Below are 57,671 nucleotides of genomic sequence, written 5' to 3'. Positions count from 1 at the left end.
GCGTGATGACGCTGACGTCCGCGGGCGCGACGGCCACGCTGGCGCAATGGCAAAGCGCGCTTCAATCGATCACGTATACGGACACGCTCGTCACGCCGAACACGGCGACGCGGACGATCAGCTACACGGCGGTGGACGGCTCGGGCAATACGAGCGCCACAGCCACGCGCACGGTGACGGTGACGGCGACGGATCAGACACCGATCGTGACGACGGCGGGGGGTACGACGAACTATGTGGGCGGTGCCTCCGCCGTGACGATCGATGGCGGGATCACCGTCAGCGACCTGGACAACACGACGCAATCGTCGGGGACGATTTCGATCACCGGTGGCTTCCATTCCGGCGATACGCTGGCGTTCGTCAATACGAGTGCGAGCACGTTCGGCAACATCGTCGGTTCGTACAACTCGGCGACCGGCGTGCTGACGCTGACGTCTTCCGGTGCGACGGCTACGGACGCGCAATGGGCGAGCGCGCTATCGGCCGTGACGTTCTCGGCTGGATCTAGCGCAACGCCGGGCAGCCGCACGATTTCGTTTGCGACGAGCGACGGTACGAAGACGAGCGCGGTGTCGACCGATACGGTGGCCGTGCTCGGTCCGCCCACGATCACGACCGATTCGGGCTCGGCCGCGTTCGTGGCCGGCGACAATACGGCATCGACACCCGTGGCGATCGATTCGGGGTTGACCGTGACGGATGGCGCGGCGCCGACTCTGTCCTCGGCGACGGTCGCCATCACGGGCAACTTCCACTCAGGCGAAGACGTGCTGGGCTTCACGAACACGAGTTCGGCGACGTACGGCAACATCGCCGCTGCGTACAACGCAGCGACGGGCGTATTGACGCTTTCGTCCTCCGGCAATACGGCCACGCTCGCCCAGTGGCAGGCTGCGCTCGATGCGGTGACTTACACCGACACGGCGGTGACACCGAACGCGACGACGCGCACGATCAGCTTTACGGTGGTGGATACGGCCGCCGTCACGAGCAACACGGCCACGCGCACGGTGACCATGACCGACACCGATCAGACACCGATCGTGACGACTTCGAGCGGCACGACGAACTATGTGGTGGGCACGTCGGCGACGATCGTCAACCCGGGCGTTGGCGTCACCGATCACGACAACACGACACAGTCCTCAGCGACCGTCGCGATCACGGGCAACTTCCACACCGGCGAGGACGTGCTCGCGTTCGCGAACGGCAGCGCGGCGACGTTCGGCAACATCGCCGCGAGCTACGATGGCGCAACGGGCGTGCTGACGTTGACCTCGGCAGGCGCCACGGCCACCGATGCGCAGTGGGCGAACGCGCTTTCGGCCGTGACATTCGCGAGCAACGGCACGCACTTCGGCAATCGCACGATCTCATTCACGACCAACGACGGCGCCAAGACGAGCGCGGGAGCGAGCGCTACCGTGGCCGTGCTCGATCGCCCGCACGTCGGCACCGATGCGGGCGCGGCGTCGTTCGTCGCGGGCGACAACGTGGCTTCGACGCCGGTCGTCGTTTCGCCGGGTTTGACGCTGACCGATGTCAGCAGCGCGTCGGCAACGTCGGCGACGGTATCGATCACGGGCGGCTTCCATGCCGGCGAAGACCTGCTCGCGTTCAGAAACGACGGTGCGACGATGGGCAACATCGCCGCGAGCTACGACGCCAATACGGGCGTGATGACGCTGAGCTCGGCCGGTGGTGCGGCGACGCTCGCGCAGTGGCAGGCGGCGCTGGCTTCCGTGACTTATACGGATACGGCCGTCACACCCGATAACGCGACGCGCACGGTCAGCTTCGCGGTGACCGACGGCAACGGCACGACGAGCGACGTGCAAACGCGCAGCGTGACCGTGGCCGATACCGATCAAACGCCGATCATTACGACGTCGGGCAGCGTTTCGTTCACGGCGCGCGGAGATGGTTCGACCCCGGCGATCGTCGCCCCCCAAGTGACGATCAGCGACCGGGACAACGCCACGCTGACATCAGCCCAAGTGGCGATCACCGCCGGCTTCGACGCAGCCAACGATAGGCTCGCATTCACGAGTAGCGCGGCGACGGGCAATATCACGGCCAGCTACGACGCCGCAACAGGCGTGTTGACGATGACCTCTGCCGGCGGCACGGCCACCGTCGCGCAATGGACCGCCGCGCTGCAATCGGTCACCTACGCGAACCAAGCGCTCAACGCGGGCAGTAGCCGCACGGTCACGTTCGCGGTCAACGATGGCGCGAAGACGAGTGCCACGGCGTCCAACACGATCGCGATCACCAACGCGCCCGCGTTCCCGCCGATTCTGCCTTCGCCGCCGCCGACGATCATCGTCCCGCCCGCGTCGACGCATTCGTCGCTGTTCACGGGCAATGACAACACGGCGCCGCCCGACGTGCTCGAGGAGTTCGCTCAACCGCTGCCGATTGGCTCGGTGCCCGTCGTACCGACGATGACGTTCACCGATCCGAGCGCCCCGGCGCATGCCTATTCGCTGGATCGTGCGTCTGTGCCGCGCACCGATATGACGGCGCTCAACGCGTCGATTGCCGTGCTCCCCATCGACGCGCCGCTCGCGTTGCCGGGTGTTTCGTTCGAGATGGCGCCGAACGACCCATTCTCGATCAGCGTGGCGACGTTGCTGCCGCCTTCCGAGGCGATGCACGGCGGCTCCGATGTCACCGTCCAACTTGCCAACGGCCGCACGCTGCCGGGCTGGATCCACTACGACGCAGCGAACGGCGTCTTGCGCGGCAAGCTGCCACCGGGCGTCGAGGACGTGCACATCGTCGTCCGGACGCGCGATGCGTCCGGCCACGAAACGCGCCGCGAGGTGGTGCTGGCCCCGCACGAGAAGCACGGCGGCTCGCATGGCGCTTCACACGGCGTTGCCCATCCGAAGGCCCCGGGTCATGCGGCGCTCGCGGAGCCGTCCGTCGCGCGGGCCGCGCACCCTGTCGGCAAGCCTTCGCTGGATCAACAGTTCGCCAAGGCGCGCGCGGCGTTGCACGTATCGAATCCGGGCGGCGCTGCGCGTCGCGTATGAACCCCGTCAACCTTCAAGACCAATGAGACTACAACCGTCAGTTGCCGAATCGATGCCCGCGCCTGCCATGGCGCTTGCCGCAAACGCAGCGCGCGAGCCGCGTGCGAAGCGCGCATTGCGTCCGTCGCTGATCGCCCTCTCGGTGGCGGCATTGTGGCTGTCGGGCTGTGCGATCAAGCCGACGCCGTTCACCGACGCCGAGCGGGCACAGAGCGCACGAACCGATCGTACGGCGATGTTCGCGGATCAACCGCCGCTCAACGGCCCCGTCACGCTCGAAGAAGCCATGGCGCGCGCGATTCGCTACAACCTCGACCATCGCCTGAAGATGATGGAAGAGGCGCTCGCGCAGAAGCAACTCGACGTGGCGAATTTCGACATGCTGCCGCGCTTGACGGCCGCAGCCGGCTATACGCACCGGGACCATCCGCTCGCGTCGGAGTCCATCTCGCTGCAGACGCGTCAGGTGTCGTTGGAGCCGTCGTATTCGACCGATCAGAACGATCGCACGGCCGATCTCACGTTCTCGTGGAACGTGCTCGATTTCGGCGTCAGCTACTTCGAGGCCAAGGAGCAGGCCGATCGCGTGCTCGTCGTCGAGCAGCGCCGGCGCAAGGTCGTGCAGCTGATGATGCAGCAAGTGCGCGAAGCATACTGGCAAGCGGCCGGCGCGCAACGCCTCGAGAACCGGATCGGCCCGCTGCTCGCGCAGGCCAAGCAAGCGCTGGAGGATTCGCGCAAGTCGCAGCAGGAAGGGCTGCGCTCGCCGCTCGATACGCTCGCCTATCAGCACACGCTGCTCGACATCATGCGCCAGCTCGAAGCCGTGCGCGACCTGCTCGACGAGGCCAAGCCGCGACTCGCATCGCTCATGAACGTCGCACCCGGCACCGACATCGTGCTCGCGCCGCCCTCGGGCTTTAGCGTGCCGCAGTTCGACATGCCGATGGACCGCATGGAAGAGACGGCGCTGGAGCGCCGGCCCGAACTCGTGGAAGCGAGCTACAACGAGCGCATCAGCATCAACGAGACGCACAAGGCGATCGCCAAGCTCTTGCCCGGCATCGAATTCCAGTTGGGCACGCACTACGATAGCAACAGCTTCCTCGCCTACCATGCATGGCGTGCGGCGGGCATCAACATGAGCTGGAATCTGTTGAACCTGCTCAATGCCAAGAACATCCGCGGCATGGCGAACGCCCAACGCGACGTCGCTCATGCGCAGCAGCTCGCGCTGTCGATGGCCGTGCTCACGCAAGTGCACGTTGCGCGCGCCGAGTTCAGCGCCAAGGAGCGCCAGTTCGATCTGTTCAAGCAGATCAACGACGTAGACGGCCAGATCCTGCAGCACACGCACAACGCCACCGTGGCGAACGCGCAAGGCAAGCTCGAGGAGATTCGTGCGGCGACTTCTGCCATGATGTCGGAACTGCGTCTATATCAAAGCTATGGTGAGCTCGAGAGCGCTTACGGCCAGCTGTTGGCGACGCTCGGGCTCGACCCGCTGCCCGCGGATGCCGGCAAGGGCGATTTGAAATCGATCGAGCAGTCGATCGACATGGAGCAAACGCGTTGGGCCCAATTCGGCCGCGCGGATGGAGCAAAAACGCAATGAATCGATGGTGCAGGGCAGGGCGGCGTGTTACCGCCCTGATGGTAGTGGCATGCAGCTGTTTCTCCGGCAACGCCTTGGCCGCGGGGCCTCAAGCCGCGGCGCCGCATGCGTTGCCCGCGGCGTCCGCGTTGCCGAATGCGTCGATGGATCCGGCCGTGCCCCGCGTTTCTTCGTCCGCGCACGCCGACGACGAAGGCCGTATACGCGTTCAGCTCGTCGCGCGCGATCAAGTCGACATATCGAGTGAAATCAGCGCGAAGATCGCGTCGATGCCGTTTCGCGATGGTGATGCCTTTCGCGCCGGGCAGACGCTCGTCTCGCTCGATTGCTCGCTGTACGCCGCGCAATTGCACAAAGCTCAGGCCGAAGCCGATGCGGCCGTGCAACTGAAACGCGTGAACGATCGCCTCTCGCAACTGCATTCCATCGGCGAGATAGAGGTGCAGCAAGCCGCAGCGAAGGCGAAAGCGAGCGCGGCCGAAGTCGCCTATATGCAGGCGACGGTGCGAAAGTGCGGTATCGCGGCGCCGTTCGACGGGCGCGTCGTCAAGCGCAGCGCCTCGGCGCAACAGTTCGCCGAGCCCGGCAAAGCGCTTCTGACGATCGTCGACACGAGCCGTCTCGAACTGAAGATGATCGTGCCGTCGAAGTGGCTCGCCTGGCTCAAGCCCGGGCACGCGCTGACGGTGGATGTCGATGAAGTCGGCAAGCGCTATCCGGCCACGGTGGCGCGCATCGGCGCGCGCGTCGATCCCGTGACGCAGACCGTCGACGTAACGGCCGCGTTGGCCGCCCACACGCCCGAGTTGTTGCCGGGCATGAGCGGCTGGGCGCGCTTCGCCGCTCCCGGCCATTGAACGGTGGCCGCATCATGAACGCCCCGCTGCGGATCGAGGCGAGCGCGCTCGCCTTGCTCTGGCAATTGTCCGCGCGTGCGCGCGAAGCGCCGAGCGAGGAGACGCTCGGCTTCGTCATCGTCAACGAAACGCTCTCGCTCGTGCCGTATCGTCAGGCGGCGTGGTGGCGCGCACCCGCGCCCGTGCCGGGCGCCGTCGCGGCCGTGTCGGGTTTGCCGCAGAGCGACCCGGGCGCGCCCTACGTGCAATGGCTCGGTGAAGTGTGTCGCGCGATCGAACGTCGCGAGCAGGCCGCGCAGGGGGCGAGCCCGAGCGAAGAGGCCGCGGATGCAGCGGGACCGAACGCATCGGCGTTGGACCCCTCGGCTGAGAACGCATCACCGAAGAACCCATCGGCCCAGACGCCATCGGCGCAGCACCCCGGCTCCGCGGCGCCCGCTTGGCCGCATGCGTTCACCGCCCACGACCTGCCCGATCCGCTCGCAGCCGAATGGGACGCCTGGTGGCCGGCGCATGCGCTATGGGTGCCGCTCGTCGATCGGATGGGCCGCTCGTTCGGCGGGGCAGTGTTCGCGCGCGAGCAGCCGTGGACGCCAATCGACGAAGCCCTGCTGGCCGAACTCGCTCGCGTTTGGTCTCATGCGCTCGCGGCGTTTTCTCCTCGGGCGTCGTGGCTCGAACGCGTCAAGCTCGCGCTGCGCGCCGGCAAGCATCGGCGCCGCGTGCTCGTCGCGGCCGTCTGTGCGCTCGTCGTGCCCGTGCCGTTGACCGTGCTCGCGCCGGCCGAGGTGACACCGAAGGACCCGTTCGTCGTGCGCGCGCCGCTCGACGGCGTCATCGACCGCTTGTTCGCGCAGCCGAACCAGCGTGTGGAAGCGGGCACGCCGCTGTTCGCGCTCGACTCCACCGCGCTTGCTTCGCGCTACGCGCTGGCGAACAAGAACTACGCGACGGCGCAGGAGGAATATCGGCAGACCGCGCAGCTCGCCGTCACGGACGACAAGGACCGGCTCGACATGGCGCTGCGCAAAGGCAAGCTCGATCAAAGCGCGGTCGAACTCGATTACACGGCGCGCGAACTCGCCCGCGTGAGCGTAAACGCCCCGCGCGCCGGCGTGGCCGTCTTCTCCGATCCGAACGATTGGAACGGCAAAGCGGTGTCGATCGGGGAAAAGGTGATGCTGCTCGCTGATCCGGCTCATGTCGAATTGACGGCCTATGTGCCGGTAGCCGACAACGTCGACGTCGTGCCGGGCGCGAGCGTGACGCTCTATCCGAAGAGCTCGCCGCTTGCTTCCTACGATGCGCGCATCGATACCGTGTCCTATCGTGCCGAGCCGACGCCCGAGGGCGTGGTCGCTTACCGCGTGAAGGCCACCTTCACGGGTAGCGTCAGACCGCCCCTCGGCGTCATGGGCACCGCACGTATCCACGGCCGGTGGGTGCCGCTTGCCTACTATCTGCTGCGCCGCCCGCTGGCGAGCGCGCGGCAGTGGCTAGGCTGGTAAGCCGTGCGCGGCCTTCGCCATCACTGACGCGACGCATCGATGTCACGCCTTCCTTCTCTGCGCCAAGAACTGAGCCTGACCTCTGGCGCATCGACGCCCGACGGCGCGCCGACGTGGATGCTCCATGATCCCGCGGGCAATCGCTTCTTCCAGATCGGGTGGCCGGCGTTCGAGATGCTTTCGCGTTGGTCGCTGGACGACCCCGAGGCGATCGTCGCATCGGTCAATGCCGAGACGACGCTTCGGTTGACGATGGACGACTTCGAGGCGCTTGCACGGATGCTGCAGCATCAGCATTTGCTCGTCGCCGCGAGCCCAGCCGATACCGGGCGGCTCGCGAACGCTGCAGCGGCGCACAAGCTGTCGCACGCGATGTGGCTGCTCAAGCACTACTTGATGATCCGCGTGCCGCTTTGGCGGCCGATGCCGTTTTTGCGGCGCTTCGCGCATTACGCCGAAATCGCCTACAGGCCGGCGTTTTGGATAGCGGTGGCGGCGATCGCGCTAACGGGCCTCGTGCTCGTGTCGCGGCGCTGGGACGAATTCATCCATACGTTCCATGGGTACGCCGACTTGCGGGGACTTGTCGCGATCGGGGCGGCCATCGGCTGCGCGAAGCTACTGCACGAGTTCGGGCATGCGTTCACGGCGCACCGCTACGGCTGCCGCGTGCCGACAATGGGCATCGCGCTGCTCGTGATGGTGCCCGTGCTCTATACCGATACGACGGAAGCCTGGAAGGTTCCGGGGCGAGCAGAGCGGTTGCGCATCGGCGCGGCCGGCATGCTCACCGAGCTTGCATTGGCCGCTCTGGCGACGCTCGCGTGGAGCGTCCTGCCCGATGGCCCGTTGCGCGCCGGCGCGTTTCTGCTCGCGACGACGACGTGGATCGGCACGTTGACGATCAACGCGAGCCCGTTCATGCGCTTCGATGGCTACTTCCTGTTGTCGGACTGGCTCGACATGCCGAACCTGCACGATCGCGCATTCGCGTTCGGCCGGTGGTGGGTGAGAGAACGACTGTTCGGCTTCGGCGATCCTCAACCCGAGCCGTGCTCGTCCAAGCGTCGGCGGTTTCTCATCGCCTTTTCTTTCGCGACTTGGCTCTATCGGCTCGTCGTCTTCTTCTCGATCGCGCTCGTCGTCTATCACGCATTTTTCAAGGCGCTCGGCCTGATGTTGTTCTTCGTGGAGTTCGGCTGGTTCATCGTGCGGCCGATCGCGCGCGAATTCGGCGCGTGCTGGCGGCGCCGCTCCGATCTGCATTGGCGTCTCGAAACGCGGCGCACGGCGGTCATCGGTGCGCTGCTGTTCGGCTTTTTCGTGCTGCCTTGGCATGGCGGCGTCAGCGCACCGGCTGTGCTCGGACCGCTACGCGCGCAAGGCCTTTATGCGCCGGAAGCCGCCTATCTGACGAGCGATGCGCCGATCGTGCAGGACGGCCAGCGCGTGAAGGCCGGCGATGTACTTGCCGTGCTGGCTTCGCCTGATCTGACCCACCGGTTGCAAGCGGCCCAAGCCGACGAAGCGCTGTTGCGCTGGCAAGTCGAGCAGCAGTCGTTCGACGAGCGGCTGCTCGATCAAGGTGTGGCGTTGCGCCGCCGCTGGGATGCGGCGCGCGAGACGGTGACGGGTTTGACCGCCCAAGTGGCGCAACTGACGCTGCGCGCGCCGTTCGACGGCGTCGTGCAAACGAGCGAAGCGCTCGCGCCGAGCACCTGGCTGCCGCGCGGCGAGCATCTGTTCGATGTGGTCGGGCCGAGCGGCGTGAAGGGCGAGGCGTTTGTCGGCGAAGACGACGCTTCGCGCGTCGCGGCCGGCGATCGCGTCAGCTTCGTCGCCTCGATCCCGGAACTCGGCGCGCTGCAATGCCGCGTGATGGCCGTCGATCGCGTCAATCTCGCCACGCTCGACGCGCCGTCGCTCGCGAGCGTTTATGGGGGCCCGCTTGCCGCGCAGTTTCAGCCGGGCACGCATCAGCTCGTCCCCTTGGCGGCTACGTATCGCGTGCGGATAGGAGCGTGTCCGACGAGCGAGGCGTGGCCGCGCGAGATCGACGGAACGGCGACGATCGGCGGGGCGCGACAAAGCTTCGCTTGGCGCGGGATCAAATGGCTGGCGTCGGTGTTCGAACGTGAGAGCGGGGCTTGATGGTCCAACGCCCTGGCCCGCTCGCATGCCGATCTGTGTGCAAGAGGGAATTCTTGCTCAATCCTCGCGCGGGGGCCGCGAGTGTCGAGTAGGCGTTTGCTCCTCGTGATAGTGCGGCGCGGTCATGGGGGCCGCCATCACGTCGGCATTGCCGAGGAGGGTCTCGGTGATCAATCTATCCTCGCCGCGTTCAAACCAGCAAGCCATCGCCGAATTGCGATTGCCATGCAGGTTGACGACCGCCATCCACGCGTCATGCTTCGACGCGCCCGGAGGAGGGGGGGCGGGGAAATGCTGCGGCGGCAGGATCAGGGCGTCGCCGGGTGCGAGCCATAAGTCCGCCAAGCTGATCTCGTGCGCGAAAGGCCGCCATCGCGCCACGCTGACGACGAGCGGCAAGCGCGGATGGCGCGAGAAGAACGCATGCGCAAAGGCGTGGTACTCGAGATCGGTCGGGTTGTACGTGAGCAGTTCGCGCCGGCGCCCGAGTTCGAGATAGGGCGACTGATGGCCGGCCCATTGGCCATAGGTGTAGTGTCCGCACACCAGCCCTTCGTATTCGAACCGAATGCATTCGCCGGCGCGCAGCAAGGTCATGCCGAACGCTTGCGCCGTGGCCGGCGTGGCCCATAGCGGCTGATACTCGACGTGCTCGGCGTGGAAATCGAATTCCTTGATCGTGTATCCGCCGTCGCGGGTCGGAATTCGTTTTTCGCGCCAAGTGACGCCGGCGTATTTCGCGCCGATATCCAACTGCGGATCTTCGCGCGCAAGCGCGATCTCTTCGCCGCGTGGCTCGGCGTACTGCTCGCAGCGGCCGTGGCCGTTATACAGGTAGGGAAACCGTTTGCAGTCGAGCGCGTAGGCGTCGCCGTCTTCGATGAACAGCACGGGGTCCAGATACGAAGCGGACATGAAAGATATCCCGGAAAGTGAGCTTGAAATGACGAGAAGCGCGGCATCGCCGCGCTTCGCTTGGGAAGGCGCTAGCCGCTAGCCGCTAGCGCCGCAGTGCTTACCCGTGGAGGTTGTCAAACTCTTCGAGCGACCAGAGCATATAGCTTTCTAGCCAATTTCTCACTCCGGCCGATTTGCCGCTTTGGGTGAGGTTCCATGCCTGAGGCCAGTAGTGAAGAGCAAGGAAATTGGTCTTGACCGGCTCGCCGCGAACATCCCAGAGGATATCGTCCTGCCGTGGCGGGTTGTCGTCACCGAATGCCTGCAACTGGCAAGCGGTCTTCTCGACGACCTTCGACTGCAGGCAAGCCCCGGTTTCGTAATTGATGATGATGTGGGAGTTCGGCGTCTCCTTATACCGCGGGTAACGGAGGAAATACCAATACTGTCCGAGGTACGTTCCGCTATCGCCCGCTTTCACCATTTCGATCGTCGTCTTCAGTTGCGTGCCGGCTGCCAGCGCCGCCTTTTCGCCGTCGAGATTTCGAATGATGTGGAGCTTGGTGTTGGTCTTCTCCGTTAGCGCCGTCACGAGCGACCCTGTCGTCGAAGCATCGCCGGTAATGACGCGCAGCGTCACATTCACTGTCGGGTTGATGGTGTCCGGATTCGTGCCGAAGCCGGCGACGACAAAATCCGACGGTCTGCCGTTCAGCGACCTGCCGGCCAGCACGTAAGTCAGACCGGCGATGTTGCATGGCTGCATGTGTCGCACGAGGTCGTGCCAGCGATCGAGCGCGGCCTGACTGGCGCCGTGCTCGCGGAGCAACTTGCGCACGCCCACCGGCGGGTAATAGCGCGCGTCGCGAGGCCAGCGTTCGCTGGCGAGCAGGACCATTTCGTGGCCTTTGCTGCTTACGCCGGCCAGCTTTTCCGCGACCCGCTGCCAGAATGCCGCGAATGCCCCCGCGTCGGCGTCCTTGCCCGGCGCTTGCAGTTTTTCCTCGCCGCGCAGTTCGCGCTTCAAACCGACAATCGCGATATTGAGCGCGGGCGAGCCGCCTGTGCTCGCGAGCGTCTGAGCCCGAAGCGGATCGGATTGCTTGGCGGCGTCGCTCTTGGGCGCTCTCTTGATGGTGATGGTCGAGTCTTGCCAGCCTGCGTCGATCTCCGCTTGATAGCTTAGGCACCATTCGCGCGCCTTTCTCACGGCCTCTTGCTGCTTTTTGCACTCCCTCGGGACGAACTCGTCGATCGGCGCCAATTGCATATCGACGACCAGCGGCGCTTGCGAGAGATTCGCTCGCCAGTTTTCAACGGCGGCGTGACAGTTGGTCGGGTTGTTGAAGTCGAACTTGACGGTGTCCTTCGCGGGGCCCCCCATCGTGGTAATTCGAACCTTCTGCTCCTGCGTTTGTTTCTTTTGTTCCTCGCTGATCTGCGTCGAGGCATTGGCCACGAAGGCGCCGTACCCGACTGAAATCGCGACGTCCAAATCGGTCTTTTTCGTCGACGCCGATTTCTTGATGAGGACGGAGTACGTAATGCTTCCGCCAGCGGTCACCTCCGTGACGACGTCCGTGCCGAAGCGATGGAAGAAGTCGATGAAGTCGTCGATCGTGCTCAGGTCCTCTTTGAACTCAGGGAGCGCCTTGACGGCCTTGACGAATTCCGAATGCAGATTGCTCTCAATGTTCTTGATTCCCAGTGTCCACAGCTGCTGCGTGTCATGACGCATCCCCGCGTAATGCTCGTCGAGTGTTGAGATCTGATGGCTGAACGTGGAATCGAAACCGGCCGAAAACGCGCCGTATTTGCCTTTCGCATTGACGCTCACACTGCTTTTTTTATCGTATTCGGCAACCGATTCGAACGTCTCGGTCAGTGTCATCGCCTGCGGTCGGTGCGTGAAATCGACCCGTTCCCCGATGAGATAGGACTTCCCGTCGATAACCTTCTGTTGCTCGTTATGTTTGGCGTCGAGCACCCGATTGAGCGGTTGCACGGCACCCGGCCAACACAGCTTGTTGATCCCGCAGCCAAGCATATTGATGCCGCCTACGACATCCGATTGGCCTTCCTTCGTTGTCACTGCATCGTTCGCACGATCGTTCATGGCATTCCCCGTAGCGTTTTTTAATGACTCCGCAACATGCACGGCCCTCGTGGTTGCGGTACCGAATGACGAAGCCAGTCTAAAAGCCGCGGGAAAACCCGGCAGTATCAGTTCGGTATCAGTTTTCCAAATGCGTCGACCACGATGATTCGGAGTCGACGCATGCGGGACTCGGCCGGCGCCCAAAGCCGTGGCAGTACAATGCCGTGTCAAGCGCGCGAGCACGCCATTGCGCTTTCTTTCCTTTTACTTTCGGCGATGCGAGTAACTGCTGTCACCGTGCAGGATGGCCGGGTGCTGCTCGATGCGGGGGTGCTCAAGGGCCTGCGAAAAACGCAAGGCTTCAGTCAGGAAACGCTCGCCGATGCGTGCCTCGATCGGCGCTTATGCGTGTCCGTCGCTTCGATCAAACGCGCTGAAACGGGCAAGCCGGTGCTTTACCGTACCGCGCGCCACTTGGCGAGCATGTTCGGCGTCGAAATCGACGCGTTGATCGGTAAACCCGGCGCCGCAGCCCGTCGAAACAGTGCCGCCGACGTGGCGGACGTCCCCGTCGATTCACTCGAACCCGCCGATCCTTCCGCACTCGAAGACGCGATTCGATACGGCGTAGTGCTGCAGTTTGCGTTGCTCGATCAAGTGCCCGTCCAAAAGATTTCGGCGCTGATCCGTCAGTTCGGAGGCGAGCCGCAATACGACATCGACATGGCAGCCTGCTTCGGCCGGTCGCACGCTTACGGCAGTGACAGCCGGCGCGCATTGCTGTGCGCGATGGCGTTGACGCGGGCCGGCTGCGTCGATGTGCGCCGGCCCTTGGTGCTCGAATTGCAGCGTTGGGGCGAAGCGATCGCGTCTTTGCCCCCGCGCGAGCACTTCGCGCTCAACACGCAAGAGGCGGTCGTATACGTGGCTCAGCCGCTCATCGAGCAGTTGTCGGCCTGGTTCGAGTTCGCGCCGGCCGAAGCCGTCTCGCCGCAGTATCGAGCCTGCCTGCGCGTGCGAGAGCAGGGAGAGACGACCCCGCGCGGCCTGGCCGGGCGCTCGATCGAACTGCTGCAGTTCGGCGCGGTGCTCGATGCGGTACACGAGTGCCAGGATGGCCATGTGATTTACCTCCGCGGCATGGCGGGCATCGGCAAATCGCGCCTGGTCGACACGTTCCGCGGCATGGCGCGCAAAGAAGGGTTTGCGTGTCATGGCGGCGAATTTCATGATTTCGGCGTAGACGACGGCGCGCTCTTGCTCGCGCAACTCGTGTGCAGCTTGGCGGGCGTCCCCCGGGGCGCGGATCCTCATCTTGCAGGCCGCGCTTTTATCGCCGCGATGGGAGCGACGGCCGCGAAGGCGTTCGAGCGCTTGAAGCTACCGTCGGAATCGCTGTCCTTCCTTCGAGCGTTGCTCGAGCTCGCGCCGGCAGACGAAGCGCAGCAGGCTCGCTATGCGGCGATGAGCGATCGCGAGCGCCGCGACGGCTTGCAAACGGCGATGCGTCATCTAGTGATCAAGCAAGCGATTGCTCAGCCGTTGCTGATCCATATCGAGGATGTGCATTGGGGCGACGCGCAAACGCTTGGCCTGCTGAGCCGGGTCATCGCGGCCACGAGCGATGCCCCGATCATTTGGCTGCTCACATCGCGCCACGAGGGCGATCCGTTCGATGCGGCATTGCGGCCGAACTTCGCGGCGGCGTCGAGCGTGCTCGATTTGGCGCCGCTGCGGCCGCGTGAAGCCGCTTCGTTGGCCGCGCAGTTTGCCGAGGTCGATCCGGCGTACCGCGCCGCTTGCATCGAGCGCGCGCAAGGCAATCCGCTCTATCTGACGCAGCTGCTTGCCAATCATGAAAGCGAATTTCCCAACAGCTTGCGCCATCTCGTCCAGACGCGCGTCGATCGGTTGCCGCCGTCCGCGCGTCGTGCGCTGCGATACGCCACTGTGCTGGGTCATCGTTTCGACTTGGCGTCGCTGCGCGGCGCGCTGGGCGATATCGTCTACGTGCCGGAGCAAGAGGTTCGGCAAATGATGATTCGGGAAGTCGAGGCCGGCGTCTATGCCTTTGTCCATGACCTTGTGATGCGGTGCGTGTACGAAAGCATTCCGGCCGGGGCGCGTCAGCGGATGCATCATGGCGTCGCCCAGTTGTATCGGCAAACCGATGTCGCACTGTACGCGCAGCATTTGGCGCGATCGGGCGATGCGCTCGCATGCGGTGCGCTGCTCGCCGCGATGCGCGAGAAGCTCGCCAGCTATCACTACGCCCAGGCGCTCGAATTGGGCCATTTATGCGAAGGCTTGGCAGCCAGTGATGCCGAGCGTCATCCACTCGCACTCCTGCAAGGACGAGCCTGCGCCGGTCTCGGACAGATGAACGAGGCCGCGGCGCATTTCCGGGCGGCGCTCGATCTCGCCGCTACCCCCGCCGCGCAGATCGAGGCCGTGCTCTCGTTGGCGCCGGTCCTCAATGCGCTCGAGCGATTGGCCGACGAAGAACAATTGATCGCGCAGACATTGCCGCTCGCACACGCGATTGGCGCGCACGCGGACTTGGCGCGATTGTTCCAACTGCGGGGAAACATCCATTTTCCGCAAGGCGATTATGGGTTGTGCCGGAGGCTGCATCGCGAGGCATTGCACCATGCTCGGCTTGCCCGGCACGCGCAAAGCGAAGCGCGCGCCCTCAGCGGGATCGCGGATTCGTACTATGCCCAGGGCCGGATGCGGCGAGCCTATGCAATCTACGATCAATGCGTCCAACGAGGGGGCCTCGACGACGTCGCGCATGTCGTCGCCGGTAACGTGGCCGCGCGCAGCTCGACAGCCGCTTATCTCGGCTTGCGCGAACAGGCGTTGCGCGACAGCGAATACGCGGTGACATACAGCGCGCGCATCGGCGATCGCCGCGCCGAAGTCTTCGCGCGTCTTACCGCGGTGTGGGTGTTGAGCGACATGGGTCAAGACGAGCAAGCGGCAGAGGCGGTGGAGAGCGCGCTTGCGCTCGCGCAGCGCATCGGCACCAGCCGCTTCGAGCCGATGCTATTGGAGATATCGGCGCGCTTGGCGCAACGCCGCGGCGATGCACCGCAGGCTTGGCGATTGATCACGCGAGCGGCCGAGTTCGTCGATCGATTGCGATTGCAGCGCTATGTCGGGCCTTGGGTACAGGGCAGCCTCGCCTTGATCGCGCCTGAGCCGATGCTGCGCGATCGAGCGCTTGCCAAAGGGGAGGCGCTGCTCGCGCAACGATGTCTTGCGCATAACGCATTGCGTTTTCATCTCGCCGCGGCCGAACTGGCTTTGCTGGGGCGGTGTCCCGATCTCGCTCGGCAACATGCGCTGCGGCTGCGGGCGCTGGCCGGGCGCGAACCGTACGCGTGGATCGACCACCACGCGCGGATGATCGAACACAGCGCGCGGTGGGTAGAGAGCGGCGGGACCGACGCGCGAGGCGACCTGACCGCGCTTCTCGAAACGGGCGCCGCCCATGGCTTCGCAGCGACCATGCCGGCATGGTCCGCGACGCTGAAAGTGCTTTAGGCATTGGCCCGAAGCCCGCGTTAGTGTGTTGGGCAGCCGCGCACGAGTTCGCCGTCGGCCCCGACCCAGCATACGTCACACGGATGCATGACGCGTCTAAAGAGCGGCCGCGGCGGACCGTGACAGGGGGATCGCGAGATCGGCGGTCGGCGACGGCACGATCGATGCTTCCGGATTCGGATGCGGTTTCTTAGGAGGTATCATGCCCAATCCCGAACAACGCGAAGACAAAACCGAGCGCGCGCAGCAATCCGATGCAAGCGTCGGGCGCGTGCATGTAGAACCGGAGCCTGTGCCCGGGCATACGGAAAACATACCGGTGGATGGCGATATGCGGCAGGCCCCGGGCACAAGTCCCGACTCCGGGCCGGTTGCTGGTCCCGTGGAAGACGCCGCACCCACCGCCGGTCCGGACACTAAACCGGGCACCCCCGCTGGGACGCAAAGCGAGCGAGATCGATCGCGCGGGTCCAGTTAGTCGAGGCGGCGATGAGAACAATGACAAAACTGTTCAATGGCGCGGCGCGCGCGCTGGGTGCGCCGGCCGTGCGGCGCGCTTGTGCATCCGGAACCGTCGCGGGCCTCGGGGCGGCAGGCGCGGCCGCGTATGGCGCGCGCATGGAAGGCGGCACGATGTGCGCGCCGATCAACGCCGTCACGCATTACATCTGGCCCGAGCGAGCCGTACGCGAACGCGGATTCAGCGTGCGCCATACGCTGCTCGGCTTGGGCATTCATCAGGCCGCCGCTATCTTCTGGGCCGTGCTGTTCGAGCGCATCGTTCCACGCGCACCGCGAGCGCACCCAGCGGGCGTCATCGCGGCCGCTGCAGCGACCGCGGCCACGGCGTACTGCGTGGATTATCACTTCGTGCCCAAACGCTTGACGCCGGGGTTCGAGGCGCATCTGGGGCCGCGCTCGATGACGAGCGTGTACCTCGGCATCGCGGTGGGATTGGCCGCCGTTGCGCTGCTTCGCCGTGAAAGAGGCTAGCGCGCAGGGCGACGATGGCCGATGGCGGTGAGCAAAGGAGGGGTTCCGCCGCAAGGCTTTCAATGCCTATGCCTTTTACCGCTGCGCCACTTGCGCAAGCAGATCGCGCAGCCACACGCTGGCCGGGTCCAAATGGCTGCGCGGATGCCAGGCGGCGAACATCGAAAAGCCGCGCGCCTCGAACGGCAACTCGAACACGTCGAGCGCCTCGCGATACCGCGTGACGAGGCGCACGGGCAACGTGGAGACGTAATCGGTCAGCGCGAGCAATTCGGGCACGACGGTGAAGTGCTGCACCGAGAGGGCGACGCGGCGCGCTCGGCCTAGCGCTTGCAAATGCTCGTCCATGAACCCGAAGAAGCTGCCGCCGCTCGTCGACACGAGTACATGCTCGAGCGAGCAGTACGTATCCAGGTCCAGCGGCGCGGCGCCGCGCGGGTGGCCCTTGCGCTGCACGCAGACGAAGCGCTCGTCGTAGAGCTTGCGCGCCTTCGCCCACGCCGGAACCATTCGCTCCGAGCCGATTAGGACATCGATCTCGCCACGCTCGAGGCGGTCGACGCTCACGGCCGATTCCGCCGCGACGAACGCGAGTTGCGCGTTCGGCCCGGCATGGGCGGGCCACGACTGCATCAAACGAAACCCGAGCACGGCCACGGCTTGATCGCTTCCCGCGATCACGAACCGGCGCGCATCGACGAACGGATCGAACGACGGCTGTCCGCGCACGACGGCTTCGACTTGCGCGAGCGCAGCCTTGAGCGGCGCCATCAGCTCGGTCCCACGCGCGCTGCGCGTCATGCCGCGGCCACTCGGGGAAGGTATCAGCAGCGGATCGCCAAACATCTGCCGCAACCGCGCAAGTTGCGTCGAGACGGCGGGCTGCGTCAGATGCAACCGTGCGGCCGCCCGCGTCACGTTCGATTCCTCGAGCAATGCATCGAGCGAAACGAGCAAGTTGAGGTCGACGCCTTTGAGATCAATCACGTTTATGGGTCGAATGACGAGAATTGATTTCAAGAATACCTAGGCGAGGCCTAGAGTTCAATCGTCCGATTTCAATTCCCTGCTCGAATACACCGGAGGAAACGACGATGAAGGCCTGGATGCTCGACGAACCTGGCAAACCCTTGGAACTGCGTGAAGAGCCTACGCCGCAACCGCGGCGCGGCGCCGTGCTGCTGCGCATGGAAGCCGTGCCGCTACTCAGTTACACGCGTGCTTATATCGAGGGCAAGCTGCCCTATGCCTTTCCGCCCGGGCCGTTTTCGCCGGGAACGAACGGCGTCGGCCGCATCGAAGCGGTGGGAGAGGGGGTATTCGGCTTTCGCCCTGGCCAGCGCGTCGCCGTCAATCCCTACTGGCGCGCCGACGAAACGGTTGCGGAGCCGGAGCAAGTGCTGATCGGGCTGACCGGTATCAGTGCCGCGAGCGCACCGCTGCTCCATGACTTTCGCCACGGCACGCTGCGGGAATTGGCCGAGTTCCCCGCCTCGACGGTCATCGCCTTGGACGGTCTCGATGCGGTGCCGTCGTCGAGCCTCGCCGTGCTCGGCAAGTTCTCGGTCCCGTTCGGCGGATTGCGGCGCGGACGATTGACCGCGGGTGAAGTAGTCGCCGTCAACGGCGCCACGGGCTATTTCGGTTCGGCTGCGGTACTGGCCGCGCTGGCGCTCGGCGCAAGCCGCGTCATCGCATTGGGCCGCCGTGCGCAAGCGCTGGCGAAACTCGTCGAACTAGGCGCGGGGCGCGTGCGACCGGTCGTGCTCACGGGCGATGACGCGCGCGACGCAGCCGCGATTCGCGAAGCCGCGGGCGGCGGGGTGGATCTCGCCTTCGACATGGTCGGCCACGCAACCGATGCCGCTGCGACCCTCGCCGCGCTGCGGAGCCTGCGCCGCAACGGCCGGCTCGTTTTGATGGGTAGCATGCAGGTGGAACTGCCGATCCCCTACGGCGAGATGCTGCTCAACAACTGGGAGTTGATCGGCAACTTCATGTACACGCGGGCCGATTATTTGACGCTGGTCTCGCTCGTGGCGTCGGGGCAGCTCTCGCTCGATGCGATTGACGTGACGGCCTATCCGTTCGCCCAATTGGAAGCCGCGATCGATCGTGCCGGCGCAGCGCAGGGCTTGCAATGCACGATCGTCGCGGCCGAGGGTGAGCGCGCCTGGGGCTGAGCCCCGGCGCGCCACGCGGCGCAGCCTGTCAGTGGACGAGCATCCCCGTCAGCCAATAGGCCTGAACCACCGTCATCACGCAGACGATGAACGCGAAGAACAGGCTGTGCCGCAGCGTGAAGCGAAACAGCGACGCCTCCTGCCCCGCGAGGCCCGTTGCGGCACACGCCACGGCGATCGATTGCGGCGAGATCATCTTGCCGGTCACGCCGCCCGTCGTGTTGGCCGCGACGAGCAACGTGTCGGACACGCCGATCTGATGTGCGGTCGTATGTTGAAGCGAGCAGAAGAGGGCGTTCGACGAAGTGTCCGAGCCAGTCAAAAACACTCCGAGCCATCCGAGCAGCGGCGAAAAGAACGGAAACGCCGCGCCCGTGCCCGCGAGGAGCAGGGCGAGAGTGGAGGACATGCCCGAGTAGTTCTCGACGAAAGCGAACGCGAGCACGAGGCCGATCGACAACACCGGGCGGCGCAGCTCGCCGATCGTTTCCACGAGCGTGGCGGCGGCTTCGCGCGGTTTGACGCGCAGCAGGGCGGCGGAGATCAGCGCCGTGAGCAGAATGGCCGTGCCGACGGCCGAGACGAGGTCGAGTTTGAAGACGGCATCGTAGGCCTTCGGCGTGGCGACGATCGGTGCGGTTTTGAGCACCAGCCGATCGAGTCCGGGAACGTGCACCGACAAGACCGTACCGGCCAACGCGCCGTGCGTCGCGAACAGCGCTTTGAACGCGGGCAAGCTCCAGATCGTGACGATGATCGTTAGGAGTACGAAAGGCGTCCATGCACGCAGCGTTTGTGCGGTGGTGTACGGCGAGGCTTGGCGGCTGCGGCCCGCGATCGGCGCGGCATTGCCGCCTGAGCCGAAACCGGAGAGCGTCGCGGCGCCCCCGCCCGTGACGCCCATGGCCGCTTGCGATGCCGTGCGCGGCTGCCAGATTTTGAGGAAGGTCGTGAGCGAAACGAGGCTCACGAGCGCCGAGGTGATGTCCGGCAGCTCCGGTCCGATGTGGTTGGACGTGAAGTACTGCGTGATCGCGAAGCTGCCGCCGGCGACGAGCGCCGCGGGCCACGTTTGTCTTACGCCGCGCAAGCCGTCCATGACGAACACGAGCCAGAACGGCACGAAGAGCGAGAGCAGCGGCAACTGCCGCCCCGCCATCGCGCCGATATGAAACGGATCGAGACCCGTCACTTGTCCCGCGACGATGATGGGAATGCCCATGGCGCCGAACGCGACGGGCGCCGTATTGGCCATGAGGCACAGGCCTGCGGCGTAGAGCGGATTGAAGCCGAGGCCAACGAGCAGCGCGGCCGTGATGGCCACCGGCGCGCCGAAGCCCGCGGCGCCCTCGAGAAATGCGCCGAAGGAAAACCCGACCAATAGCATTTGCAAGCGGCGATCGTCGGTGATCGACAGGACCGAGGCGCGAATGATGTCGAATTGCCCGGCTTTGACGACGATCTTATAGAGGAACACGGCCGTCACGATGATCCATGCGATCGGCCATAGACCGTAAGCGAAGCCATAGCCCGCGGCCGCAAATGCTTGCGTGGCCGGCATGTGATAAGCGGCGATCGCCACCGCGAGGGAAAGCGCGAGCGTGATCGCAGCCGCGACGTGCCCCTTAAGCTTCAGGCCCGCCAGCGCGACGAAATAAAACAGGACGGGGATGCCGGCCGCCAGGGCGGATAGCCCCAAGCTGCCGAGCGGCATATACGTTTGACTCCAAGCCTGCATGTCGGTCTCCTCCGAAGATGCGTAAAAAAACGGGAGCGCCGTCGGCGAGCGCACGGTCAAGCCCCTGTTCGACGGTACGCGTCGAGCGTTGAACGGGGATTGCCGGGCGCGTTCGCGTCGGTCGCGTTATTCGGGTTGGCCGCGGCTGCGCAGCAGATCGGCGAGGCTGCGCGGTGCGGGTTTGAGGGGCGTGCGGTGCTGCGTCCATCCCATCTGCCGTCGCGGCGTGAAGGCCGATAGCCGCGTTGCCGCCCAGCGGAACAATCGATAGACGCGCGGATGCGCGAACGCGCCGCGCCAGAAGCGCCAGACGATTTGCTCGCGTTGGCTGTAGTTCGCGCCTTGCCCGCGCAGCGGATGCGATACGGCTTCGGTCGGCGCGCGATTGGCTTCCGTGCGCAGCCGAATCAGCAATTGCGGAATCGGAATGCGCACGGGGCAGACTTCGCCGCAGGCGCCGCACAGCGACGATGCGGTGGGCAAATCCGCCGTGGCATCCAACCCGAGCAAATGCGGCGAGATGATCTTGCCGATGGGGCCCGGATAGGTCGTGCCGTAAGCGTGGCCGCCGATGCGCGTATAGACCGGGCAGTGGTTCATGCACGCGCCGCAGCGGATGCATTGCAACGTCGCGCGCAATTGCTCGTCGGCATAGGCTTGGGTGCGGCCGTTGTCGAGCAGCACCACGTGCATTTCCCTCGGGCCGTCGCGTTCGCCTTCGCGCCGCGGGCCCGTGATCAGATTGAAGTAGGTGGTGATGGCCTGGCCCGTGGCCGAGCGCGTGAGCAGACTCGAGAGCGGCACGATGTGCTCGAGCTTGGCCACGACTTTCTCGATGCCCATGACCGCGATATGCACGTCGGGCACGGTGGTCGACAGCCGCCCATTGCCTTCATTCTCGACGAGCCAGAGCGTTCCCGTATCGGCCGCCGCGAAGTTCACGCCCGATAGGCCGATGTCGGCATCGACGAAGGCATGACGCAGCGCGCGCCGGCCCGTCTGCAGCAAGGCATCGACGTCCTCGGTGTAGGCCGCATCGGCGATCTTCGCCTCGAACAGGTGAGCGATATCGGCCTTGGTTTTGTGAATCGCGGGCATGACGATGTGCGATGGCTTCTCGTCGGCCAACTGAACGATGAATTCGCCCAGGTCGGATTCGGTGCAGGTCACGCCGTGTTCGGCAAGGTAATCGTTGAGTTCGATCTCCTCGCTCGCCATCGATTTGCCTTTGATGACGCGTTTGGCGCGATGAGCCCGTGCGATGTCGAGGATGATCGCGTTCGCCTCGGCCGGCGTCTCGGCCCAATGCACGCGCACGCCGCGAGCGACGAGCGCGGTCTCGAGCGTCTGCAACAATTCGGGCAGGCGTGCGAGCGCGTGTTGGCGAATGGCCTCGCCCAGATCGCGCAGCGCCTCGAGCTCGTTGGCATCGGGAAACTGAACGGCGCGTTTCGCTTGCAAGAAATCCATCGCGCCGCGAAAGCTGGCGCGCAACTGAGGGTCGTCGAGCGCTGCGCGCGCGCGTGCCTTGAAATCGCCGGGCGGCACGAAATGAAGCGCTTGAGTGCTCATCGATCGTCTCCTTGCGTGTGGTCCGTGCCCTCGTCGTCGGTGACGATGACGACCCATAGCGTACGGGGGCCGTGTGCGCCGTAAGCGAGCGTTTGTTGGATGTCCGAGGTTTTCGACGGGCCGGAGACGAGCACGAGATTCGTCGGCATGCCCTCGCGCCAGCGTTCCGTATGCGCGGCTTCATGCAGGTCGCGGTGCAGCGTGTCGGCGTAGACGAGGGCGATGTGCAGCGGCGGGGCGAGAGACATCGTGCGAGGCGAGCCGTGGTCCGGGCAAAGGACGAGGGTCCCCGTTGCGGCGATGCCCGAGCGCGCGACCGTGAAGCCGGCTTCGACCGTATCGAAGAGTTCGGCCTTCCACTGTTCGAGTGGCTGCGCGAACGGGAGCGGTTCGACGGTCGCGGGCAACGCGGCGGCGAGCGCCGCGCCCTCGGGCCGTTCCGTATCCAGCAGCAAGCGCCGCACGCCGGCTTGCGCGATGCGCTCTGCCAGCTGCGCCTGCCAGGTCGCCGCGCTCGCGCGCCATACTTCGGCGTGCGCGGCCGTGAGGGCGGCTTCGAAGGCATCGATGCGCGCTGCGCCGGTAGCCTCGCGCAACGCGCCCCATTGGCCGTAGTGCGCGTCGATGCGGCCATCCAACTGCGTTTCCCCAACGCTCGGCTGTGTCGGCTGGGTCGAGCGAAGGCGCCCGAGAATGCGCTCGCGGGCGCCGATCATGATTGACGCTCCAGCTTGCGCGGGGCCTCACCGGACGGCGTCGCCGTCGGAGCATGCTCAGCGCGGGAACCGGCGGTCCGACGCTCGGCGGCGGGGCTGCGTACGGCCCGAGCGTCGCCTCCGGTGCGCCGCCATAGAAAACTCGCCAAATGCTCGACGGCGAGCGGCGCGCCTTCGTGTTCGGCCGCGTGGCCGATGTTGAGCAGGCAGCCGCAGTCTGCCGACACGAGCCGGTCGCATCCTGTCGCGCAGGCCGAGGCCACCTTGTCGCGCACCATGGCGCCCGAAATATCCGGATGCTTGAGCGAGAACGTGCCGCCGAAGCCGCAGCATTCCGATTCGCGTTCGTGCTCGACGCGCGTCACGCCCGGCAACGTATCGACGAGCGCCACACCATGGGCACGCGTGCCCATTTCACGGCGCGCCGCGCACGACGTATGCAGAACGACGCGTTCGTCGCCAAGCGGTGTGGGCATGGCTTCGTCGCCATAGTCGACTTCGAGCACATGAACGAGAAATTCGGTGAGTTCGAAAACGCGCTCGGCCAATTGCCGGGCTTTCGCCTCTTCGGCCGGATGCTCGGCGAACAAGGGCGCCCAATGATGGCGCATCATGCCCGCGCACGAGCCCGAGGGCACGATGATTGGCCAGGGCTCGCTGAACATGTCCAATTGCGCCCGTGCGACGGCGCGCGCTTGATCGGGATTGCCGCTGCTGTACGCGGGTTGGCCGCAGCAGCTTTGCGCCCGCGGAAAATGAACCACGAGCCCTTCACGCTCTAGCAGGCGCACTGCATCGAGCCCGGCTTGCGGCACGAACAGATCGACTAAACAGGTGGCGAAAAGGTAGACGTCGGTGGGCCGGCGCGTGGGGTAATGCCGTTGCTGCATGTCTGTCTCCTGGGCCATTCGAAGTGCGGCGGACGCGGCGATGGCGATCTGGGCGCATAATTGCCGCAACCGCTGGCGCGTGCAAATTGGTTGGACCAATCGGCGGCGGCGCTGTGGCAGTTCGATGATGCGAGGACGAAGATGGGAGAGATCGGAGCCGCGCGTGCTTCACGCGTGGAAGCGACGATGCGCAAGCTCGAAACGGCTTTGCTCGACGGCACTTGGCCGGCGGGGACGCGCCTGCCGGCCGAGCGCGCGCTTGCCGAACGATTTGACGTTTCCCGCAATACCATTCGCGAAGCGATCCAACGGCTGGCGGCGAGGGACCTGCTGCAAAGCCGGCGCGGGGCGGGGGTTTACGTGACGGACCGCTTACGCAGGAGCGTGGCTTCGCCCTGGGGCGAACTCGTGAGCGACCATCCGGCCCTGCGCGAGGACATCCTCGAATTTCGCCGCGTGCTCGAAGGTGCGACGGCTTACTTTGCCGCGATGCGGGCCACGAAAGAAGAGATCAGAACGATCACCGCGCTGATGCGCACGCTCGAGCAGACGCGGCGCGCCGACGACAAAGCGGCCGAGGCGCAGGCCGACGCCAAGCTGCACGAAGCGATTGCGAAGGCATCGCACAACGCGATGTTTTTGCATCTTCATGCGGGCGTCCTCGGGGTGCTGCGCGAGCACATCACGGCCAACGGCACGGGGCTGCGCGAGCAGGAAGAGAGCGCATCGGAGATGTTGCTGCAGCAACATCGCATGGTTTGCGAGGCGATTTGCGGCCGCCAGCCGGAAGAAGCGCGCACGGCGATGCAAACGCATATCGACTTCGTGCGTAGCAAGAGGTGACGGGAGATACCAACGCGGCGCGTGCCGTTTACGAGGAGATTGGTCCAACCACGCGCAGGTCTCGGGCAAGGCCACCGTCGATTCGTTGGATGAAACATGCCCAGCCAACGAGGCCGGGCATCTTGAAGCATTCTTGAAGCATTGAAGCGAAGGAACGCAAGCCAAGCGCTACGCTTACACGGTTTGCTTAGGTGCACGCGCGACCGATGCGGCGCTGCGCGGCAGCTTGGACCAACGCAGGAGCAGGGGGAACGCCACGCAGCCGATCGCAGCAACGGCGGTGACGAACCCGGCGAGCGCCGACACGGTACCCGGCATCTCGGCGATCAGATAGATCGCGAGCGAACCGGCCATTAGGTGCATTGCGCCCATGAGACCCGAGGCGGCGCCGGCGTTGTCGGGAAAGCTCGTGACCCCGCCTGCGAACGACAAAGGCACGATGAATCCGTTGGCGAGCGTCACGACCGATATTGCGAGAATCATCGGCAGCGGCGTCATGCCGCCGAACCGGCCGGCTGCGAGCAAGCACGCCGCACCGACGGCGAGGATAGCGAAGCCCAAGCCGAGCAAGCGATCGATGCCGTGCGTCTTTGCAAAATGACGCGAAGTCAGATTCCCCAAAATATAGGTGGCCGACAGCGTCAGGTAACAGTAGCTGATGGCCTTCGTCGACAAGCCCATGCTGACGAGGATGACGGGCGAGGCCGCGAGGTAGCCGAGATAGGCCGCATAGCCCACGCACAAATTGAGCGCATACGACCAAAAGCGCGGCTGGCCGAGCAACATTGGATAGCTGCGGAAGGTGCGCATGACATCGTTGTGGCGATTGGACTTGGGCACCGTCTCGGGAATATAGACGGCCAACAGCACGATGGCGAGCAAGCCCAGTGCGGCCGTGAACAAGAACGGCGCGCGCCACGAAACGTAGGTCGTGATATAGCCGCCGACGAGCGGGGAGAGCGCGGGCGAAGCGCCGACGATCGGCATGATGGTCGTGAACGTGCGCGCGGCCGTCTTCGCGTCGAAGATGTCGCTGACGATCGCGCGCCCGATGACCATGCCGGCGCCTGCGCCGAATGCCTGGACGATGCGGGCCAGGCCGAACGCCGTCACGTTCGGGGCGAGCGAGCAAGCCACCGAGGCGACCGTATAGAGGACCATCCCGCCGATCACCAGGCGGCGCCGGCCATAGGCGTCGGACAGCGGGCCGTACACCGCTTGTGCAAGCGCGAGCCCGACGACGTAGACGCTGAACGTGCGCTGTAGCGCCGAGATGGGTGTGCCGAACGCTTGCGCGGCGAGCGGCATGCCGGGGAGGTTGATGTCGGAGGCGAGCAGCCCGCTCGCGCTGAGCAACACCAGCGTGACAAGCAAGACCCCATGCGGAATGGCAAAGCGTGGTTGGTTCATGTCGATGAAATTTCCTTTTGCTGCGGCCCACGGCGCGGTCGGCGGGGCCTACGCGCCCTCGTTAATGGCCATGCCGGGGACCGGAAGCGATGATGTCAGCCGGAAGCTTAGCGGCCGGATATAATGCCGTCCAAGACTTAATTGATCAGAGATGTTGCTGAAAAGGACATAATTATGGAGCTGCAGCAACTGCGGTACTTCGTGGCGGTGGCGGAAACCGAGCACGTCGCGCAGGCGGCGGAGCGGCTGCACATCTCGCAGTCGCCGCTTTCGCGCCAGATTCGGCAGCTCGAAGATCATCTGGGCTTGCAGTTGTTCGAGCGGATCAAACAGCGCGTGCGCCTGACGCCTGCCGGGCGCGATTTTCTCGGAGAGGCGCGCGAGCTATTGAGCCAGGCCGAACGTATCGAAGAGCGGGCGCGGCAGGTTGGCAAGGGCGAAGCGTGTTCGCTCTCGATCGGTTATTGCGAAGGCGTCATCCACAACGGCCGTTTGCCTGCGGCGTTGCGCCGGTTTCGATCGACGCATCCGCGGGTCAAGCTGAAGTTGTCGGCGATGCGCTCGGGCGAGCAGATCGATGCGCTCGAGCGCTCGGCGATCGACGTCGCGTTGCTCTACAACCTGCCCAAGCCCAACGAATCGCTGGAGAGCCGCTTGTTGACGAGCGAGCCGTTCGTCCTGGCGCTTGCGGATGACCACCCGCTTGCCGCGCGCGAGACGCTCACGCCGAGCGATCTCGATGGCATGGCTTGGATTGCGCTGCCCAAGTCGCTCAATCCCGCGGCGCGCGAGCGATTTTTAGCGGCGTGCGCCGGGTGCGGTTTCGCGCCGGATATCCAATTCGAAGTCGCACACGTATCGACGACGCTCGGGCTCGTGAGCGCGGGTCTCGGCCTGGCGATCATGCAGTCGAGCATGCGGCGCATGAGGCCGCCCGGCGTGGTCTTCAAGCCGATGGACTGGTTGCCGCTGCTGGTGGAGATCCACGTGCTGTGGCGCGCACGCGCGCAGACGGCGGGCGTGCGGCATTTCCTGCGGGCGTTGGAGGAAACCGAAGCGCATGCCGTGACGGCCGAGGCCTGAATCGGCGTGCCGCATTTGCGGCGGCTCGGTTGGTACCGGTTGTTCCAAAGGCGATGGCTAGGCTCGCGCTTCCCAACGCGGTGGCCACGATGCCGGGCTGCGTTCTCCGGGAAAACGTGATCGCTTCGTCGGTTCAGAAAGCCGAAAAAGTGCCGTTGATCCTGAGTACGGCGCCATGCTTTCGTCTTTCGACCTCGATGGCGGCCCAAGAAACAACCGAAGAAGTTCCACTAGCGGAGGACCCACCATGCTGCCTCGTTTTTGCGATCTTCGTATCGGCACTCGGCTGGCCGCTGCATTCTTTTTCGCTGCGCTGTTGACCACCGTGCTCGGCCTCATCGCGTATGCGCGTCTGTCGGCGATCGGCGCGCAATGGCAAGAATACGAATCCGTGACAGTGGCGAAGTTGCGGCTGCTGCAGCATGGGAAGGACATGTTCGGCGACGCGATCCATAGCTATAAGGACTATGTGCTTCGGGGCGGCGCGTACCGGGCAAAGTTTCTGTCCGATTTGGACGAGGTCGACAAAGCGGCCAGGACCTCGCTGCAGCTGGGGGTTTTCGGGCCATCGGAGGCGGGCGATGTCGATACGTTGATTGCCGCTACGGCGGGCTATCGGGATTCGCTCGTCAAACTCGACCCGCTCGTTCAATCGGGGGCGTCGATCGAAGAGCGGGATCACGGGGTTGCCGGTGCGGATAAACCGATCGGCAAGGCGATCGACGTCTTGATCGACCTTGCGATGACGCGCACCCATGAGCAGGGCGCGGTGATTACGCGGTTGGCGCTGTTCGCGCAACGCACGATCGTCGTCGTGACGGTGGCTGCATTGGCGTGTGCGTTGCTGCTGGCGTATTTCATCACTCGAAGCATTGCCGTGCCGATCGGCATGGCGGTGTCTGCCGCTGAAGCCGTTGCCCGCGGCGACCTCACGCAAGCGATCGCATCCGACCGAGCAGACGAAACGGGGCGGCTCTTACGGGCGTTGAAAGACATGAACGAAAGTCTTTTGCGCGTGGTCGGGCAGGTGCGTCGAGGCGCCGACAATCTCGCGACGGCCACGAGCCAGATTGCCGCGGGAAATCAGGACCTGTCGTCGCGCACGGAGGAACAGGCGAGTTCTCTTCAGGAAGCGGCCACCAGCATGGAAGAACTCACGTCGGCGGTCTTGCAGAATGCCGGCAATGCGCAACAGGGGACCTCGCTGGCCTCTAGTGCGACCGAAGTGGCGCAGCGGGGTAGTGCTGTTGTTGATAGAGTCGTCGCCACGATGGGCGAGATTAGCAACCGCTCGAAAGAGATCGGCGAGATAACGGGCATCATCGAGGGGATCGCGTTTCAAACGAACATCCTCGCGCTCAATGCGGCGGTGGAAGCCGCGCGGGCTGGCGATCAGGGGCGCGGCTTTGCCGTCGTGGCGGGCGAAGTGCGCAATTTGGCGCAGCGATCGGCCAGCGCCGCCAAGGAAATCAAAGAACTGATCGCCGCGTCCGTCGCCAAGGTTCAGGATGGCGCGCAACTCGCATCGGATGCCGGTACGACGATGAGCGAAGTGACGCGGGCCGTCGCTAGGGTAAGCGACATCATGAGCGAGATCGCGGCGGCTTCGGCGGAGCAAAGCCGCGGCATCGAGCAGGTGAATCTGGCGGTCGCGCAAATGGATCAGGCGACACAACAGAATGCGGCGCTCGTCGAGCAGGCCGCGGCCGCATCGGTATCGCTACATGAGCAGGGTACCCAACTCACCGACATGGTCGCGTTTTTTCGGTTGGAGGCGAAGACGCCGTTGCTTCAATAGCGGCGACGGCGGATTTGCTTCGGCGAACGGCGTCTCGACATGCGCGCCGTCCGCGACGCGACTTGCCAAAGGTTATCTGTCGCCCCGCGCTCCACGAATGCGCGAGCGATCTCTCTCGATGGTTATCAGCTGCAAAGTGCAGTCCTGTGCGATACGCACGCACCAGAGCCGCGCAGACAGCCGGTTCTTCCCGAATGAAGCTGACGGTCAATAAGACGAACCGTATGAGTCGCTTCGGGTGCCGAGGTCCGGCAGCAATCTAAGAAACAACAAAGAACCTGAGAGATAGATGGAAAACTTGCTACCGTACTACGAACGGGAACTAGCGTATTTGCGTCGCTATTCCGAGGACTTCGCACAGCGCTATCCGAAGCCTGATACGCAAAATACTTCGAAGCCTTGCGTGCGCGCGTACGTGCCTCGCACAAATGAGCGGCAAGCCAGTCATCCCGACACGGATGGCCGAACGGGACGTAGAAGATGAGGTTAGCTATTGCCTCGCGGACAAAGGCGCGGAACAGGCTGCGCTCGGCTTCATTGCCGACATCGAGAAATCGTACGGACGGCTTGCGAAGGACCCACACATCGGCTCGCCGCGGTATACCTACGAGCTGGACATACCAGGCCTGAGGTCTTAGTCGCTTGAGCGCTATCCGCATCTGATTTTCTACATAGAGCGCGAGACTCGCGTCGAGGCGCGGCGCGTGTTGAACGGAATGCGCGATATTCCGATGCGGCTTACGAGCGATGACAGCGAACTGGGTTGCGGCGCACGACCGTAAGCAAGCCGCCGTCGCAAGCGCGTTCGGTAGATGGTCAAGGCGCTGTTGGAGTGTTTGGAAGCGTGTTCCCGCTAGTGTTCGCGGAGCAAGTGTAGATCTGCGGAGCAAGAAAAAGGGCCTAGCATCTCTGCTAAGCCCTTGACTTCTTGGTAGGCCGTACTGGATTCGAACCAGTGACCAACGGATTAAAAGTCCGCTGCTCTACCAGCTGAGCTAACGACCCGAAGAGGCGAGATTGTAGCGTGGGAGGCAGGCATCGTCAACACCATGCCGCCCGCGCCACTCCCTATGCTGCTTACTTAATCTGCGCGAGCTTTTGCTGCGCGCTTTGCACCACGTCCGACCCCGCGTACTGCGAAACGATCTGCTGCAACGTCTTGCGAGCCGCCGCCTTCTGGCCTTGCTCCAATTGGTTGTTCGCGATCGCGAGCAGCGCTTCGGGGGCGCGCGGATGCTGCGGGTAGTTCTTCACGATGCCCTGCCAAACCGCCGTCGATCCCTTGTAGTCACGCAGGGCATACAGCGCGTTGCCGAGCCAGTACTGCGCCGTCGGCTGGTAAGGGCTTTGCGGGTACTTCGCGACGAAATCGCGAAATGCCGCCGCGGCGCCTTTGTAGTCGCCGCTGCGAAACTGTTGCGACGCCGCGTTGAACGCCTCCGTTTCACCGGGCTGCACCGTGCCTTGGACGCCGTCCACCGTCTGTTGCTGCGGCTCGAACTTCTTGAGCCGCGTATCCAGATCGGTGTAGTAGTCCTTCTGTTGCTTCTGCAGCGTGGTGACCTGGTTCGCCAGATCCTCGTTTTGCCCGCGCACCGTCGCGATCTGCTGGTTCAGCTGATCGATGCGCCCCTGCTGATCGAGCAGTGTGCGCTGCGCGGCGGCCAGTTGGCTCGTGAGGTTGTCGGTCTTCGTGCGCAAGTCGAGAATGGCTTGGCGCGCCTGGTCGTCGTCGAACAGGCCCGCGTGCGCCGGCCCGGCGACAAGCGCCGAGGCGGCCACGCATACGGCTGCGGTGCCTCGCAGCCAGTAGAAACGGTGCGTCATACGCGTTGTCACCCGTTACGAATTACTGATAGACGATGTCCGCACGGCGGTTTTGCGCCCACGAAGCTTCGTCATGACCCGTCGCCAGCGGCTTTTCCTTGCCCAGGCTCACGGCTTCCATTTGCGAATCCTGCACGCCCAACGTTTCGAGGCCTTGCTTGACCGCTTCCGCACGCTTTTGGCCCAGGGCGAGGTTGTACTCGCTCGTGCCGCGCTCGTCGGTATTGCCTTGGATCAGAACGTGGCGTTGCGGATGGCTCTTCAGGTAGTTCGCGTGCGCTTGCAGCAGCGATTGATACTCCGGCTTGACCGAGTAGCTGTCGAAGTCGAAATACACGCTGCGCTTGGCCAGCGGGCTGTTCGGATTGTTCAGTTCGTCAACGGTCACCGGCGCGACTGCGTTCGGGTTCGGCTGCGTGCCGACCGCACCCTGCGTGGGGTTCTCGTTGAGCTTCGTGCCCGAATGGCAGGCCGCCAACGCGCCGACCAGCATCACCGCAAACACGATACGAAGTTTGGACATCATTTTTTACTCTCCTTGTGTGTCATTGCATAAAAGGACCCCAAGACGGCTCGCGCACGCTGCCGCCCTGAACGGACAGAATTTGCCGAGTCCGACCGTCGGTCGAGACCGCAGCCAACACGCCACGGCCGTTCACCTGAGTGGCGTAAAGAATGTACTGACCGTTCGCCGCGAAACTCGGCGATTCGTCGTGTGTCGTGTCCGTCAAAGCCGTCGCGACGCCAGTTTGGAGGTCCTGGACATAAAGCTTGAACGCTCCGCCGACGCGCGAGATATAGGCGAGTTCCTTGCCGTCCGGGCTCACGCGCGGACTCGTGTTGTAGCTGCCGGTGAAGGTCACGCGCTGCGCCGCGCCTGCGCTTTCGCCCGCCGCCGGCATCTTGTAGATCTGCGGCTGGCCGCCTCGATCGCTCGTGAAATAGATCCACTGGCCGTCAGGAGAGTAGAACGGCTCCGTATCGATCGACGTGCTCTGCGACAGGCGGCGCAGGCCGCCGCCGTTGGCGTTGACGGCCCAAATCTGCGTATTGCCCGTGCGCGAGAGGGCAACCGCGACCGTGCGGCCATCGGGCGACCAGGCGGGCGCGCTATTGTTGCCCTTCTGATCGGAGATGACGACGCGGCGGCCCGTGGGCAAGTCGTGGATGTAGACGATCGGTTTGCGTTTCTCGAACGAGACGTAGGCCACCTTCGTGCCGTCGGGCGACCAGGCCGGCGAGATGATCGGCTCCGGGCTGGACAGGGCGACATGCGCGTCTTGGCCGTCCGAATCGGAAATTTGCAGTTGATACCGGCTGCCGACCTTGATCACGTACGACAGACGCGTCGCGAACACGCCGCGGGTGCCGAGCAGTTTTTGATAGATGTAGTCGGAGATCTTGTGAGCCGTGAGGCGCAAGCTGTCTTTAGGCGTCGTAAAGGACAAGCCGCCCAGGCTTTGGCCCTTCACCGTGTCGTAAAGGCGGAATCGCACGTCGTACTGGCCGTTGGCGGCGCGCGTCACGCTGCCGGCCACGAACGCGTTGGCGCCTTTCGCCTTCCATGCGCCCAGATCGACGGAGTCGTTTTCCGATACAGGGGTGGAGCCCGCGTCGATGTTCGTGAACTTGCCGCTGCGCTGCAAATCTTGGCGAACGATCTCGCTGATCGATTGCTGAGCGCTCGTTTCTCCCGCGAAATTGGCCGTTGCAATCGGGTACTGCGTGGAGCCAACGCCCGTTACGAGCACGTTCAGTTGCGCATGCGAGGCGCCGGCCGACGCGATCAGGCACGACGCCAGCAATGTTCTCAAGCCCAGTTTCGTCATCAAACTCATGCTGAAAATCCCATAAAGCGAAAAAATGGCACGACAGCAAAGAGACTACGGGATGCAGGAATCGTTCCTGACGATGCACACTGCGTCGCGTCTCGCATGTTTCCCCATCAGCTCGAGCCGGCCGGCCGCAGTGTGATCAAGAACGAAGCCGGCGCTTTCCCGTTGATGTCGAGAGGCATCGGATTCGATGCGTTTACCGCGTTTGCCGCCGCGGCATCCCACTGAGGATTGCCGCTGCTCTTTTTGATCGAAACAGACAGCAATTGGCCGTCGGGCGCGCAATGCACCGAGACGACGGTTTCCAGCCCTTCGGTCGCGCCGGCCCAAATGATATTGGGCTTGACGCGCCTGCGGACCTTGTCGGCGTAGCCCGGCGAGGCCGCCGTTCCGCCCGAGCCGCTGCCCGTGCCGCTTTTCGCGAGCCCGTTGCCGCCTTGGCTTTGGGCGGCCATGCCTTGCAGTTGCGAAAGCCGCGCGCGCCGCTCTTGCTCGAGCTGCTGCTTCTGCTTGGCTTGCTGCTGCGCCAGCGCTTTCGCCTTGGCGGCCTTTTCCTCGGCGGCTTTTTCGGCTTCCGCCTTCTTTTCCGCTTCGGCCTTTTGTTGGGCCTCGAGCTGCTGTTGCTTCAGCTGCGCTTGCTTCTGCTGTTCGGCCTGTTGCTGCTCGCGCTGCTTCTGAGCTTGCGCCTGCTGCTGCTTGAGCTTGTCCGCGGCGGCCTTTTGCGCGGCGAGACGCGCTGCTTGCTCGCGCGCTTGCGCTTCCTGGCGCTTGGCCTGCTCTTGCTGATCTTGCAGCGCCTTCTGACGCTGTTGTTCTGCGAGCTGCGCCGCGCGCTGCGCAGCTTCCTGCTCCTTGCGTTTCTTCTCCTGCAGCGCGATGTCCGCTTGCTCTTGATCGACGGGCGGCGCGGGTTGCACTCGCACGGGCGGAGCAGGGGGAGCTGGCGGCTGCCTAGGGGCGGGCGTGGGCGGAATTTCCGTCCAGATCTCGGCTTCCGCGCCGGCCGGCGTGCTGTTCTGCCATTGGATGCCGTGATAGAGGAACAGGCCCAGCAACACGTGCATCACGAGCGCAAGCGCGAACGCGCGCCAGGTGCCGCGCTCGCGAGGCGGTTGCAGGGGGTAGACGGACTGCTTGGGGTTCATTGCGATTTGACGAGCAAGCCCACGCGCTTGACGCCGCGCGCCTTCAAGTCGGACATCACGTTCATGACCGCTTCGTACTGCACGGTCTTATCGGCGGCGATCACGACAGGTTGGTCCGGGTGCGAGGCTTCGCGTTCGGTGACGAAGGCCGCTAGATCGGCGCGCGTCATCTGTTGCTCTTGCGAGCCGCCTGCGTCGTCTTTGTAGCGAACGGTCATCTTGCCGTCGCCGCGCACGTTGACGACGACGGGCGGTGTCTGCTGCTGGGGCGCGGCGCCGCCGACCGTGGGCAGGTTCACGATCGAAGGCGCGACGAGCGGCGCCGTCACCATGAAGATGACGAGCAGCACCAGCATGACGTCGATATACGGCACGACGTTGATGTCGGCCATCGCCCGGCGGGATCGGCCGCCGCGCATGCTGGAACGATTGGTGGAGCCGGCCATCGCGTACTCCTTAATGCGCCTGGCGCTGCAAGATGTTCGAGAATTCTTCGATGAACGTTTCGAAGCGGATCGCGAGGCGATCGATGTCGTGCGCGTAACGGTTATAGGCGACGACAGCCGGGATCGCCGCGAACAGGCCGATGGCCGTGGCCGTCAGCGCTTCCGCGATACCAGGCGCGACATTGGCTAGGGTGGCCTGCTGCACGTTGGCGAGGCCCCGGAACGCGTTCATGATGCCCCAAACCGTGCCGAACAAACCGATGTACGGGCTCACGGAGCCGACCGAGGCCAGAAAAGCGAGGTTCGCTTCGAGCACATCCATTTCGCGTTGGAACGCGGCGCGCATCGCACGGCGCGCGCCGTCGAGGATCGCGCCCGGATCGTTGATCCGCCTTTCCTTTCCCTTCAAGAACTCGCGCATGCCCGACTCGAAGATTCGCTCGAGCCCGCCGATCGTGTGGCGATTGTTCGCCGCGCTTTGGTATAGCGCCTGCAAGTCGCCGCCCGACCAGAAGTCGCGTTCGAATTGTTCAGTTTGCGCCCGGGCGCGCCGGATGGCAAACCACTTGCGAAAGATGAACGTCCACGACATCAGCGACAGCAAGAGCAAGAGCCCCATCACCGCTTGCGCGAGCACGCTCGCATTGAGGACTAGAGAAACGATCGATAAGTCTTGTGCGTTGTTCATAAAGGATAGGCTTATGCGTCGGAACGGGCAGGGCTCGCTGCAAGGCGCGAATAGGGTTTTAGTCGGGCAATCGAAAGCGCCGCCGCTTCAATGCCGCACCCCGCTTGGTATCGACCGGCACGATACAAGTTCATGGACGTAGACTCAACGGAAATTAAGCTCCTGCCGTTGACATGCCCGCCGCAAATGCGAGCGGGTCGCTTCGTAGCGCCTCCGATACCGAATGCGGCAAGGCGGCGGGCTTGAGTGTGACATGATCGACGCAGCCGACGCGCACCTTGCCCACGGCCAAGACGACGCCGCCGCGACGCGCTTCCTGGACGAACTCGACGCTCGCTTTGCCTAGCCGCTCGATGCGGCTCGCGATCGTCAGCATGTCGTCCAGGCGCGCCGGCGAGCGATATTGCACAGCCGTCTCGCTGACGACGAAGACGATGCCGCACTGCTCGGCCAGCTTGCGTTGATCGATGCCGCACGCACGAAGCCACTCGGTGCGGGCGCGCTCGAAAAACTTCAGATAATTGGCGAAAAAGACAATGCCGCCCGCGTCGGTATCTTCGTAGTAGACGCGCAGCGGCCAGTCGAAGGTAAATTGCACGCCGCCACGGCTGGTAGGCTGGTTCATGGCCGGGCATTTTACCGGATCGCGCGCGCCGGTCTCGAAATTGCGTAAAACTTCCCCAATTGCCTATTGGTGGCGCTTCCAATACACTATCGCGCTCATCCCTGCGTGACTGGCGATAAGACCCTCGGGGTCAAGGTGGAGCAACCCACCGTGAAGCGCAGGGTGCCGTTTTGCCGTTCGCCTGGGCAGCCGAATATTGCGCGCCGTCGTTTGCGCCGCCAGCGGTTGCCTTGCCCGCGTAACGGAACCTTCCGCCACGCCAGGGCTGGCTTACCGCCAGCAGCGCGAGCGTACGACCGGTACGTGTCCCGCGCGCGATTCGGCCAACCTGTACACCCTTAACGGAACGCGTATGTTTGACAGAGCCCAAAGCACGATCGCCAACGTCGATCCCGAGATCTGGAACGCCATCCAGCAGGAAAACCACCGTCAAGAAGAGCACATCGAGCTCATCGCGTCGGAAAACTACACGAGCCCGGCGGTGATGGCCGCGCAAGGCTCGCAGCTCACCAACAAGTACGCCGAGGGCTATCCCGGCAAGCGCTACTACGGCGGCTGCGAGTATGTCGACGTGGTGGAGCAGCTCGCGATCGACCGCGTGAAGGCGCTGTTCGGCGCGCAAGCGGCCAATGTGCAGCCGAACTCGGGTTCGCAGGCGAACCAGGGCGTGTTTTTCGCGATGCTCAAGCCCGGCGACACGATCATGGGCATGAGCCTGGCCGAAGGCGGTCACCTGACGCACGGCTCGCCCGTGAACATGTCGGGCAAGTGGTTCAACGTTGTCAGCTACGGGTTGAACGAAGCGGAAGACATCGATTACGACGCGGCCGAGAAGCTGGCGCAGGAGCATAAGCCGAAGTTGATCGTCGGGGGCGCATCGGCATTCGCGCTGCGCATCGACTTCGAGCGTCTGGCGAAGATCGCCAAGTCGGTGGGCGCGTACCTGATGGTCGATATGGCGCACTACGCGGGCCTCATCGCGGCAGGCGTGTATCCGAACCCGGTGCCGCACGCCGATTTCGTCACGACGACCACGCACAAGAGCCTGCGCGGCCCGCGCGGCGGCGTGATCCTGATGAAGGCCGAGTACGAGAAGCAGATCAACTCGGCGATCTTCCCGGGCATTCAAGGCGGCCCGCTCATGCACGTGATCGCAGGCAAGGCCGTCGCGTTCAAGGAAGCGCTGTCGCCCGAGTTCAAGGTGTACCAACAGCAAGTCGTGGAAAACGCGCGCGTATTGGCGGAAACGCTCGTCAAGCGCGGCCTGCGCATCGTTTCGGGACGCACGGAAAGCCATGTGATGCTCGTGGATCTGCGGGCGAAGAAGATCACCGGCAAGGCGGCCGAGGCGGTGCTCGGTGCGGCGCACATCACCGTCAACAAGAACGCGATTCCGAACGACCCGGAAAAGCCGTTCGTGACGAGCGGGATTCGTTTGGGCTCGCCCGCCATGACCACGCGCGGCTTCGGCACGAAGGAGGCCGAGCAGGTGGGCAACCTGATCGCCGACGTGCTCGACAATCCGGAAGACGCCGCTACGATCGAACGCGTGCGCGCTCAGGTGGCCGAGTTGACGAAGCGGTTCCCGGTCTATCGTTGACCGGCCATGCGCTGCCCCTTCTGCCGGCACGAAGATACGCAAGTGGTCGACTCTCGCGTATCGGAGGATGGCGCCTCGATTCGGCGGCGCCGTCGCTGCCCAGCCTGCGATAAGCGTTTCACGACGTACGAGCGGGTTGAGCTGACGCTGCCGGCGGTCGTCAAGAAGGACGGCAGCCGCAGTGAGTTCGACCGCCGCAAGATTGCCGCGAGCATGCAGCTCGCGTTGCGCAAGCGCCCGGTTTCCGCCGAGGCGATCGACGCGGCGGTGGCGCGCATCGAGTATCAACTGCTCGGCAGCGGCGAGCGCGAAGTGCGCAGCGAGCGGCTCGGCGAACTCGTCATGAACGAACTGCTGCAGTTGGACAAGATCGCCTACGTGCGTTTCGCTTCGGTCTACCGGCGCTTCGAAGACGTGTCCGATTTCGAGGACGTGATCGAGGAGTTTCGCCGGCCGAAACCCGAAAAGCCCGCCCGCAAGCGCTAATCCTCCTCTTCCCTTCATCCCGCTTTTCCCCCGCTTTCGCAATCGATACGACGCGCCATTGTCGGCTGGCGTCGCATCTGCGCGCCATTCGGCCGAACGGCATATGGTTGCGCACGCCTTCACGCGCTAGATTGGCCTCGTGCCGATGACGTGAGGGGGGCAGATGCGGGACGTATTCGAATGCAGGCGTTTTACGCGGCGGGGGCGGTCGCGGCGCGGCGGTTTTTCGCTGGTCGAGTTGCTGGTCGTCACCGTGCTCGTGGCGTCGAGCGCCTTGATCGCGACGCCGGTCTTCTCCGCTTGGCACGCGCGAGACCGGATCGACGCCGCGGCTAGGGCCTTGCTTGCCGGTCTGACGCTCGCGCGCGGCGAGGCCATCGCGCGCGGCACGCGTGTCGTCGTCTGTCCCACCGATGCACAAGCCCAGTGTTTGCCGAAGGGGCATCGCTGCGCTGGCGGGGCGCATGCTTGGTCCTGTGGCTGGATGGTGGTGGTCGATCCCGAGCGTGCCGCCCAAGTGCTGCGTGTCTATCGGCGCCCCTCCGGCGTCTCGATCCTGGCCGCTGCGGGCGCTGTGGAATTCACTCCGCCGGTCGGGCAAGTGATCGGCGGCTTTCGGAAATTCGAGTTCGCGGCCACGGGCCGTACGGTGGTGGGACAGACAGGCGCCTGGAACCGTTGCATCCGTATCGCAGCGGGCGGGAGAGTGCGGCTGGAGCGCGGCGGCTGCAGTGGACGGGCGCGAGCATGAGTGGCCGCTTTTCGCGTGCGCGTTGGAGCGCCGGTGCATCCTTGCTCGAAGTGCTCATCGCGCTATCGCTCGTAGCGAGCGCGATCTTGGGCGCGGCCGCTGCGCAACTCGCGGCGCTGCGCGGCGCCGGTTCGGCGGCGCATCGCGAGCAAGCCGCGTGGGTTGCGGCATCGGTTGGGGAGGCGATGGTCGCCGCGCAGGGGCTTTCGTTCCGCGTGGCTCATATGCGCGAGCGCGCCGGCGCAGTTTTGCCGGGTGCTCGAGTAGCGATCGTAGACGAAGCCGGTGGCCTCGGTGCGGCCGTAGTGCATTGGCCGCGCGAGCCGGACCTGCCCGAAGGGGGCCGAGAGTCTCGGCAAGGCGCGTGTTCGCATCTGGATAACGGTACCGCCTCGCGCTGCATCGCACTGCCGGTTGCGAGCCGCCCATGATGGCGGCCGGCATTGCGCCTCGTCGCTTGCGGCGACTGCAGGCGGGACACACGCTGCTCGAATGGATCATCGCAGCGGCGCTGGGGCTCGTCGTGCTCGCCGGGGCGTTGGCGCTGTATCGATCGCAGCGCGACACGTTCATGCGGTCGGCCGATGCCGCATGGATGCGCGAGGCGGGCGCGGCGGCGCTGACGATCGTCGGCCAGCACATTCAGTTGGCGGGTTATGCGCCCGTGGATCAGCCGGCGCTGCGTTTGGATGTGACGCCGGGCGTCTTCGGTTGCCAAGCCATGCGGCCCGTTTCGGGCGGACGAGCCGATGTCTTCGGCTGTGTGGCTCATGCTTCCGACCCGCCGGACTCGGACGGGATCGTCGTACGCTACGCCGACGATGCGATAGCGACCTGGGCCAGCGCGTCGGGCGAGCCGACCGATTGCCTCGGGCAAGGCGTCGAACGCCAGGGCGAATACGCCGTGATCGTCAACCGGTTTTATGTCGCGCGGCCGCCCGGGCGGGAGGAGCCCGAGCTCTACTGCTTCGGCAACGGGCACGCAAGGACGCCGCAGCCGCTCGTCGAGGGCATCGAGCGCTTGTCGCTGCGCTATTGGCTGCCCGGGGCGGCCGAGCCGATCGGCGCCCGCTCGATCGCCCCCGCTCAGTGGGCCGACGTCGTCGCGGTCGATTTATGCGTCGTCGTCCGAGGGCGACGAGCCGCGGCAGGCACGTCGTTCGTCGATTGCGACGGCCGGCGTGCTCAGAGCAAGGACGGGCGGAACAGGCTATCGCTGTTGCGCCATCTCGTCGTGCGCAATCATGAGGCGGCGCTATGACCGTTGCACGAGGCCGTCTCTGCGAGCGGTGCGAACAATGCGCCACCGTCCATTGTGCTAGGTGTGCCACGGCGACCGCGCGCGCGCGAAAGCAGGGGCGCACATGGCGTGAGCGTGCGCCGGCTGCTCATCGTGGCGTTGCGCTGCCGAGCGCGCTCATGCTCGCCGCTATGATGCTGACTACGACGGCGGCTTGGCTGGAAGTGTCGTTCGCGCAAACCCGCCACGCAGCGGATGTCCATGCGCACTTGCGCGCGAGCCACGCGGCGCAGAGTGCGTTGACCTTATGCGACCAAGCGTTGCGCGCCGGGGGCGCGCCCGTCCTATCGGCGCCGCACGGGTTGCCTCCGCATTGGACGACAGCCGGAGCGTTCGATCATCCCGCCGCGTACGAGCCTGTTCCTTCTTGGCCTGGATCGGCGCGGCCGCCGCAATGCCTGATCGAAGAGGCGCGCTTCGAAGGAAATCCGGATGCCCGCGGGTATTGGATCACCGCCCGCGGCTTCGGTGCGAATGAGGCGGCGCGCGCGGTGTTGCAACTCGTGATCCGGCAGGAAGGCGGGCGCGAGCGACGCGCGTGGAGGCGCGTCCTTGCCGATGGGGCCGGACGATGATGCGACCGTACACCCTGCGAGCGCGGCGCTTTGGCTTTTCGATGCTGGAACTCGTCGTTGCGTTGGCTATGCTGGCGGTGATGGTTGGCTACGGCATGCCGGCATACGTCGCTCATGCGGCTCGCGGTCATCGCATCGAAGCGGTAGTCGCGCTGCATCGGGCCGCCCAGTATGTCGCTGTCCGGATGACCGAGGTCGACATTGATTCCCAGCCCGCGTTGCCGGCCGGCCTCGATCGGGTGCCGGAACATGGCCGCATCGCCTACCGCATCGAGTGGGTGCCGGCCGCAGATGGCCGCGCTGGCTATGAAATCTGGGCGATACCGGTCGAGGGCGGCCCGATGCACGGCGACGCGTGCGGGACCTTTGTGCTCGATCGGTTCGGTATGCGCTCGAATCGCGTTGCACGAGGAGGGGGCGTTGATGCGCAGGCGTGCTGGGCCGGTCGTGCGGCCTAGATAGCCGCCGCAGCCGCTACAAAGCCGCCACACTGCGCGCCGCGCTGGGCGTGCTGGGCGTGCTGGGCGTGCCGCATCGGCACGGCCCGCACGCCAGACAGCCACCGCTTCTCGAGCGGCCTTGCTTTTCGCTCAGCCCACGCACCCGCCTGCAGGATGCTCGCTACGACGCGTCGCTCGCGCCGTCCGCCGCTTCCTGCTCCTGCGGTTTGCGCGACGATAAGTGGCTCCACAGGCGCAGCCCGGCCCACCCGGCTGCGCCGAGTGCCCCCCACTTGAGCAATGGCTTGGCGCCGGCCGCCACGGTGGCGCGCAGCGGTTTGGTCAAGACCAGCGACGCGAGCGAGCTGACGAGCGGGTGACTGAGCACCCAGTCGCTCAACGTCGCATTCACGCCGCGGCCTGTGGTCTTGGGGCGTGCTCGGCCAAGTCCGAAGCCGGGCACGAGCAGCCCGAGCCAACTGAGATTGGCGAACTTGCGGTGCAACTCCAAGCGCGCCTGCACGAATTCGGAGCGTTCCACCTCGGCGCGCAGCAGCAACAGCTCTTTGCGGACCGCGCGCATCTGCAGGGTGCTCGAATCGTGCACCGGCGAACTGCGCCGGTGCGTCGAGCTAGGCGATTGGGTTTGGCTCATGGGGCAATGGGTCGTCCAAAAGGCCGGCGGTTGTGCTCAGGGCTCACGGAACATCTCGCGATCCTTCTCGAACTCGCGCAGCGTGGCTTCGAAGACGATCGGCGCGGCGTGCAGGCCCGCACGAGCGCGCAACGCGCAGATCACGGCGCCGAGCGCATAGACGGCGGTAATGCCGGCCAGCACTTGCCAACGGTAGCTGTCCCAGAAGGCGACGGCGATCAGCGCGGTGAGGCTGATCAGCGCCAGCATCGCGAATGTCACGGCGACCAGACCTAGAAAGATCACGGCGACGATGCGTTCGCGCTCCTCGGCAAGCTCGATGCCGATCAGCTCGAGCCGAGTGTGCAGAAGAGCGAACACCGATGAGATCATGCGGCGCAGCGGCCCGTGGCTGGGGTGCGGCGAATGGGTATCGTTTGGCATGGATTGGCGAGAAAGCATGCAATGCGACCGCCGGGTGCGGCAACGACGCCCAGCGCGAACGTGCGCGCTAGGCGTCGGTCCGATCCGGCAAAAGCTCGCGGGAGAAGGACGCGAGCTGCCCTTCGCGTGAACGCGCTTACCTGCGGTTGATGAGCAAGCCGACGACCACGCCGATGCCCGCCGCGACGCCGATAGCGGTCCAAGGATGTTCGTGGACGTAATCGTCGGTGGCGCGCGCCGCCTTCTTACCTTTTTCTACAACGACGACTTGCACGTCCGCCGCTTTTTCCTTCGCTTGCTTCAAACGGGTCAATGCCGTTTCGCGCAACTCGGAGGCGCGCTCGCCCGTCGCGCTAGCGGCCTGTTTCAACAGATCCTCGGCGTCCGAGAGGACGGTTCTGATATCGGACATCAATCTCTCCTTGTTGACTTCTGACATTAGAGCTCCCTTTTGTTCCACGCATGCATCGTATCAAAGATAGGTCACTTGGCGGCGCGCCGCGCTATGGCTCGCGTCCCGCATGAACCGTTCCCGACGCACGCATGGTTAGCATGCGCGTCATATCGAGTGAGGGGATGACCTGGGTCAAAACGTCGAAAGTGCCCCGCAGCCCAGCGAATTTACTTTGCAAAGGTGGGCGGCCCACGATGGCGGGATAGGGAGACGGCGAAACCGGAGCGCCTCGCGGCGAGCAGCTCCGGTTTCACGGGTTTGGTCAGAAGAAAGCTTGAATCCCGGTCTGGGCGCGCCCGAGGATCAAGGCGTGGATATCGTGCGTGCCTTCGTACGTGTTGACGACTTCCAGATTCACGAGATGGCGCGCTACGCCGAACTCGTCGGAAATACCATTGCCGCCCAGCATGTCGCGCGCGAGCCGCGCGATATCGAGCGCCTTGCCGCACGAATTACGCTTCATGATCGAGGTGATTTCGGTCGCGGCCGTGCCCTCGTCCTTCATGCGGCCCAGGCGCAGGACGCCTTGCAAGCCGAGCGTGATCTCGGTCTGCATATCGGCCAATTTCTTCTGGATCAACTGGTTCGCGGCCAGCGGGCGGCCGAACTGCTTGCGATCGAGCACGTACTGACGCGCCGTGTGCCAGCATGCCTCGGCTGCGCCGAGCGCACCCCACGCAATGCCGTAGCGGGCCGAGTTCAGGCAAGTGAAGGGGCCGCGCAAGCCGCTCACGTTGGGCAACATGTTCTCCTGCGGCACGAAGACTTCGTCCAGCACGATCTCGCCCGTGATCGACGCACGCAAGCCGACCTTGCCGTGGATGGCGGGCGCCGTCAGCCCCTTCCAGCCTTTTTCGAGAATGAAGCCGCGGATCGTGTCCGAGCCGTTTTCTTCGAGCTTCGCCCAGACCACGAAGACATCTGCGATCGGCGAATTCGTGATCCACATCTTCGCGCCCGACAGCGAATAGCCGCCGTCGACCTGTCGCGCCCGCGTCACCATGCTGCCTGGGTCCGAGCCGTGATTGGGCTCGGTCAGGCCGAAGCAGCCGATCCATTCGCCCGTTGCGAGCTTGGGCAGGTATTTCGCCTTTTGCGCGTCCGAGCCGAATTCGAAGATCGGCACCATGACGAGCGACGATTGGACCGACATCATTGACCGATACCCCGAATCCACGCGCTCCACTTCGCGCGCGATCAAGCCGTAGCTGACGTAGTTCAGGCCGGGGCCGCCATACGTCTCGGGAATCGTCGGGCCGAGCAGCCCCAACTCGCCCATTTCGCGAAAGATCTCGACGTCGGTCCGCTCATGGCGGAACGCCTCGGTGACGCGCGGTAGCAGCTTGTCCTGCGCGTAGGCGTGCGCGGCATCGCGCACCATTCGTTCTTCTTCGGCCAGTTGCTGATCGAGCAGCAGCGGATCGTCCCAATGAAAGCGGGCAGCGTCGGCCATCGTCATCTCCTTTCGATGATTGATAAGATGCTTGACTAAAGTTCCGCTGTGCGAAACACTGTTTTGCAAATCACGGCCGAGTTTATCACCCACCAATGCCTGCATCCACCGTCGTTTCTGTAAACGCATCTTCCTCGGAAGCACCGGCGCTGCCCGAGGGCGTCGACGAGCGCAAATTCGTCGTTGCGCTCGCACGCGGGCTCGAATTGCTGCGCGCGTTCCGGCCCGGGGATACGCTGCTCGGCAATCGCGACTTCGTCGCGCGCACGGGCTTGCCCAAGGCGACTGTCAATCGGCTGGCCTATACGTTGACGGTGCTCGGCTATTTGCGTTTCGACGAAGCGTTCGGCAAATATGCGCTCGACGCCGGCGTCCTCTCGCTCGGGTTTGGCCTGCTGGCGGGCACCGACACGCTCGAACTCGCGCGCCCGCATATGCGCGAGTTCGCGCGCGAGGTCGGCGCCGCGGTGTCGCTCGGTTGCCGTGACGGGCTCGACATGATCTATCTCGAGACGATACGCAGCGAGACGGCGCTGACGCTGGGGCTTGCGTCCGGCTCGCGGCTGTCCATGCTGACGAGTTCGATGGGACGGGCCTATCTCGCCGTCATCGGCGGCGAGGAACGCGAGGCGCTGCTGACGGAACTGGCGATTGCGGCGGGCGGCGGGGCGAGCGGCGCGGCGCTCGTCGACGCCGCGCGGCGTGAAATCGCGGCGTTCGCGCGGCAAGGGTGCTGCTTTTCGTTTCGCGAGTGGCATGGGGACGTCAACGCCGTGGCCGTGCCGTTTCGCGATCCGCGCGACGGGCGCTGGCTCGTGTTCAGCTGCAGCGGGCCAGCTTCGTCGATGGGGGAGGATGTGTTTCGCGAGCGCGTTGCGCCGCGTCTGCGCGCGCTGGCGCGCCGGCTCGGGCACGCGCGCTGACGGCGCTTGCTCGTTCAGCCGCACGTGAAAAGCGCGCCTTCGGGCGTCGGCGTTGAGAAGGCTCGGGGACTTGAAGCGCGGGACTTAGGCGCCCGGATTCCGACATTCGGACGCTCGGCGTTCGGCGCTGGCTTTCTTGGGCTCGAACAGCGGGCCTTGAACGAAGCGGGCGCCGAACTGCTGTAGCGAGTCGAACTGCAGTTCGTTGGAGACGCGGTCGAAAATCAGCGGAATGCCGAGCCGGTTGGCGTAACTGAGCAGCGGTTTGGCCATCGCGTCGCGCAGCACCGCGCCGCCGTCGATCTTGATGAAGTCCAGGCGCGCCATGTCGGACACCGACAAGATGTGCCCCGCATTGGGCAGATTGCCCGCCACCTTGAAGCCGTAGCGCTGGTAATTGTTGACCAGGTAGCCGAGGAACGTGCGATGCGCGACGGCCGCGCTCGGCAATTCGATCACGACGCGCGAGGGATTGAGCCCGAAGCCGAGCAGCACCGATGAAAAGTGCTGCCCATGGTCGTATTTGACGCTCTTGAGCAAGCGCTCGTGAACGCGCAAGAACAGCATGCCGTGGCGCTGCGCCCCGAAGAAATTGATGGCGTGCAGGGTGCGCGCGAGCCGGTCCAGCGTAACGAGTTCGCGATCGTCGGCCACGGTGTCGAACGGATCGAAAGAGGTGCCGTCCGTGCGCTCGGTCAGCGCCTGGAACCCGAGTTCATCGCCGAAGCGGTCCGCGCGCTCGGGCGAGGTCCACAACGTTTGAATCCCGTTCATGCTGACGTCGAATATCGGCTGATACGCGCTCTCGAGCCGCACGCTGCGAAAGCACGCGCAAGCGGTCCCCTCGCGTTCGTCGAGCGAGACGTATTCGCGCAGGGAGGGGTGATCGGCGGCTCGGGCGACGAGCGCGGGAATGGTCGGCGAAATCATCGGGAAGAAAAGGACACGCAGCGACGATAGTAGCAGGCTGCGCGACATCGGCATCAGCCCAATACTTATATCGACAGTTGCGCTGCTTGATCCATCGGGGTTTACGTTGATTTAACAATACGTAATTCGTTTTACTATGCGTAAATTCAGCGACGCGCCACGACGGATCGCGGCGCAGCACATCGCACCCTGTCCATGGAGGCTTCGTGATGACCTCACCCTCGGATGGCACGCATTTGCGCACCGACGCCCGGCTGATCGATCCCGACGCGTTCTACGAAGCGCTGATCGAGATGCATCGAGATTTGTCGGACGAAACGAGCGCGCTCGTGAACGCAAAGCTCATTCTCTTGCTGGCCAACCACATCGGCGACATTGCCGTGTTGCGCGAAGCGATGGCGTTGGCGCGGCAAGACGCGCCGGTCGTCGGGTAGGACGGCGCTTTACCGGTTCGTTGCTTTATTGGATTGGAGAAATCAACCATGCAGGACCTCTCTCGCCGTGATACGGCGCTCGACTATCAGTCGGGCTTTGCGAACGAATGGGCCACCGAGGCGCTGCCCGGGGCGCTGCCCGTGGGCCGCAATTCCCCGCAGCGCGCACCTTACGGCCTCTACGCCGAGCAGCTCTCGGGCAGCGCCTTCACTGCGCCGCGCGCGCACAACCGGCGCACGTGGCTGTACCGCATCCGCCCGGCGGCCGTGCATCGGCCGTTCGTGCCGTTCGTGCGGTCTGCGCCGCATGGCGATGAAACCGCGGCGCATCCGCGACTCGTTGCCAACTTCGCCGATACGCCGCCGACACCCCCGAATCAACTGCGCTGGGACCCGTTGCCGATGCCCGCCGCGCCGACCGATTTCGTCGAGGGCCTCGTCACCATGGCCGGCAACGGCGCGGCCGAGGCGATGTCGGGCTGCGCCATCCATCTTTATGCCGCGAACCGGTCCATGCAGGATCGCTTCTTCTACAACGCCGACGGCGAGCTGTTGATCGTGCCGCAGGAAGGACGCTTGCGGATCGCGACGGAAATGGGCGTGCTCGAGGTCGAGCCGTGCGAGATCGCCGTCGTGCCGCGTGGCGTGCGCTTTGCCGTCACGCTCGTCGATGGCCAAGCGCGCGGCTACGTGTGCGAGAACTTCGGGGCGTTGCTGCGCTTGCCCGATCTGGGCCCCATCGGCTCGAACGGTCTTGCCAATCCGCGCGATTTCCTGACGCCTCACGCGGCCTACGAGGACCGCGAGGGCGCCTTCGAACTGGTGGCCAAGCTCAATGGACGCCTATGGCGCGCCGACATCGGCCATTCGCCGCTGGACGTGGTCGCGTGGCACGGCAACTATGCCCCGTACAAGTACGACCTGCGCCGCTTCAATACGATCGGCTCGATCAGCTTCGATCATCCCGATCCGTCGATCTTTCTCGTCCTGCAATCGCAAAGCGATACGCCCGGCGTCGACGCGATCGATTTCGTGATCTTTCCCCCGCGCTGGCTAGCCGGTGAAGATACCTTCCGCCCGCCCTGGTTTCATCGCAATGTCGCGAGCGAGTTCATGGGCCTCGTGCACGGCGTCTACGACGCGAAGGCCGAAGGCTTCCTGCCGGGCGGCGCGAGCCTGCACAACTGCATGTCGGGGCATGGCCCCGACGCCGACACGTTCGAGAAGGCGTCCGCCATCGATACGTCCAAGCCGCAGAAGGTGGCAGACACGCTCGCGTTCATGTTCGAGACGCGCACCCTGCTCAAGCCGACGCACTATGCGCTCGACAGTGCGCAGTTGCAGGCGGATTACTTCGAATGCTGGCAGGGCCTCACGAAACATTTCAATCCGGAGCGGCGATAGGCATGACGCGCGATCTTTCCAATGACCTCGCCGCGACGCTCGACGCGGACAAACGTAGTTGGCTCGAAGCGGCCAACGACCCGGCCTGCGATTTCTCGATTCAGAACCTGCCGTTCGGTATCTTCAGCGATGCGCGCAACGGTGGGCCGCGCGCCGGTGTGGCGATCGGCGATGCGATCGTCGATCTCGCCGCGCTGCAGGCAGCGGGGCTGCTGACGCTAGCGCCGCACGATTGCGTGCCGGCGGATGTGTTCGCTCGGCCGGCGCTGAATGCGTTCATCGCCCTGGGCCGCGATGCCTGGCGCAGCGTGCGGGTGCAATTGTCGCAGTTGCTCGATGCGCGGTGTTCGACGTTGCGCGACGATGCGGCGCTGCGCGAGCGTGTGCTCGTGCCGATGGCCGATGCGACGATGCATTTGCCGGTCGAGATTCCCGGTTACACCGATTTCTACTCGTCCAAAGAGCATGCGACGAACGTCGGCGCGATGTTTCGCGATCCGAAGAACGCGCTGCTGCCGAATTGGACCGAAATGCCGATCGGCTACAACGGCCGTGCATCGTCGGTCGTCGTCAGTGGCACGCCGGTGCGCCGCCCGATGGGGCAACTGAAACTGCCCGATCAGGAGCGCCCGGTCTATGGCGCTTGCCGCAAGCTCGACATCGAGTTGGAGACGGGTTTCATCATCGGACGCGGCAACGCGCTGGGCGAGCCGATCGCTTGCGGCGAGGCCGAGGTGCATATCTTCGGCATGGTGTTGCTCAACGATTGGAGCGCGCGCGATATCCAGCAGTGGGAATACGTGCCGCTCGGTCCGTTCAATGCGAAGACGTTCGCGACGACGATCTCGCCTTGGATCGTGACGCTCGATGCGCTGGAGCCTTTTCGCGTCGAGCAGCCGCAGCAGAGCCCCGAGCCGTTGCCTTACTTGCGGCACGCGGGCAAGCATGCGTTCGACATCGCGCTCGAAGTGCTGCTGCGGCCGGAGGGCGCCGATGCGGCGACGACCATCGCACGCACGAACTTCAAGACGATGTATTGGACGATGGCGCAGCAACTCGCGCACCACACCGTTTCCGGATGCAACACGCGCGTGGGCGATCTGATGGGCTCGGGCACGATCAGCGGGCCGACGCCCGATTCGTTCGGCTCGTTGCTCGAGCTCACGTGGAACGGGGCGCGTCCGCTCGCGTTGGAAGGGGGCGAGACCCGCACGTTCATCGTGGACGGCGACGAGCTGACCCTGGCCGGTTGGTGCCAAGGCGACGGTTATCGCGTCGGCTTCGGCCTGTGCGCGGGCAAGATCCTGCCGGCGCGGGGTGAGGCGGGCGGCTAGTCGTTTCGAGCACAATGATTGCTGCGCCATCGGAGCGTGCCTCGAGTGTCGCCCGCGCGGGCAAACATTCTGTCAAGGCGGCGTCCCTCTGCGGGACGTGCGCCCATCAACATTCCGACGAAACTGTCATTTTCGTCACGAACTTGTCATGATCGAACGATAGTCTGCGCGACTTCCTCGGCGAAACGATCGCCGAGGAGCGGGCGCAGAGGCGCCACGCCATCCAACAATCATACGTTCGTCATGCCTACGTCCGCATCTGCTCATGCGGTTGCTCTCGCCCCCTCGGTCGAACCCGGCCCGGTGTGGCACGTCCCGCTTGGCCACCATCCGTACTACGATCACGTGCGTCTGAAACGCGTCTTCGAGGACGACCAAAGCCGCCATCGCGTCGTGGTCGTCGATGCGCGCAAGCTGCTCGAATGCGCAAATCGCGACGACACCGACTACGTTCTGCCGCCCGTGGGCAACTGGCACAGCGGCAAGGTGAAAGGCATTCGTGCGTTTCTCGATCCCGCCAACGAGCGCATTCCCGCCATGCCCTATGTCACGGTGCAAAGGCGGCGCGTGCGCGGGTTGCTCGGCTGGCTGCGGATGCTGCATGAGGGCGTCGTCGGCTTCCGCAACGGTCAGCATAGGGCGCGCTACTTGGCTCACGCCGGCGCGGTGGCGTTTCCCGTGGAAGTGCATGAGCGCGAAGCCGCATTGCTCGCGGCGCTGTGCGGATTCGACGGCGTAAGCGACGCGGCCGCTGCGGAACTGCCGCCCGCCGTGCCGGGCGCTCCGACCGAGTAGCGCAAGGGCGCACGCCAAGTACGCCCGACGCCGCCTTCGGTCGAAAACGCTTGCACGTGCGTGTAAATGGGGCAATGATCGAGTTTCCCGTCGCCGCACCGCACCATTTCTTCGAAGCGAAGCGCTGCCATGCGTTCGCGGCGGGTGCCGCTTTCTTTCCCGAACTCATCGCCGCCCAAGCCTCATGTCCAGCACAGCGCCATCCATCCCTTGTCCCGACGTCGTCTCGCTCGACGCCATCCTCCCCGAAGAACCGTTGTTGATGATGGGCGCCGGCCCCGTGCCGATTCCGGCCGCGGTCGCCAAGGCGAACGCGATCGTCATCAATCACCTCGGCGCGACGATGTCGAAGGTCATCGGGCAAGTGAAGGACATGGCGCGCTATGTGTTCCAGACACGTTCGAAGTGGGTCCTCGGCGTGGCCGGCCCCGGCTCGGCGGCCATGGAGATGGCGATCTCGAACCTGGCGTGGTCCGGCACGCGCGTGCTGTCGATCAAGAACGGCTTCTTCAGCGCGCGCATGGCGGAGATGGCCAAGCGCTGCGGCGCGCAAGTCGCGACGCTCGACGCACCGGACGGCGAAGTCGCGGCATTGGCCGATATCGAAGCCGCGCTGGCGCGCGAGCGGCCCGAGGTCGTCACCATCGTGCAAGGCGAGACCTCCAATACCGTCTGGAACCATCAGCTGCGGCAGATTGCGGCGCTGGCGAAGGCGGCCGGCGCGCTCGTCGTCGTCGATGCGGTTTGCACGCTGAGCACGATGCCGCTCGAAATGGACGCTTGGGGCATCGACGCCGTCATCACGGGCGGGCAAAAGGGCCTATCGTCGATCCCCGGCGTCTCGCTGGTCGCATTTTCGGATGCCGCTTGGGAAAGGCTCAAGACGCGCGATCAACCGAACGCGCATTGGTGTCTCGACGCGTCGTTGGCGGAAAATTTCTGGCACAACGCCGGTTATCACTACACCGCGCCCGTGTCGGGCGTGCTGGCTTTGCACGAGGCGCTGCGCCTCGTCTGCGCCGAGACGCTCGAAAAGCGCTTCGCGCGCCACCTCAAGTGCTCGCTCGCGCTGCAAGCAGGGGTTTCGGCGATGGGCCTTGCGCTGTTCGCTCCCGAGCCGTGCCGGCTGAACTCGGTCGTCGGCATTTCGACGCCTGCGGGGCTGAGTCCTGCCGATGTCTGCGGCCACATCTCGCGTCATCATCAGGTCGAAATTTCGGGCTCGTTCGGCTTGCCGATCGTCCGTATCGGCCAAATGGGCGAGCAGTGCCGAGAGCACAATCTGTTTCGCACGGTTCATGCGCTCGGCCGCACGATGCTCGAACTCGGCGCGCGCGTCGATCTGCCGGCGGGCGTCGCCGCGCTCGAGCAGTCGTTGTCGGGGAACGCACGCGGGCGTTAGGGCGTTATTTGGGCCTTAGGGTGTTGGGCGCGCGCCGCTGCGGCGCTTCAAGCGATCAGCAGCACCGCCAAGCCCGTGACGAAGAGCGCGGCCGACCAGATCCAATCGAAGTTGATCCAGCTGCGCCGCAGCATGGCGAGGCCCAAGTACTCATACGCGGCGAACGCGATCGCCGCGCTCGTCGCCGAGGCAACCAGCGTGTGAGCGAGCGTGACGAGCGCAGCGGGTCCGAGCGCTCCCGATAAGCTTGCTTGAGCGGCCGCGCCGCAAATCGGCATCAACGCCGGTACGAGCATGAGCCCCGCACCGTGGACGGTGGCGGTCGCGGCCGACCACAGCGCAAGGCCGAGAAAGCCGGCCGTCATGCCCACTCGCAGGTGGTGCCGGTGGCCATACAGCAAGTGATAGACGGCCCATGCGAGCAAGACGATGCCTGTCACGAGCCGCAGCGAGGCCGCATGCACGGCGAGCCCGAGCACGAGCGCCGACGAAGTCACGATGAAGATGGATGCGGCATGGCCCAGCGCCAGCGGCGGCAGTGCCGCGGCCAGCGCAGTGCGCTTGCCGCGCTGCAATCCAAGCGCCGTCGCAAAGAGCCAACCCATCGCGGGATTGACGCCGTGGAAGACGCCGCTGCCCAGCACGGCGAGCCAAAGCGCTGCGGTGTGCGTATCGACGTTCATCGTAAAATCGCCCCCCGCTTCACAACCAGTGCTTCGAGCGCGGCGGCCCTGTTCGCCTTAGCGCAGTCACGGGTAGCAATACGAATCGGAGGAGGCATCGCCGCCCTCCAGCCGAATCTGGTGCGGCCGATGCGTCGTCGGCCATTCCAGATAGAACTCCCGATCGAACGACAAGCCCCCGCCGTCGGGCGCGTCGAGCTTGACCATCCAGCCGTCGATGCCGTCGGGGTAGAACTGCTCGTCGATCGCGCCGTAGAGCGAATTCGTGAAATAGACGCGATGGCCGTCGCGGCTCACTTCGACCATCTGCGGGCCGCCGTTCAACGGCTGGTTGCCGGCGCTCGGATGGCTGGCGCGCTCGACGATGCCGCCGATGCGCACCGAGCCCACGAGTTCGGGGTGGTGCGGATCGCTGACATCGTAGCGGCGCATCTCGCCCGTTCCCCAGCACGCGACGTACAGATACCTATCGTCGAGCGACAGCGCGATGTCGGTCACGAGCGGCGGGACGGCGCCGAAGCGCTTGAGCATCGGTGGCAAGCGGGCGGGATCGGCTGGCTCGGCCGGAATTTCGATGATTTTGCGTGCGGCCCAGCGATCGCCTTCGCGATACCAAGTCCAGATCGATGCGGAAAGGTCTTTCAGGCTGATGACCGAGTTGACGAAGCCATGCGCCCGGGTGGGATCGTGCGCCGGACGCAGTTCGAACACGAGTTGGTTCTCTTCGCCGAAATCGATCGTCTGTTTGTGCTTGCGCGTATTCAAGTCCCAAAAGTGCAGCTGGTGTCCGTACTTGCCGCCGAGCAGCACTTCGGGCACGAGCCCGTTTTCGAAGGTGGCGGGCAAGCCCCATTCGCTCGAGACCAGTGTGTCGTAGCCCAGATGCCACCAAGCGTCGTAGGCCAACTGTTGCGGGCCGCGGTCGATTTCCCATTGCCCGCGAATGTCGAACGTGTCGTGATCCATGACGAAAATACCGCCGGGCGTGTCGCCTTCGGCATTCGCGAGCGATACGACGAAGATGCCCTGCGGGCCGCAGTGGATCGTATGAGGGCGCGAATAGCCGGACTTGCGCAGGACTTCATCCGGCTCGAGCACGCGAACGAGGCGCGGTCGGCGCGGATCGGGCTTGGTATCGAGCACGTGAAGGCGCGAGCTGCGCAAACCGGGGACGATCAAATAACGCCGCTCCGAATGCGGGTGGGGGGCGTTCGGACAAAGATGGGAACTGCAGGCATTCCAACCGAAATGGTGTAATTCGTCGCCGGTATTGGGCATGGCGACGCGTTCCGCGATTTTGCCGTAATCAGGGGAGCCGGGATCAAGGTCGACGACGGCGAGCTCATCCGGGACGCGGCGAGTCGGATCGAAGCTCGCGACGTAGGCCAGGGTTTCCTTAGGCGCCTGTGCGGCAAGGCGTGCGGAAGGGTAGAACGTCGGATCGGGTTTCCAGGACGACATAGGCCGCTTCCTCATCTCGTGAATGGGGTAAGGCGGTTATCGTAGGAGTCGATCTTGCAAAACTGCAAGAAACAAAATGGAATAAGAATAAAAGAAATTGGTAGCTTATTTTTTGTGCGATACGCCTAGCAACTCTGTGGGTTGTTATTTAAAAACAGCATGCTGAAACAGAGCGAGTGGAAGGCACCGTGTGTTCCACGGGCGATTCCCGTCATGCGGCGCCTGGGGCTTCGCTACGATGTGTCCTCGACGCACGCTTGAATCGGCCATGGACTTCCCGGTAAAAAGAAGAGCGACGAGACCGGCGATAAGCGCTAACGGCGGGTTTCGCGTGCGAATCGGAAAAAATGGAGCATTTCGTTGTTGTTCGCCGCTTAGGTCGGGAAATATTTCCTGTATACAGACGGGTATGGTTCGAGGCTATCCCCGAATCACGGGCACGTTTGTCGATTTCTTCTTCCGTCTCAATTAGAATTTCGTGCTTCTGGAAATCTTGCAGCCTGCGGACAAATAAGGGGTGCGGCATGGCGTTCGGTGCGCTTTTCGATGCGCTTTTCTATGGGAATGCGCAACACAATCGTTTATTAAAGCTCGAGACGCCGCTGGGGGACGATTGGCTCGTGCCGTTGCAGGCGAAGGGCACATCGCGGCTCGGGCGCGATTACGAGTTCGTTGTCGATGTCGCCTCGTCGCATGGCGATCGAATCGAATTGAAGGCGCTGATTGCGCAGCCGGTGACGCTGTGGTTGCAGCAAGCCGACGGCTCGTATCTGCCGCATCACGGCTATGTGAAAACGTTCTCGCGATTAGGCAGCGACGGATATCTCACGTTTTATCAATTGCGATTTTCTTCGTGGATGTGCTTTTTGCCGTTGCGTCGCGATATGCGCGATTGGCAGGAGCAGACGGGCGAGCAGATCGTGGCCGACGTGTTCGACGAGCATCCGCAAGCCCAGGGCGCTTATCGGTTCGATCTGCGGCAGGCGATGCCGCAGTATTCGAACCGGGTGCAATGGGAAGATGACTGGAACTTCGTGCATCGCAGCTTGGAGGAAGCGGGGGTGTTCGGCCGCTTCGAGCAGGCGGAGGATGGCAAGTCGCACACGCTCGTGCTGATGGACGATGTGTATTTCGTGCCGCAGCTCGAGCAGAACACGGTGCGCTTCGTCCGCACGGGCTTACGTGAAGAGGTGGAAGGCTTCACGCAATGGAAAGAGCAGCAACAGATTCAGAGTGCCAAGCTGACGACGCGCACGTTCGATTACAAGCGGCCCGATCTGCCTAAGGAGGTCCGCAGCGCGATCAGCCCGCGCGACGACATTCCGGCACAGGGTGAGGTCTACGACTACACAGGCGCTTACACATGGGGCGTGCGCGATAGCGGCGAGCATCGAAATGCGGTGCGCGTCGAAGCATGGGAATCGCAGATGAAGCGGTTTCACGGCATTGGCAGCTTGCGTTCGGCCATGCCGGGGTATTGGTTTGTGCTGGAAGGGCATCCTGTCCACGATAAAGAGCGTCCGGAGGACCGCGAGTTCGCGATCATCGAGACGACGTGGACCATCCGCAACAACTTGCCAGGCATGGATGAGGTGGCGGACTTCGCGGAAAGCTTGCAGTCGGAAGTATTGGCGGCGGCGGGAGCCAATGCTGGCGGCGTCAAAGTTCGGCATGCCGATGGCAGCGAAGGGTACTTTCAAGTCGAGATCGAAGCGCAACGGCGGCGCACGCCGTTCCGTAGCCCGCTTGTGCACCGCAAGCCGGTGATGCAATTGCAGACTGCGATCATCGCGGGGCCGGATAGCGAAGAGATCTACACCGATGCACTCAATCGCGTGAAGGTGCTGTTTCCGTGGAATCGCCGCAATGAGGGCGATGAGCGGGCATCGGTATGGGTGCGGGCTGCGTTTCCCGATGCGGGTTCAAAACGCGGCGGACATTTCCCGTTGCGCAAAGGCGATGAAGTGATCGTGGGCTTCATGGGCGGCGATTGTGATCGGCCCGTGATTCTGGGCCGCATGCATGGCGGGCCGACGCCCCCGGTTTGGCACACGAATGGTTTGCTCTCGGGGTATCGATCGAAGGAATACGGCGGCAGGGGGTTCAATCAACTCGTCATGGATGACTCGACGGGGCAGAACCGAGTTCACCTGTATTCGACGAGCGCCGATTCGCATCTTCATTTGGGATACTTGGTCGATCACACCGGCAATACGCGGGGCGGATACCTGGGCAGCGGCTTCGATTTGAAGTCGAATGCGCATGGGGCGATTCGTGCGGAGCAAGGGCTGTATGTGTCGAGTCACCCGGCGTCGGTCAAGCAACCGATGGATGTGCGGCAGGCGAGCAGTCAGCTCGTCAACGCAGAAAGCGTGATTGAAGCGCTATCGGACGCGAGTGCGACGCATCAAGCGGAAAGCTTGAAAGACGGCTACGACTCGTTAAAGGCATTCACCGATGCGACGCAAAAGAGCGTGGCGGGTGACGCGTCGGGGGCGGGACGCACGGCGGGCGGCGGCACCGGCAACGCCAATGGCTTCGCCGAGCCGATCATGCTGATGGCGAGCCCGTCGGGGATCGCGCTATCGACACAGCAATCGACGCAGATCGCCGCGGACAAGCACGTGAACATCGTTAGCGGTGCGAGTACGCATATCGCTAGCGGCAAATCGCTGATCGCTTCGATTGGTGAAAAGCTGAGCCTGTTCGTGCAGAACGCGGGGATGAAGCTATTCGCCGGGAAGGGCAAGGTGGAAGTGCAGGCGCATTCCGACGGGATCGAACTGACGGCGCATAAAGGCGTGAAGGTGATTTCGATCACGGAAGCGGTGGAGATGGCGGGCAAGAAAGAGATCCTACTGACGAGCGGCGGCGCGTATATCCGCATCAAGGACGGCAACATCGAGATCCACGCGCCGGGGACGATCGACGTGAAGGGGGCGAAGCGGATGTTTGCGGGGCCGGTTAGCGGCGACTATTTCATGCATGGCGTCGCGGGCCAAGGCGATATGAAGCCCGGCCGGTCGCTCGATTTTTCGGGTTGATGTCGAATGATTGTTGTAGAGCTCGCACCGCCTCACCACTAACGTTGACCGAGCAAATAGAAGAAATGTCATGAGTACAACGAATCCGCATCACCCGCCTGGCCATAAGAAAGCACCCTCCCAGCCCGCGCCGACGCCGGCCGCAACCCCTGCGCCGGCGTATGTGCCGTTGAAGTGGAGCTATCCGTTTGCGACGGGGGACGATAAGGGCGCGAGCGACGCGCATTCGTTCTTCGAGGCGCTGAGCAATGCCGAAGATGGGTTTTACCCGCTCGGAGCGAACGGTATTTGGCACGGTGGTGTTCATTTCGACACCGCAACGGGGCAAATATTGAAGCAGGAGGACGGCGTGCGGGCGATCGCCGACGGCGAGGTGGTCGCGTATCGGCTCGATTCGAAGTATCCCGTGCTGAAGTACCAAGACGGGAAGAGTTGCATGTACTCGACGGGATTCGTGTTGGTGCGGCATAAACTCGTGCTACCGCCAGCGCAGAGCGCTTCAAGCCCCTCGCCCGTGTCAAGCGCTTCCGGCGTTCAGGGGGCGCACCCGACGCGGGCAAGCGCACCGGGCGGCGCGGCACCCACGTCGGCGCCCGCAGACGAGACGCTGACGTTCTTCAGCCTGTATATGCATCTGCTCGACTGGCGCGGCTATAAGGCCGTGATCGACGCGCCGCCTGCGAGCGACGCGTCGGCTCAGGCGAATCGGCCTCCCTCGTCGGCGATCAAGTGCTCACCGTTCTGGAAAGGCGAGAAGCGATACCGGGTCAATGCCGATGCCGCGGACAACCAGCATGAACCGAGCACGTTTAATTTTTCGTTCCCGGATTCATTGCGCGTCGACTCTCCCGACAGCGCAATTGTGCCGCCCGGTGTAACTCCTGATAGGACGCACGGATCGGCGGGGGATTTATCCGCGGCGCCGTTCAATTGGCTCGATGCATGGACACAGGCATCGAGTTCGAATGCTTCGAATCCGTTTCGGTTCGATCGACCAGCCCCGAGCGCAAAGCCCAAGCAACCGTTGGCGAAGGGAGCGCAGGTATATAGCAGAGCGAAAGGCGAACCTATTGGCCTATTGCCGCAAGGTGTTGAAGTTCAACTCGGCGCTGTTACGGAAAAGGACAAGGGCTGGGCGCCTATCACTAAGGTTCTCAAGGGTGAGCCGGTAGGGCTAGTGGTTGGTGATCCGGTGGATCCGCGCGTGCCGACGGGCTGGATCAAGATCGATCAATTCGATCTCCTGGTCGACCCGCAGCCGTTGGATTCTGTCGTGGTGCTCGACACGCCGTATCCGGTCGCGGCGGGCGCCGTGTTGGGCTATTTGGGCGAGTATCAGCGCTATCGCGAAGCGTCGAAGCTGCCGCCGTCGCCGCAGCGGGCGTTGATGCATTTGGAGGTGTTTGCAGGCCCCGATTTACCCGCATTCATCAAGAAGAGCCAAGCGCGTGCAAAGCAGTTGGGTGAGCAGAAGGCGTTTCTCGAGGTGGCTTCGGGCGCGATGCTGGTCGATGTGGCCGATGCCACGGAGACGGTTAAACGCGGCCTGATGCTCAAGTCTCTTGCAAAAGACGCCGGCAACGCGCCGTGGGTCAAAGTGCAACCGACGCGCG

The 57,671-nt window shown here is 64.3% G+C and carries 46 protein-coding genes, 1 tRNA gene, 2 pseudogenes and 1 riboswitch (1 of these 50 running past the window's edge); of the genes and pseudogenes, 26 read left to right on the top strand and 23 right to left on the bottom strand.

Annotated elements, in window-relative coordinates:
* The 5 genes from MMB74_RS12960 to MMB74_RS12940 form a co-directional block, all read left to right on the top strand.
* A protein-coding gene (locus MMB74_RS12960) for a DUF4347 domain-containing protein (protein ID WP_277429045.1) crosses the window boundary here: on the top strand, positions 1-3,044 show its final stretch. Its footprint begins 4,096 nt before the window's first position; 3,044 of the gene's 7,140 nt are visible here — the last part of the coding sequence; its start codon lies beyond the left edge, outside the window; its stop codon occupies positions 3,042-3,044.
* Positions 3,045-3,111: 67 nt separating this feature from the next.
* On the top strand, positions 3,112-4,659 hold the full coding sequence (locus MMB74_RS12955) for a TolC family protein (protein ID WP_277429252.1): 1,548 nt from the start codon (positions 3,112-3,114) through the stop codon (positions 4,657-4,659).
* 155 nt (positions 4,660-4,814) lie between these two features.
* A complete protein-coding gene (locus tag MMB74_RS12950; RefSeq protein WP_277429044.1) occupies positions 4,815-5,516 on the top strand; it encodes an efflux RND transporter periplasmic adaptor subunit in 702 nt (233 codons plus the stop codon).
* Positions 5,517-5,530: 14 nt separating this feature from the next.
* Positions 5,531-7,024 (top strand): HlyD family efflux transporter periplasmic adaptor subunit, encoded by a 1,494-nt coding sequence (locus MMB74_RS12945; RefSeq protein WP_277429043.1) that lies wholly within the window; start codon positions 5,531-5,533, stop codon positions 7,022-7,024.
* Positions 7,025-7,063: 39 nt separating this feature from the next.
* Positions 7,064-9,175 carry an HlyD family efflux transporter periplasmic adaptor subunit gene (locus MMB74_RS12940; RefSeq protein ID WP_277429042.1) on the top strand — a complete coding sequence of 704 codons (2,112 nt, stop codon included), beginning with the start codon at positions 7,064-7,066 and terminating at the stop codon, positions 9,173-9,175.
* A 57-nt stretch (positions 9,176-9,232) separates the two neighbouring features.
* On the opposite strand, the gene MMB74_RS12935 is transcribed toward MMB74_RS12940, so the two are convergent.
* Positions 9,233-10,090, bottom strand: coding sequence for a hypothetical protein (locus MMB74_RS12935; protein ID WP_277429041.1), 858 nt, complete (start codon positions 10,088-10,090; stop codon positions 9,233-9,235).
* Positions 10,091-10,190: 100 nt separating this feature from the next.
* Positions 10,191-12,188, bottom strand: coding sequence for an MAC/perforin domain-containing protein (locus tag MMB74_RS12930; RefSeq protein ID WP_277429040.1), 1,998 nt, complete (start codon positions 12,186-12,188; stop codon positions 10,191-10,193).
* Between the two features lie 258 nt (positions 12,189-12,446).
* On the opposite strand from MMB74_RS12930, the gene MMB74_RS12925 reads away from it, so the two are divergent.
* Positions 12,447-15,719 (top strand): helix-turn-helix domain-containing protein, encoded by a 3,273-nt coding sequence (locus MMB74_RS12925; protein ID WP_277429039.1) that lies wholly within the window; start codon positions 12,447-12,449, stop codon positions 15,717-15,719.
* Positions 15,720-16,208: 489 nt separating this feature from the next.
* Positions 16,209-16,712: a hypothetical protein gene (locus MMB74_RS12920; protein WP_277429038.1), complete on the top strand. Its 504-nt coding sequence runs from the start codon at positions 16,209-16,211 to the stop codon at positions 16,710-16,712.
* A 75-nt stretch (positions 16,713-16,787) separates the two neighbouring features.
* Here MMB74_RS12920 and MMB74_RS12915 read toward each other — a convergent pair whose 3' ends face one another.
* The gene (locus tag MMB74_RS12915) at positions 16,788-17,699 is read right to left on the bottom strand and encodes a LysR family transcriptional regulator (RefSeq protein ID WP_277429037.1); all 912 of its coding nucleotides are present in this window, start codon (positions 17,697-17,699) and stop codon (positions 16,788-16,790) included.
* 107 nt (positions 17,700-17,806) lie between these two features.
* Between MMB74_RS12915 and MMB74_RS12910 the strand changes: the two genes are divergently transcribed.
* Positions 17,807-18,895 carry a zinc-binding dehydrogenase gene (locus MMB74_RS12910; protein WP_277429036.1) on the top strand — a complete coding sequence of 363 codons (1,089 nt, stop codon included), beginning with the start codon at positions 17,807-17,809 and terminating at the stop codon, positions 18,893-18,895.
* Between the two features lie 28 nt (positions 18,896-18,923).
* On the opposite strand, the gene MMB74_RS12905 is transcribed toward MMB74_RS12910, so the two are convergent.
* The 4 genes and pseudogenes from MMB74_RS12905 to MMB74_RS12890 form a co-directional block, all read right to left on the bottom strand.
* Complete coding sequence (locus tag MMB74_RS12905; RefSeq protein ID WP_277429035.1) at positions 18,924-20,633, bottom strand: lactate permease LctP family transporter; 1,710 nt, start codon at positions 20,631-20,633, stop codon at positions 18,924-18,926.
* 126 nt (positions 20,634-20,759) lie between these two features.
* On the bottom strand, positions 20,760-22,205 hold the full coding sequence (locus tag MMB74_RS12900) for a LutB/LldF family L-lactate oxidation iron-sulfur protein (protein WP_277429034.1): 1,446 nt from the start codon (positions 22,203-22,205) through the stop codon (positions 20,760-20,762).
* On the bottom strand, positions 22,202-22,921 hold the full coding sequence (locus MMB74_RS12895; protein WP_277429033.1) for an LUD domain-containing protein: 720 nt from the start codon (positions 22,919-22,921) through the stop codon (positions 22,202-22,204). Before MMB74_RS12895 ends, MMB74_RS12900 begins: the two co-directional genes overlap by 4 nt.
* Positions 22,922-23,037: 116 nt before the next feature.
* Positions 23,038-23,811: pseudogene (locus tag MMB74_RS12890) on the bottom strand ((Fe-S)-binding protein); the annotation flags it as partial.
* 141 nt (positions 23,812-23,952) lie between these two features.
* On the opposite strand from MMB74_RS12890, the gene MMB74_RS12885 reads away from it, so the two are divergent.
* Positions 23,953-24,654, top strand: coding sequence for a FadR/GntR family transcriptional regulator (locus MMB74_RS12885; protein WP_277429031.1), 702 nt, complete (start codon positions 23,953-23,955; stop codon positions 24,652-24,654).
* A gap of 174 nt (positions 24,655-24,828) precedes the next feature.
* On the opposite strand, the gene MMB74_RS12880 is transcribed toward MMB74_RS12885, so the two are convergent.
* Positions 24,829-26,064, bottom strand: a complete 1,236-nt coding sequence (locus MMB74_RS12880) for a multidrug effflux MFS transporter (protein ID WP_277429030.1) — start codon at positions 26,062-26,064, stop codon at positions 24,829-24,831.
* A 174-nt stretch (positions 26,065-26,238) separates the two neighbouring features.
* On the opposite strand from MMB74_RS12880, the gene MMB74_RS12875 reads away from it, so the two are divergent.
* Together MMB74_RS12875 and MMB74_RS12870 are read left to right on the top strand one after the other, a co-directional pair.
* Positions 26,239-27,147, top strand: coding sequence for a LysR substrate-binding domain-containing protein (locus MMB74_RS12875; RefSeq protein ID WP_277429029.1), 909 nt, complete (start codon positions 26,239-26,241; stop codon positions 27,145-27,147).
* A gap of 247 nt (positions 27,148-27,394) precedes the next feature.
* A complete protein-coding gene (locus MMB74_RS12870; RefSeq protein WP_277429028.1) occupies positions 27,395-28,945 on the top strand; it encodes a methyl-accepting chemotaxis protein in 1,551 nt (516 codons plus the stop codon).
* A 929-nt stretch (positions 28,946-29,874) separates the two neighbouring features.
* Here MMB74_RS12870 and MMB74_RS12865 read toward each other — a convergent pair.
* From MMB74_RS12865 to ybgC, 8 genes are all read right to left on the bottom strand, one after another.
* Positions 29,875-29,950, bottom strand: a tRNA-Lys gene (locus MMB74_RS12865).
* Positions 29,951-30,022: 72 nt separating this feature from the next.
* Complete coding sequence (gene ybgF / locus MMB74_RS12860) at positions 30,023-30,772, bottom strand: tol-pal system protein YbgF (protein ID WP_277429027.1); 750 nt, start codon at positions 30,770-30,772, stop codon at positions 30,023-30,025.
* 22 nt (positions 30,773-30,794) lie between these two features.
* Positions 30,795-31,298: a peptidoglycan-associated lipoprotein Pal gene (gene pal / locus MMB74_RS12855; RefSeq protein ID WP_277429026.1), complete on the bottom strand. Its 504-nt coding sequence runs from the start codon at positions 31,296-31,298 to the stop codon at positions 30,795-30,797.
* Positions 31,299-31,317: 19 nt separating this feature from the next.
* Positions 31,318-32,610 (bottom strand): Tol-Pal system beta propeller repeat protein TolB, encoded by a 1,293-nt coding sequence (gene tolB / locus MMB74_RS12850; protein ID WP_277429025.1) that lies wholly within the window; start codon positions 32,608-32,610, stop codon positions 31,318-31,320.
* 107 nt (positions 32,611-32,717) lie between these two features.
* Positions 32,718-33,752 carry a cell envelope integrity protein TolA gene (gene tolA / locus MMB74_RS12845; protein WP_277429024.1) on the bottom strand — a complete coding sequence of 345 codons (1,035 nt, stop codon included), beginning with the start codon at positions 33,750-33,752 and terminating at the stop codon, positions 32,718-32,720.
* Positions 33,749-34,198 (bottom strand): protein TolR, encoded by a 450-nt coding sequence (tolR, locus tag MMB74_RS12840; protein WP_277429023.1) that lies wholly within the window; start codon positions 34,196-34,198, stop codon positions 33,749-33,751. Before tolR ends, tolA begins: the two co-directional genes overlap by 4 nt.
* A 10-nt stretch (positions 34,199-34,208) precedes the next feature.
* A complete protein-coding gene (gene tolQ, locus MMB74_RS12835; RefSeq protein ID WP_102608820.1) occupies positions 34,209-34,886 on the bottom strand; it encodes a protein TolQ in 678 nt (225 codons plus the stop codon).
* A 154-nt stretch (positions 34,887-35,040) separates the two neighbouring features.
* Positions 35,041-35,511, bottom strand: a complete 471-nt coding sequence (gene ybgC, locus MMB74_RS12830) for a tol-pal system-associated acyl-CoA thioesterase (RefSeq protein ID WP_277429022.1) — start codon at positions 35,509-35,511, stop codon at positions 35,041-35,043.
* A gap of 95 nt (positions 35,512-35,606) precedes the next feature.
* A riboswitch (ZMP/ZTP riboswitch) is annotated at positions 35,607-35,705 on the top strand.
* A gap of 158 nt (positions 35,706-35,863) precedes the next feature.
* Here ybgC and glyA point away from each other — a divergent pair.
* From glyA to MMB74_RS12795, 7 genes are all read left to right on the top strand, one after another.
* Positions 35,864-37,111 (top strand): serine hydroxymethyltransferase, encoded by a 1,248-nt coding sequence (gene glyA / locus MMB74_RS12825; protein ID WP_277429021.1) that lies wholly within the window; start codon positions 35,864-35,866, stop codon positions 37,109-37,111.
* 6 nt (positions 37,112-37,117) lie between these two features.
* Positions 37,118-37,597: a transcriptional regulator NrdR gene (gene nrdR, locus MMB74_RS12820; protein ID WP_277429020.1), complete on the top strand. Its 480-nt coding sequence runs from the start codon at positions 37,118-37,120 to the stop codon at positions 37,595-37,597.
* A gap of 163 nt (positions 37,598-37,760) precedes the next feature.
* Positions 37,761-38,348, top strand: a complete 588-nt coding sequence (locus MMB74_RS12815; RefSeq protein ID WP_277429019.1) for a GspH/FimT family protein — start codon at positions 37,761-37,763, stop codon at positions 38,346-38,348.
* The gene (locus tag MMB74_RS12810; RefSeq protein WP_277429018.1) at positions 38,345-38,779 is read left to right on the top strand and encodes a hypothetical protein; all 435 of its coding nucleotides are present in this window, start codon (positions 38,345-38,347) and stop codon (positions 38,777-38,779) included. Before MMB74_RS12815 ends, MMB74_RS12810 begins: the two co-directional genes overlap by 4 nt.
* Entirely contained in the window at positions 38,776-39,609 is an 834-nt protein-coding gene (locus MMB74_RS12805; protein WP_277429017.1) for a PilW family protein, read from the top strand. The genes MMB74_RS12810 and MMB74_RS12805 overlap by 4 nt, the downstream gene beginning before the upstream one ends.
* Before the next feature lie 158 nt (positions 39,610-39,767).
* A complete protein-coding gene (locus MMB74_RS12800; protein ID WP_277429016.1) occupies positions 39,768-40,223 on the top strand; it encodes a hypothetical protein in 456 nt (151 codons plus the stop codon).
* Positions 40,220-40,681: a prepilin-type N-terminal cleavage/methylation domain-containing protein gene (locus tag MMB74_RS12795; RefSeq protein WP_277429015.1), complete on the top strand. Its 462-nt coding sequence runs from the start codon at positions 40,220-40,222 to the stop codon at positions 40,679-40,681. The genes MMB74_RS12800 and MMB74_RS12795 overlap by 4 nt, the downstream gene beginning before the upstream one ends.
* Before the next feature lie 163 nt (positions 40,682-40,844).
* Here MMB74_RS12795 and MMB74_RS12790 read toward each other — a convergent pair whose 3' ends face one another.
* The 4 genes from MMB74_RS12790 to MMB74_RS12775 all read right to left on the bottom strand — a co-directional run bounded on the left by MMB74_RS12790 (position 40,845) and on the right by MMB74_RS12775 (position 43,648).
* Positions 40,845-41,318 (bottom strand): DUF3318 domain-containing protein, encoded by a 474-nt coding sequence (locus MMB74_RS12790; RefSeq protein WP_277429014.1) that lies wholly within the window; start codon positions 41,316-41,318, stop codon positions 40,845-40,847.
* 36 nt (positions 41,319-41,354) lie between these two features.
* Positions 41,355-41,741 (bottom strand): phage holin family protein, encoded by a 387-nt coding sequence (locus MMB74_RS12785; protein ID WP_277429013.1) that lies wholly within the window; start codon positions 41,739-41,741, stop codon positions 41,355-41,357.
* A gap of 136 nt (positions 41,742-41,877) precedes the next feature.
* A complete protein-coding gene (locus MMB74_RS12780; protein ID WP_277429012.1) occupies positions 41,878-42,180 on the bottom strand; it encodes a DUF883 family protein in 303 nt (100 codons plus the stop codon).
* A 277-nt stretch (positions 42,181-42,457) separates the two neighbouring features.
* Positions 42,458-43,648: an acyl-CoA dehydrogenase gene (locus MMB74_RS12775; RefSeq protein WP_277429011.1), complete on the bottom strand. Its 1,191-nt coding sequence runs from the start codon at positions 43,646-43,648 to the stop codon at positions 42,458-42,460.
* Positions 43,649-43,743: 95 nt separating this feature from the next.
* Here MMB74_RS12775 and MMB74_RS12770 point away from each other — a divergent pair, with 95 nt between their 5' ends.
* Complete coding sequence (locus MMB74_RS12770; protein WP_277429010.1) at positions 43,744-44,571, top strand: IclR family transcriptional regulator; 828 nt, start codon at positions 43,744-43,746, stop codon at positions 44,569-44,571.
* Between the two features lie 84 nt (positions 44,572-44,655).
* Here the strand turns inward: MMB74_RS12770 and MMB74_RS12765 are convergent, their stop codons facing one another.
* On the bottom strand, positions 44,656-45,501 hold the full coding sequence (locus MMB74_RS12765; RefSeq protein ID WP_277429251.1) for an EAL domain-containing protein: 846 nt from the start codon (positions 45,499-45,501) through the stop codon (positions 44,656-44,658).
* 209 nt (positions 45,502-45,710) lie between these two features.
* Between MMB74_RS12765 and MMB74_RS12760 the strand changes: the two genes are divergently transcribed.
* The 5 genes from MMB74_RS12760 to MMB74_RS12740 all read left to right on the top strand — a co-directional run bounded on the left by MMB74_RS12760 (position 45,711) and on the right by MMB74_RS12740 (position 50,870).
* Positions 45,711-45,935 carry a DUF2783 domain-containing protein gene (locus tag MMB74_RS12760; protein WP_277429009.1) on the top strand — a complete coding sequence of 75 codons (225 nt, stop codon included), beginning with the start codon at positions 45,711-45,713 and terminating at the stop codon, positions 45,933-45,935.
* Positions 45,936-45,983: 48 nt separating this feature from the next.
* Positions 45,984-47,339 carry a homogentisate 1,2-dioxygenase gene (gene hmgA / locus MMB74_RS12755; protein ID WP_277429008.1) on the top strand — a complete coding sequence of 452 codons (1,356 nt, stop codon included), beginning with the start codon at positions 45,984-45,986 and terminating at the stop codon, positions 47,337-47,339.
* Positions 47,340-47,341: 2 nt separating this feature from the next.
* Positions 47,342-48,673: a fumarylacetoacetase gene (fahA, locus tag MMB74_RS12750; protein WP_277429007.1), complete on the top strand. Its 1,332-nt coding sequence runs from the start codon at positions 47,342-47,344 to the stop codon at positions 48,671-48,673.
* 243 nt (positions 48,674-48,916) lie between these two features.
* Positions 48,917-49,468, top strand: a complete 552-nt coding sequence (locus MMB74_RS12745; protein ID WP_277429006.1) for a hypothetical protein — start codon at positions 48,917-48,919, stop codon at positions 49,466-49,468.
* Between the two features lie 184 nt (positions 49,469-49,652).
* Positions 49,653-50,870 carry an alanine--glyoxylate aminotransferase family protein gene (locus MMB74_RS12740; protein WP_277429005.1) on the top strand — a complete coding sequence of 406 codons (1,218 nt, stop codon included), beginning with the start codon at positions 49,653-49,655 and terminating at the stop codon, positions 50,868-50,870.
* A 47-nt stretch (positions 50,871-50,917) separates the two neighbouring features.
* Here the strand turns inward: MMB74_RS12740 and MMB74_RS12735 are convergent, their stop codons facing one another.
* Both MMB74_RS12735 and MMB74_RS12730 read right to left on the bottom strand, forming a co-directional pair.
* Positions 50,918-51,553 (bottom strand): hypothetical protein, encoded by a 636-nt coding sequence (locus tag MMB74_RS12735; RefSeq protein ID WP_277429004.1) that lies wholly within the window; start codon positions 51,551-51,553, stop codon positions 50,918-50,920.
* Positions 51,554-51,619: 66 nt separating this feature from the next.
* Entirely contained in the window at positions 51,620-53,014 is a 1,395-nt protein-coding gene (locus MMB74_RS12730; RefSeq protein ID WP_277429003.1) for a selenium-binding family protein, read from the bottom strand.
* Positions 53,015-53,538: 524 nt separating this feature from the next.
* Between MMB74_RS12730 and MMB74_RS12725 the strand changes: the two genes are divergently transcribed.
* Positions 53,539-56,058 carry a type VI secretion system Vgr family protein gene (locus MMB74_RS12725; RefSeq protein WP_277429002.1) on the top strand — a complete coding sequence of 840 codons (2,520 nt, stop codon included), beginning with the start codon at positions 53,539-53,541 and terminating at the stop codon, positions 56,056-56,058.
* Between the two features lie 70 nt (positions 56,059-56,128).
* Positions 56,129-57,671, top strand: a pseudogene (locus MMB74_RS12720) (lytic transglycosylase domain-containing protein); the annotation flags it as partial.

The organism is Trinickia sp. Y13, assembly GCF_029522115.1.
Taxonomy (GTDB): domain Bacteria; phylum Pseudomonadota; class Gammaproteobacteria; order Burkholderiales; family Burkholderiaceae; genus Trinickia.
The sequence above is the reverse complement of the archived record's forward strand: the minus strand, read 5'-3'. Positions and strand labels throughout refer to the sequence as shown.

Excerpts from the sequence above, each read along its gene's own strand:
- tolQ (WP_102608820.1), bottom strand. The coding sequence starts at position 34,886 with ATGAACAACGCACAAGACTTATCGATCGTTTCTCTAGTCCTCAATGCG.
- MMB74_RS12875 (WP_277429029.1), top strand. The coding sequence starts at position 26,239 with ATGGAGCTGCAGCAACTGCGGTACTTCGTGGCGGTGGCGGAAACCGAG.
- MMB74_RS12815 (WP_277429019.1), top strand. The coding sequence starts at position 37,761 with ATGCGGGACGTATTCGAATGCAGGCGTTTTACGCGGCGGGGGCGGTCG.
- MMB74_RS12895 (WP_277429033.1), bottom strand. The coding sequence starts at position 22,921 with ATGATCGGCGCCCGCGAGCGCATTCTCGGGCGCCTTCGCTCGACCCAG.
- MMB74_RS12940 (WP_277429042.1), top strand. The coding sequence starts at position 7,064 with ATGTCACGCCTTCCTTCTCTGCGCCAAGAACTGAGCCTGACCTCTGGC.
- ybgC (WP_277429022.1), bottom strand. The coding sequence starts at position 35,511 with ATGAACCAGCCTACCAGCCGTGGCGGCGTGCAATTTACCTTCGACTGG.
- MMB74_RS12920 (WP_277429038.1), top strand. The coding sequence starts at position 16,209 with ATGAGAACAATGACAAAACTGTTCAATGGCGCGGCGCGCGCGCTGGGT.
- MMB74_RS12935 (WP_277429041.1), bottom strand. The coding sequence starts at position 10,090 with ATGTCCGCTTCGTATCTGGACCCCGTGCTGTTCATCGAAGACGGCGAC.
- MMB74_RS12955 (WP_277429252.1), top strand. The coding sequence starts at position 3,112 with ATGGCGCTTGCCGCAAACGCAGCGCGCGAGCCGCGTGCGAAGCGCGCA.
- MMB74_RS12775 (WP_277429011.1), bottom strand. The coding sequence starts at position 43,648 with ATGGCCGACGCTGCCCGCTTTCATTGGGACGATCCGCTGCTGCTCGAT.
- MMB74_RS12885 (WP_277429031.1), top strand. The coding sequence starts at position 23,953 with ATGGGAGAGATCGGAGCCGCGCGTGCTTCACGCGTGGAAGCGACGATG.
- MMB74_RS12930 (WP_277429040.1), bottom strand. The coding sequence starts at position 12,188 with ATGAACGATCGTGCGAACGATGCAGTGACAACGAAGGAAGGCCAATCG.
- fahA (WP_277429007.1), top strand. The coding sequence starts at position 47,342 with ATGACGCGCGATCTTTCCAATGACCTCGCCGCGACGCTCGACGCGGAC.
- MMB74_RS12910 (WP_277429036.1), top strand. The coding sequence starts at position 17,807 with ATGAAGGCCTGGATGCTCGACGAACCTGGCAAACCCTTGGAACTGCGT.
- MMB74_RS12725 (WP_277429002.1), top strand. The coding sequence starts at position 53,539 with ATGGCGTTCGGTGCGCTTTTCGATGCGCTTTTCTATGGGAATGCGCAA.
- MMB74_RS12740 (WP_277429005.1), top strand. The coding sequence starts at position 49,653 with ATGTCCAGCACAGCGCCATCCATCCCTTGTCCCGACGTCGTCTCGCTC.
- tolB (WP_277429025.1), bottom strand. The coding sequence starts at position 32,610 with ATGAGTTTGATGACGAAACTGGGCTTGAGAACATTGCTGGCGTCGTGC.
- MMB74_RS12800 (WP_277429016.1), top strand. The coding sequence starts at position 39,768 with ATGCTCGCCGCTATGATGCTGACTACGACGGCGGCTTGGCTGGAAGTG.
- tolR (WP_277429023.1), bottom strand. The coding sequence starts at position 34,198 with ATGGCCGGCTCCACCAATCGTTCCAGCATGCGCGGCGGCCGATCCCGC.
- MMB74_RS12945 (WP_277429043.1), top strand. The coding sequence starts at position 5,531 with ATGAACGCCCCGCTGCGGATCGAGGCGAGCGCGCTCGCCTTGCTCTGG.
- MMB74_RS12880 (WP_277429030.1), bottom strand. The coding sequence starts at position 26,064 with ATGAACCAACCACGCTTTGCCATTCCGCATGGGGTCTTGCTTGTCACG.
- pal (WP_277429026.1), bottom strand. The coding sequence starts at position 31,298 with ATGATGTCCAAACTTCGTATCGTGTTTGCGGTGATGCTGGTCGGCGCG.
- MMB74_RS12770 (WP_277429010.1), top strand. The coding sequence starts at position 43,744 with ATGCCTGCATCCACCGTCGTTTCTGTAAACGCATCTTCCTCGGAAGCA.
- MMB74_RS12805 (WP_277429017.1), top strand. The coding sequence starts at position 38,776 with ATGATGGCGGCCGGCATTGCGCCTCGTCGCTTGCGGCGACTGCAGGCG.
- glyA (WP_277429021.1), top strand. The coding sequence starts at position 35,864 with ATGTTTGACAGAGCCCAAAGCACGATCGCCAACGTCGATCCCGAGATC.
- tolA (WP_277429024.1), bottom strand. The coding sequence starts at position 33,752 with ATGAACCCCAAGCAGTCCGTCTACCCCCTGCAACCGCCTCGCGAGCGC.
- nrdR (WP_277429020.1), top strand. The coding sequence starts at position 37,118 with ATGCGCTGCCCCTTCTGCCGGCACGAAGATACGCAAGTGGTCGACTCT.
- MMB74_RS12745 (WP_277429006.1), top strand. The coding sequence starts at position 48,917 with ATGCCTACGTCCGCATCTGCTCATGCGGTTGCTCTCGCCCCCTCGGTC.
- MMB74_RS12790 (WP_277429014.1), bottom strand. The coding sequence starts at position 41,318 with ATGAGCCAAACCCAATCGCCTAGCTCGACGCACCGGCGCAGTTCGCCG.
- MMB74_RS12765 (WP_277429251.1), bottom strand. The coding sequence starts at position 45,501 with ATGATTTCGCCGACCATTCCCGCGCTCGTCGCCCGAGCCGCCGATCAC.
- MMB74_RS12810 (WP_277429018.1), top strand. The coding sequence starts at position 38,345 with ATGAGTGGCCGCTTTTCGCGTGCGCGTTGGAGCGCCGGTGCATCCTTG.
- MMB74_RS12900 (WP_277429034.1), bottom strand. The coding sequence starts at position 22,205 with ATGAGCACTCAAGCGCTTCATTTCGTGCCGCCCGGCGATTTCAAGGCA.
- hmgA (WP_277429008.1), top strand. The coding sequence starts at position 45,984 with ATGCAGGACCTCTCTCGCCGTGATACGGCGCTCGACTATCAGTCGGGC.
- MMB74_RS12795 (WP_277429015.1), top strand. The coding sequence starts at position 40,220 with ATGATGCGACCGTACACCCTGCGAGCGCGGCGCTTTGGCTTTTCGATG.
- MMB74_RS12905 (WP_277429035.1), bottom strand. The coding sequence starts at position 20,633 with ATGCAGGCTTGGAGTCAAACGTATATGCCGCTCGGCAGCTTGGGGCTA.
- MMB74_RS12870 (WP_277429028.1), top strand. The coding sequence starts at position 27,395 with ATGCTGCCTCGTTTTTGCGATCTTCGTATCGGCACTCGGCTGGCCGCT.
- ybgF (WP_277429027.1), bottom strand. The coding sequence starts at position 30,772 with ATGACGCACCGTTTCTACTGGCTGCGAGGCACCGCAGCCGTATGCGTG.
- MMB74_RS12780 (WP_277429012.1), bottom strand. The coding sequence starts at position 42,180 with ATGTCAGAAGTCAACAAGGAGAGATTGATGTCCGATATCAGAACCGTC.
- MMB74_RS12730 (WP_277429003.1), bottom strand. The coding sequence starts at position 53,014 with ATGTCGTCCTGGAAACCCGATCCGACGTTCTACCCTTCCGCACGCCTT.
- MMB74_RS12925 (WP_277429039.1), top strand. The coding sequence starts at position 12,447 with ATGCGAGTAACTGCTGTCACCGTGCAGGATGGCCGGGTGCTGCTCGAT.
- MMB74_RS12785 (WP_277429013.1), bottom strand. The coding sequence starts at position 41,741 with ATGCCAAACGATACCCATTCGCCGCACCCCAGCCACGGGCCGCTGCGC.
- MMB74_RS12735 (WP_277429004.1), bottom strand. The coding sequence starts at position 51,553 with ATGAACGTCGATACGCACACCGCAGCGCTTTGGCTCGCCGTGCTGGGC.
- MMB74_RS12760 (WP_277429009.1), top strand. The coding sequence starts at position 45,711 with ATGACCTCACCCTCGGATGGCACGCATTTGCGCACCGACGCCCGGCTG.